Raw genomic sequence first — 57,671 nt, 5'->3', positions numbered from 1 at the left:
CTGTGTTAGTGGACTTACGAAGTGGTTATACCACACGTATAGCTCATCAAACACACCATCAGCAAACATCTCAACCGTTGTTCTTGCAAGATTTTTAATATCATTGAAGTCTGGTTGATCATCAAGCCCAGTGATTTCTTGGATGATTGGAAGATTCCGTTTTTTAAATAAGTCACGTCCGATTCGACCCATGACAACAATTCCGTACTCATCAGGTGATTTGTGACGCTCATTAATCGTTTTGAGAAGGGAACGAACTAAACTAGCATTGTAACCACCAGCTAACCCACGGTCAGATGTGATGACAACATAACCAGTTTTCTTCACCGGACGCTCCTGGAGCATCGGGTGAGTCACTTCTGTTGATGACGATGCAATGCTAGCGACAACATCACGAATTTTTTCCGTATATGGTAGGAACGATTGTGCTTTTGTCTGCGCACGGTTCAGTTTCGCAGCTGATACCATTTGCATTGCTTTTGTAATTTGCTTCGTCTTCTTTGTTGAAGTAATTCGTCCTTTTATATCTCGCATTGAAGCCATTTATTTTCACCACCTTTTCGCAAAACTAAAACGAGTTAATCTGGATTAGTTACTCGGGATAAATCCTTTTTTAAACTCACTGATCGCAGCTTTGAACTCATCTTCATTAGGAAGAGCACCCGTCGTGCGAATGTGATCAAGAATCTCTTTCTTGTTATGGTCAAAGTATGTGAATAACTCTGATTCAAAACGAAGAACATCTTCAACAGGAATATCATCTAAGAAGCCTTTTGTTAATGCGTAGATAATCGTTACTTGATACTCAACCGGCTGTGGTTGGTGAAGGTCTTGTTTCAGAACTTCAACTGTACGTTGTCCACGGTTTAACTTAGCTTGTGTTGCACGGTCAAGGTCTGAACCAAACTGTGCGAAAGCTTCTAATTCACGATAAGCTGCTAAGTCTAGACGCAATGTACCCGCAACTTTTTTCATCGCTTTAATTTGCGCTGAACCACCAACACGTGATACAGAAAGACCTGCGTTAACGGCTGGGCGAACACCAGAATAGAATAAATCAGATTGTAAGAAGATTTGTCCATCTGTGATCGAGATTACGTTTGTTGGGATATACGCAGATACGTCACCTGCTTGTGTTTCAATGAAAGGAAGAGCTGTAATCGAACCGCCACCCTTTGCATCGCTTAACTTTGCTGCACGTTCAAGTAAACGAGAGTGTAGGTAGAATACATCCCCTGGGAATGCCTCACGACCTGGAGGACGACGTAGCAATAAGGAAAGCTCACGGTAGGCAGAAGCTTGCTTTGTTAAGTCATCATAGATAACTAGGACATGCTTGCCGTTATACATGAACTCCTCACCCATTGTTACCCCTGCATATGGAGCTAAGAATAGCATCGGTGCTGGGTCAGATGCACTTGCTGATACTACGATCGTGTAGTCAAGAGCACCACGAGAGCGTAGTGTTTCTACTACTCCAGCGACTGTTGTATCTTTTTGTCCAATTGCAACGTAAATACAAATCATATCTTGATCTTTTTGGTTCAAGATTGTATCGATTGCAATCGCTGTTTTCCCTGTTTGACGGTCCCCGATGATTAACTCACGTTGTCCACGTCCGATTGGAACCATTGTGTCAATTGACTTAATTCCCGTTTGAAGTGGTTCGTGAACCGATTTACGATCCATTACACCTGGTGCTTTGTTTTCAATTGGACGTGTTTTTGAAGTTGCAATTGGACCTAACCCATCAATAGGTTGTCCAAGAGAATTCACGACACGGCCAAGTAATTCTTCACCAACAGGAACTTCCATAATACGTCCAGTACGTTTTACCTCGTCGCCTTCACGAATTCCCGTGTAAGGTCCTAAGATAATAATACCGATGTTATTCTCCTCAAGGTTCTGAGCCATCCCCATAACCCCGTTAGAGAATTCTAGTAGCTCACCAGCCATTACATTTTCAAGGCCATGAGCAAGCGCGATACCGTCACCAACACGGATAACTGTACCTATATCTTGTACTTGAACATCAGACTGAAAATTTTCAATCTGCTGTTTAATTAGAGAGCTAATTTCATCTGCTTTGATGCTCATTACTTTCACCCCTATCTTCTACTAGCGTGTTCCGGCAACTAATTTGCGCTTCATGCTATCAAGCTGCGTTTTTAGCGTACCGTCATATATACGATCTCCGATGCGGATTTTAATTCCACCGATGAGCTCTGAGTCGACAATATTCTTCACTTCAAGCTTTGATTTCTTTGCTTTTTTCGCAAATACTTTCGCGATTTCTGCTTGTTCAGCTTCAGACAATGGCTTCACTGAATACACAGTCGCTTCTGCCATATCTTGAGCCGCATAGGCTAACTCTTTAAATTTATTAACCATTGGAACAAGAATGTCCGTGCGTTTTCTCTCAATTAATAAGAGAAGTGTATGTAAGCTAAGCTCACTTACACTGCCTGAAAACTGTTTTTGAACAAATTCTTGCTTTTGTTTCGTTGTTACTTTTGGATGATCAAGATATGACACGAGTTCAGGTGTTGTCTCGAAGACATCCTTAATCGTTGCCAATTCATTGTTCACTTTATCTAGTTGCTTCTTTTCTTTTGCAAGCTGAAAAAGGGCAAATGCATATCGATTCGCTACCGCTTGATTGCTCATAGCTTATCGCCTACCTCTTTGAGATACTCTTGCACAAGTTTTTCTTGTTCTTTCTCATCTAATTCTTTTTCAATTACCTTTTGGGCAATTAAAACAGATAGACTAGCTACTTGTTCACGAAGAGCCGCTACAGCTTGCTCTTTTTCACGAGTTATTTCAGCTAAAGCAGAGTCTTTTAGACGCTCAGCATTTTCTTTTGCTTGTACTAAGATGTCTTGACCTTGTTGCTCACTTAGCTTCTTCGCTTGTTGAAGGATTTCTTGTGCTTCAACTCTAGCTTTTTCAAGCTCTTTACGTTGTTGTACGATAAACTCCTCAGCCTCTTTACGGCTCTTTTCCGCTGAGTCGATATTTCCATTAACGATTTCCTCACGTTTTTCCATTACACCAAGTAAAGGCTTAAGTGCAAACTTATTAAGGAAAAAGAGTAGTGTAAGAAATGCAGCTAATTGAAAACCAATTGATCCCCATGGAATTTCAAAACCCATTCCGATTCACTCCTTTCTTGGATGTGAAAATACTTAAATACTTAGTAACTATATGTGCTTAAAATGACTGTAGTAACAGTTATGAAATGTCTAATAAGTTGATAATACATAAGGAATGGCGAAAGGTCCTTTGCCGAACACTGTCGCCATTTTTATGTTAGATTGCCCGATTAACAAAGCCGGAACCACTATTAACCAAATAGTAATAGGAAAGAGATAACGATCGCGATGATCGGAACTGCCTCTGCAAGAGGTACACCAATGAACATAAGTGTTTGAAGAGTACCTTTTAGTTCTGGTTGACGTGTTACACCTTCAAGTGTTGCTCTTACGATGATTGCTACTGCAATCGCACCACCGATTGCTGCTAATCCTGCTACAATTGCTACTGCTAATGCTTCCATGAGAATAAGTCCTCCTTAAGGATAATAAGTTTTTTTTTTGATATTTTTAAACGCTCTAATTAGAGCATGGTTTAATGATGTTCAACTTTATGTGCCATGTAGACCATCGCAAGCATCGCAAAGATATATGCTTGTAATGTTCCGATAAACATACCAAACGCTTGCCAGATGATCGTTGGAAGAAATGCTCCAAACAAACCAACTAGTCCAGATGAGCCAAGCCCAACTAATAGTACCATGAGAATTTCTTTCGCATACACGTTACCGAATAGACGCATTCCAAGCGTTAACGTATTGGCGAATTCTTCAATAATTTTAAAAGGCAGTAGGAACGGTACCGGTCGGACATAGTCCTTAATGTACTCTCCAAACCCTCTAATTTTTATGCCATAGTAGTGGGTCATAATGATGACGAGCGCTGCCATTGTTAAGGTTAGGGCAGGATCTGATGTTGGTGATTTCCACCAAACTTCATGGGTATCCTTATTATAAATTTCAAAAGGAATCCCTAGCATATTTGCCACAAAGACATAGAACAAAAGTGTAAATGCGAGTGCGATGAACTGACCGCCTACCTTCCAGCCCATGTTTGCTTTGATGATTCCACGAACGAAATCAATCATCCACTCTAGGAAGTTCTGTAAACCACTTGGGCGCATGGCTAGCTTACGTGTTCCGAAATAACAGACGAAGAATACAATTAGACATGTCACAGTCGTCATTAAAACCGTCGACATATTAAACCATAAGCCACCAAACTCCCTCATGGGAGATATATGATCCATTTATTTTCACCTCTTTCTACCAGATTCAATAAGTATATCTGCCATAATTATGACATAAATCAGGGCGAACCCTGTAATGACTGAGATTAGATGCAAACGATCTGGATAAACAAGCGCTAGCCATACACATAATATCGCCAAACCAATACGAATTAACACGCCAAAACTGGCAATTGTGTAGGAAAACATTGAATACGTCTTTAATCCAGAGGCAACGTCTCCAATAACTTTTGCTTTTCGAAAGGTTGTCCAAAGACTAAGCAAGCTAAAAGAGAGGCCAACAGTAAGGCCGAGGAATTGGGGTTTGAATTCAGTTAGAACATAACCTGTCATAAAGAGCACGATTAAGATACTTGTAACAACTACATAGCGTTTCATCTTATTTTCAAATGATATCATTACTCTTTACCGTCTCCTAGAAATGGTTCAACAGCTTTGTATACACCGTAAAACCCAGTTGAAAGTCCCAACAATAAACATGTGATGAGAAAGAATGGCTTTGCTCCAAATTGATTCCCTAACCATAAACCAAGAAATACTCCACCAACAGATCCACCTACTACATACGATGAAATGATAGAAACGAGAGCCATAGCACGCCACGGACTACGTTTGCCATCAGTCATGAACAGGCCTCCTCTATGTTGTCAAGATTTTCGATTCGGGAACTCTTTCATAGTCTTACATATGTAAACCTTCTCATTATACCCTTAGTAATCGTACAATAGTGAAAACCCTGTGTCAATGCGATTTCTCATTAATTCTTATCTTCATTTCACGTGTTCACATATCTGTCAAAAAAGCTCACATAACGTGGTCAGACCACCCGATTTTTATAGAGATGTCAGACCTATTTAAGGCTACTGCAACAGATTGTATTTACCTTGTGCAATAGCCTTACTTTTATTCTTCACTTTTTTTATCTTCTGCCACTCGTGCTCCAATCACAATCGTTGATTCTAACGTGTCCTCTTTCCCGTCTTTTTTCGCATAAATTAACGCCTTATACGTTCCATCAGCTAAATCAAGCTCTTTCCACTCTTGTTGAACCATTCCTCTGCCAATGTCATGCTTGGCATCTAGGAACCGAACAAACTGAAACGTGTCTGGATCATAAAGCGCAATCGCCATTTCTTCCGCTCCACCTGGCAAATACAGTTCATATCGATACTCACCAGGACGATCACCATGACCAAAATTAAAAGCCATCGCTCTCGGGTAGTCAGGTTCCTCTATAAAAAAGACATATGGAATCACAATCGGCTCCTTGCCACCATCGATAACTATTTCCCCGTGATGGATTCCTTCTGCGAGTACCGCTGGAAATAAATCCAAATGGACATCAACTTCCATTTTTTCACTAGGCTTGATCGTCGTCGAAAAAGGCACTTCCCATTGCAATCCATCTGGCAATTCAAAAGGAGGATTCACATGATACGTCCGCGTTGTATCATCATGATTTTCAATCGTAAACGTCACCGTTCGCTTCTCCCGCGGGTCGTCCTTAGTATATTTTCCAAATGTAAGAGCTCCAGGATAAGCAAGCGTTGTTGCTTCAATCGCTTTGTCTACTTGCAGTCTCCCCGCCCCTTGCTCATATGGATAATAAGGCTCTCCATCATCTTTAACTAACTTTTTTGCCGTGTTCATCAGTGCTGCTTTAATCTGTTCTGGATTCCAATCTGGATGCATTTGTTTCAATAGAGCAGCAGCTCCGGCAACATGAGGAGCTGACATACTCGTTCCATTTAGCCCTAAGTATCCTTTAGGAACGGTGCTATCAATCGAAACACCCGGTGCGACTAAATCAGGCTTCACTTCCCACGTGTGGGTCACAGGTCCTCTTGAACTAAATGGAGCGATAAAGTCTTCTTCATTTCTGTAAACTGTTCTAGCGTATGTCGCATTTTTTTCTTGTTTCATTTGCTCTAGTATCCAATCGCCATCTTCTTTTGAAATCGAGACAACCGGAAGCTTCACACCTTGTTCAACTGCTCCAACAAACGCCCCTGGTAAGTTGTTATAAATTAACACAGCTTTTGCACCATGCTTCAAAGCTAGTTTTGCTTTTTCTGAAAAAGGAATCATCCCGCGCTTAACGAGAACAATTTTGTTTGCAACATCGGCTTTCTCCCATTCATCTTCTAAGCCATAACCAACTTCTACAAGTTCAAAATCGCGCTTAAGCGTCCACGGCAATGCTCCACCAATTGGATACAAGGTTACTTCTTGATCAAGGCCTGCAATGGTGACATACGGTGTTTTAATCGGGGGAGCCGAGGCGCCAACTGAAATTGCCTTTGTTGATGTACCTGGTGAGCCGACCGTCCACATATTCGGGCCACTATTTCCATTTGATGTGACCGCGACAATTCCTTCCTCCACCGCTTTATCAAGTGCAATGCTCGTTGGCCAATCAGGACCGTTGACGGTGTTTCCTAATGATAAGTTCAAAACATCCACTTCATCTTCAATTGCCTTTTCAATTGCCTCGATTACTTGCTCCGTCGTCCCTTGCCCCCCTGGACCAAGCGCACGATACGCATACAAATCCGCTTCAGGCGCCACTCCCTTTACTTGACCATTCGCTGCAATAATTCCTGCTACATGGGTCCCATGTAATGTCGGAGGGCCTTGCGAAGCGACCGTTTCCATCGGATCGTGATCATAATCAACGACGTCATAACCACCTTTATAATTGTTTTTCAAATCTGGGTGGCTATAATCAATACCTGTATCGATAACGGCAACTTTGACCCCTTTTCCAGTTACCCTCTCACCATTTGGATCAAGTACACCTCTCATGTTATCTCCACCGATAAACGGAACACTGCCGTCTAAATTCGTTCTATATTCAACTACTTTATCGACTCGTTCAACTTCCTTGAAATCGGCTAGCATCTGAACTTCACTTTCAAGCAACTCGATCGAAAATCCATTGAGTGTACGCTTGAACGTTTTGCGGACTTTGCTTGAAGGAAAAGCGGCAGATACTTCTTGTACAGCTTGGTCAATTTCACCACTTGCTGTCACAATCACGACAACTTTCTCATCTTCTTTATCCACCTCTGCTACGGTTGGGATCTCAGGGTACGTAATGGCACAAACCGTACCAAGACTGACACTACATGCTATCGCCATTGCTAATAAACAAGCAAATCCTCTTTTCATATCCATCTCTCCCACCCTAATCGCATATGTTGATAGTATGAACAAGAATTGAAAAATCATGTATGTTTTTGAGCAAGTGCATCGTCACTGTAAGGTTTGTGGGCGGGGACGCTTTTTCGGCGATTTCGGCTCTTTTTCCGACTACTCCCGTTCGCTTTCCGGCAACTCTTATCTCAGTAAAAGTAATAAAAATAAGGACGAAACCACATCGGTTTCGTCCTTAAGCAAATCACACTCTACTTCGTTCCAAACAAACGATCGCCTGCGTCGCCTAGTCCTGGAACAATATACCCTTTTTCATTTAACTTCTCATCAAGTGCTGCTAAATAAATATCAACATCCGGATGAGCTTCTTGCATTAATTTCACGCCTTCTGGAGCAGCAACAAGACACATTAACTTAATGGTTTTTGCCCCGCGCTTCTTTAAGCTGTTAATGGCTTCAATTGCCGACCCACCTGTTGCTAACATTGGATCAATAACAATAAATTCACGCTCTTCAACATCAGTTGGAAGCTTCACATAGTATTCAACCGGCTGCAATGTTTCTGGGTCACGGTACAAACCAACATGCCCTACTTTGGCAGCTGGAATCATTCGTAAAATGCCATCCGTCATACCTAGGCCCGCACGCAAGATGGGAACAAGTCCTAACTTTTTACCTGCGATTGTTTTGGAATGCGCTGTTCCAACGGGTGTTTCGACTGTTACATCTTGCAAAGGAAGATCACGAGTAATTTCAAACGCCATTAGGCCTGCTACTTCATCAACGAGCTCGCGAAATTCTTTTGTTCCTGTTTCCTTATCACGGATATACGTTAGTTTATGCTGAATTAACGGATGATCAAACACGAAAACTTTGCTCATAAGGTTTTTAGCTCCTTTATTCTTTCTTCATCTTTAAGATGACACTTTGCTTCTACAAGATTCTACATAAAAAGCTAGTCCCCTTCAAGGTTTACGTTCAGATTTTATGAAATAGATAGAAAATGCAAGATTACGAATTTTTGTTCTACGTTTAACATTTAGCAACTCTTTGCGACCGTGCACACATCGTCTCCACCCTTAACACAAAAAAAGCTGGACCTCGTCCAGCTTTCTTTGTACTACCTCTTATAGATGTGTATACATCGGGAACTTCGCTGTTAAAGCAGCAACACGTTCACGTACTTCTTCTAATTTGTCTTCATTCTCTACGTTCTTAAGCGTTAGAGCAATTAATGAACCAATTTCATCCATCGCTTCCGCGTCAAGTCCACGTGATGTAACAGCTGCTGTTCCGATACGGATACCACTTGTTACAAATGGGCTTTCTGGGTCGAACGGGATCGTATTTTTATTCGTTGTAATGCCGACTTCATCAAGTGCCTTTTCTGCAACTTTTCCAGTTAGGCTAAGCGAACGAAGGTCTAGTAGCAGTAGATGATTATCTGTACCATCAGAAACAAGGTCAATACCCTCGCTCTTTAGTTTTTCTCCTAAACGTTTCGCATTGTCGATAATCGCTTGTCCATATTGTTTGAATTCATCTGTTAGCACTTCACCAAATGCAACAGCTTTTGCTGAGATGACGTGCATTAATGGACCACCTTGGATTCCAGGGAAAATCGATTTATCAATTTTCTTGCCGAACTGCTCTTCACATAAAATCATTCCGCCACGAGGACCACGAAGTGTCTTATGCGTTGTTGTCGTTACAAAGTGTGCATGCGGAACAGGATTTGGATGCAAACCAGCAGCTACAAGACCAGCAATGTGAGCCATATCAACCATTAAATATGCGCCAACCTCATCAGCAATCTCACGGAATTTCGCAAAATCAATTTCACGTGGGTATGCACTAGCACCTGCTACGATTAACTTTGGTTGATGCTCTTTTGCTAGTTCTCTTACAACATCGTAATCAATGAATTGCGTTTCTTTATCAACACCATATTCTACAAAGTTATATTGAACGCCACTAAAGTTAACAGGGCTACCGTGTGTTAAGTGACCACCGTGTGAGAGATTCATACCAAGTACGGTATCACCAGGATTTAAGATCGTAAAATAAACAGCCATATTTGCTTGCGCACCAGAGTGAGGTTGAACATTAACATATTCCGCACCGAAGATTTCTTTCGCACGATCGCGCGCAATGTCCTCAACGATATCAACGTATTCACAACCACCATAATAACGACGGCCAGGATAACCTTCTGCGTATTTATTTGTTAAAACAGAACCTTGCGCCTCCATAACAGCTGCACTAACAAAGTTTTCAGACGCAATTAATTCAATTTTATCGCGCTGACGTCCTAACTCCAACTGCACTGCTTCAAACACTTTCGGATCTTGATTTTGTAACGTATCTTGTCTCATCTCTATACCCCTTCCAAAATCTATCTTTCGTCTTTCTAACAATCAAACAACTTATTCGCTTATATCTTACCACAAATAATCTTTCATTTCCGTACGAAATTACTTATTTTTTATATTTTATTCATGTTCACATGTTTTTTCATATACAGCTCGAACCCCGCCAATTAGTTTCGGGCGTGTTTTCGCCATAGTTAGGTGGGCTTCACCAATCGATGTAACCGTGCTTCTGATTGGGACAGCGACTTTTTTTAAATGCATGCCAATGAGCGTATCGCCAATGTCAATTCCAGCCTCTGCCTCAATTTCTTCAACTAATACAGGATGCTTCATTTTTGAAAATGCATATGTCGCCATCGCCCCACCCGCTTTTCGAACAGGAATAGCTGAGACAATTTCATAACCACGCTCTTTTGCTGTTTCTTCTTCGATGACTAGGGCGCGATTTAAATGTTCGCAGCATTGAAACGCGAGCTTAACCCCTGTTTTTTGCTGGAGATCATAAAGTGCTTTGTAAAGAATCTCTGCCACTTCATAGGAGCCGTTTGATCCAATATGTGAGCCGACCACTTCACTCGTACTTGTTCCAATGACAAGAAGAACTTGATTTGTTAAAGGAAATACTTGATGTAAATCTTCTAGCGCTCCTCTTGCTTGTTGACCGACCGTTTCAATTGCAAAACTCATGCCGCATCCTCCTTGCTTTTTTACTGTTCGTAGCTCGTGATTTTTCCGACTCGAGTGGCGTGACGGCCACCTTCAAATTCTGTTTCAAGCCAAACGCGTGCGATTTCCCTAGCAAGACCAGGACCAATAACGCGCTCACCCATCGCCAGCACATTCGTGTCATTATGTTCACGCGTGACTTTTGCCGTAAATAAATCATGAACAAGTGCACAGCGAATTCCTTTTACTTTATTAGCTGCTATCGACATGCCAATGCCTGTCCCACAAACAAGAATGCCGCGGTCAAACTCGCCGCCAGCTACTTTCTCTGCCACTGGGAGAGCATAATCAGGATAATCAACAGATGTCTCGCAGTCACAGCCAAAATCCTCATAGGAAATTTGCATGTCATTCATAAGTTGCTTTAATTCTTCTCTTATATGTATTCCACCATGATCCGATGCAATTGCTACTTTCATTTTACCGGTCTCCTTTTTGTTGTTATTTTCTACAGTTGAAACAGTGTATTTGTATAATATCTATTTTAAAGAAGGGTCAGACCCGTGGATTTTTGCTCCGCCCGCCCTTTGAGGTAACGGAAAAAGAGAAGTGCGCTCTTCGGGCCAAGGTGGTGGGCGTCTTCTATCTTTGCTTGTTCTAATTGTCTCTGTACTATTCTCACTTAATCGCTAATTTACTTAACTACATTTTTTACTTTTTATTGAGTATTATGAATCAATTTTGTAATTGCCCTGGCCTGCTTTTGCGCTCTCATCCGCCAAATTTCGCATTTCAACCACAACAACGGCTAGTCCACTAATTCCACTAGCTTTTAACGAATGCTCACTAATAGATTGATCGTTGCTATCCTCGTCTCCACCTTAAGTTAAGATTCTGTTAATTTTTGAGTCAAGTCATCTAAACAACGTTCGATTTGTTCAGCTGTCTGTCTATACGCTTCAATAGGTCCTCCGAATGGATCATCAATATCAAGATTATGCGCCAACGGATCAACAAACTCCTTAAGCGTAAACAGATACTCGCTTACATGCGGGTGAAAAAGCTTAATCATCTCCTTATGAGAAGTTGTCATCGTTAAAATGACATCTGCCCAATCAAGCAAGTCTTCGGTTAGAGGACTAGATAAATGATTTGCGTCAATTCCCTTTTCTGCAAGCACCGATATCGTATTCTCTGATGCCGGTGAATTGGGAAAAGCTTGAACACCTGCAGATTTCACTTGGATGCTCTCTCCTGCACGATTACGCAATAACGCCTCAGCTAATGGACTTCTACACGTATTTCCCGTGCAAACAAACAATACGTTCTTCACGTAATGACCCACGCCCTTTCTATTCTCACGTACGATTTTGGCTTCTCGATTCTTTACGTAGCCATTCCCCTAATATAGTGTTCAAAACTAGTTCAATCTTATCATATTGCATACTAAAACGGTATATGAGCCTTGGCGAGTTTTTCCAATATAAAGTTACAATGGCAAAATGAGTTTGATTCCAAATCCAATTAAGATGAAGCCACCGAGCAACTCCCCATATGACCCGATGTATTGCTTAAATCGCGAACCCATTAGAAGACCAAGCCACGATAAAATCATACTTAGTAAGCCAATCATCAAAACGGTCAAAGCGGTTTTGGCTCCTAGCATCCCAAAGCTAAGTCCCGCTGAAAAACTATCCAAACTAACACTGATTGCAAACAAAATTAAGCCAAATCCAACTGGACGCATCATCTGTTCATCATCTGACTTAAACGATGATAACGCCATCTGCAGACCAATGATAAGCAAAAGCCCTCCACCAATAAACGTAGCAATCATGCCAAAATAATTTGATAGTAGTTTGCCCGTCGCCATACCAAATAACGGCATAATAATATGAAATAAACCAATTATGACTCCAATATTAAAAATCTGCCGTAACCGCAATCCAAGCATTCCCATACCAAGAGCAACTGAAAAAGCATCCATCCCAAGTGCACTTGCCATGATAAACAGCGTCAACATCTCACTCATCCCACGACCACTCCTTGAACATGCTACTTCAATGTATGCAAGTCCAAAAAGAAATAGACAACCTTCTTTAAAAGAGGCTGTCTAAACGATAGGAATGATCAATCGCCGTTATTATGATTCACCATTTCACCTATGACCCAGTTCGTTCTTCTACCTCTCACGCTACTCGTAGGGCACTGACCTCCGTCTTTTGTTGAATCAGCTACAATCGTTTCCACAAGGAATTTTATACTTCAATTTGTTTAAGGACATTTTGCTGGATTTCCTCCAACGACAACGTTGTCTGGTACATCTTTCGTTACTACTGCACCTAAGGCAATCACAACATAGGTATTTCAAACTCCCTGCAATATATGTTTTTATGCTTACCAATTATTGTGTGAATGAAAGAAAAGATATAATAAATAACAGAAAAAACACACAGTTCATGCCACTGGCAAATTACTGTGTGTGTTTGTTCCTTATTTTTACAACACGAACTCGTTACTTTCTATTTGAAGTTAGGTCCCCATGCCTAACATACTTACATCGTGGCAATAGCTGCTTTTTGAAGTCGGTTCATAATCGCAATTCCAAGGTGCTCGTTTGGGAATACCTCGGAAAAAATGATCTCGGCTTCTTTTTCATCAAACATTCGCAAGCTTTCATATAATCCGCTCGCAACCGTTGCTAGATTTTCTCTTGATCCACAGGCGACAACGACATCCGCTTCGTACTTGTGCTCGTTTTCTGTAGTCGTTAAGACGCCCACACGTTTTCCTTCAAATTGCGCTTGTTTAATGAGCGGCGCAATTTTTGTTTGGTCTTCTACTAAATAGAGCGTGCCAGTTGGCGAATAGTGTGTATACTTCATTCCCGGTGATAGTGGTGCGTCGTTTTCTGAATGGAGGGATGGGTCTACTTGAATAGGTCCGATCAGAGCTTCAATCTCCTCTTTCGTTACTCCACCTGGTCGGTACAAAATCGGCGTTGGCTTTGAACAATCAAGTACTGTTGATTCCACTCCCACGCCCGTTTGGCCGCCATCTAGAATACCAGCAATTCTCCCTTTTAAATCATGATACACATGCGCTGCTGATGTCGGACTTGGTTTTCCCGATAAATTCGCGCTCGGCGCTGCTACAGGCACATTCGCTTCTTGTAATAGTGCTCTTGCTACAGGGTGATTAGGGATTCGTATCGCCACTGTGTCGAGTCCAGCCGTTACACTTGGCGCAACTGTATCTTTCTTTTTCAAAATAATCGTTAATGGGCCAGGCCAAAAATGTTTCATCAATGTATGTGCCACATCAGGAATATGAGTAACGAGGTCCGTTAGTTGAAGTTGTTCAGCTATGTGGACAATTAGTGGATTATCACTTGGACGCCCTTTCGCTTCAAAGATTTTCTTCACAGCTTGTTCGTCTAATGCATTCGCCCCTAAGCCATATACCGTTTCCGTCGGAAATGCTACAACCTCTCCTTTTGTTATCCACAACGCAGCTTCCTTTATCCACGTGAGATTTTCTCCCTTACAGGAAAAGTTATCCACACTCCAATATTTTGTTTGTTTATAACTCACAGTTCATCTCTCCTATCTACTCCATTTTGCAAGGGTTGTCTATTGATGTCAATAAAACGAACCATTTTCGACAGAAACCCTTGGCATTCAAAGGAAAGAGGAGATCAATTGAAACAAATCATCCCCCTTATTCGACATCATTCGCATTTACTGCCCAAAAAAAGTTACCCACAGTTGTGGGTAACTTGTGGGTAACCATCTATATTTATCCAGTTATCAACAGATTAATCCAGTAATTCACATGCCCACACCTTTGTTTCAGCCTTTGCGTTCCGCTTAAAATGTGGAGAACTTTGTACATCGCTAGGCACGTCTTCTTTTGCAACTACCCGAAATCCCAATTGATGAAACAAGGCATTCGTTCCCTTTGCACAAAGATACACCGTTTCGATCTGTTGCTCCTGTGCATATTTCAACGTCAGTTGCAAAAATTCAAAACTAAGACTTGCATTCCAAATTGGAGAATCTAACACAAGCGAGCGCAGCAATCCATTTTCCTCGTATTGCTCAATTCCAACTGTTCCAATTAACTGCTGTTCTTGATCCTCAACAACAAGAAAACTTTTTATATATTGATCAATTCCTTCATCCCGCAAACCAGCTTTTGCAACGAGTCTTTGAATCGGCAGCATATCCTTTTCTTTTGCTTTACGTACCACAATTGTCATTCGCTCCACCCTCTCTAAATCTAGTATTAGATAAGTATGTGGAGCTTGTACCCAATATGCTAGAAAAACTTTGTTTAAGTCAGATCGTCTAAAAAGGAATACTCATAATCTACACTGAGATGTCTATTCTACCTAATTCGCTGCTCTTTCTCAAGCAAATACGAACGAACCACAAATAGCAGATAGAGTTTTTCTATCAGCTATTTTAATGGCAACATCATAAATAATCCTTATTAAACTTTCTCAGATGAAAAAATACGATCTACTAACTTTGAAAACATTTCTACTACGAAAAACGACACTTCAATCTCATCTTCTTGCACGACAACTTCTGAGTCTTCTGCTTCTTCTGTCTCCACTTCCGCTTCTACAGCATCACCATTTGACATATCAAGAAAGCATAATGGCGGAAATAAGACACACCACCAGTTTTCACCTTTACCTTCACCTAACGTAATGACGACCGCATCGTACAAGCCAGCCGGATACACGATATTGCCATAAAGCTTTGTTGGAAATTGAACTTCTGAAAAACTTACCTCAAACGATTGCTCAAGTCCCATGTTATGTAACTCTTTCTCTACGATTCCCTCAATTTTTACTAGATTGCCTTCAATCATCGCTTTTGCTTCTTCTAAATCATGAACACCCATGACCATTTCAGTGATCACTGCATTCACTTCATCACGTATATCACGTTTTAACGCCTGATCCCTCACAGAATCACTATTAGCAAGAATCCGCAATCGCACAGCCTCATCCTGACTCACTTCATTATGTAAAGACGCTACCGCCACGGCATTTTGAGATTCCCAGTTCATAATAAGGACAAATAAAGAGAATAATAGATAAATAATAACATTTGGTTTCATTCGTAAGCACCGCCCCTTCATACAAACATTGTGGACAGGACGAAGAAAGTTTAAACAGATAAATTTAAAAAAAGGTCGGGTTTCACCTTTTTTTAAATTTATCGAAGCAAGAGCGGAGCCGCTGCCTTCTTTTAAGCCATTAGGAGTGCCCTTCTCCTCATGGCGCGCAGCGTGCGGAGCCTTGCCACCTCTTTCTATGCCAGAGGCTCGAACCTTTTTTACATTGATCAAAGCTAGAGCGAAAACCGCTGCCTTCTTTTAAGCCATTAGGAGTGCCCTTCTCCTCATGGCGCGCAGCGTGCGGAGCCTTGCCACTTCTTTCTACTCACGAAGCTCACCCTTTATAACAAGAGTATTAGCCGATGCAGACAAACATCAGATCCTCTTTTTAATATCTTCTCTTATTGATTCAATCATATCGTCTGATAAATTCGCTGGTATAGATGTTTCAGCCTCAAAAAGCCATGTATTAAGTAGTTCAAGATCTGCTTTATTAAAAGTAATGCTATAGTCGTTATGGTTGTGCGTAAATTCAGCTGTCACTGATTCTTGTCCATCAAAGCCGTCATCAATAATCATCTGTTTGATTTCATATGGTTTCATGATGCAATCCCCTTTCTTCTTCCCTCCTTTATTATGTATCTAGAGTTCTCCTCCTATGCCTGATTGAACATTACCAATCTAAAATAATTACCTCCTTGAAATCAGATAGAAGTTAAATACAAACCACAAAAAAATGAGATGAACTCTTTTTAAGTTCATCTCATATTCCCATAAGCAAACACCATACGCTCCTTGCCATTGATATCGACTTTTATTTCCGTTGTTGCCTGAGGAAATGCTGATGCTAGCATCTCTCTTACGACTTCAGCTTGGCCAACTCCAACTTCAAATGCAACGAAGCCCTTCTCTTTCATCACGCCTGGCAGCTTCTCCATAAATCGGCGGTACAAATCAAGCCCGTCTTCCCCGCCAAATAACGCCAAATGAGGTTCATGCTCTCTCACATGAACAGCCAAATTCTGCGCATCACTAAGCGGAATATACGGTGGATTCGATACGACCGCTTCTACCTTCACGCCTGCCTCTAGCAAAGGCGTAAGTAAATCGCCATGAATAAATGTCACATTCGCCGTAAGTTCGTTCGCATTTCGCTTGGCTACCTCAAGTGCCTCAGTTGAAATATCAACAGCTTGTACATCAATCGAGTCGTCTTCAAGTGCGAGCGTGATCGATATCGCGCCACTTCCTGTTCCAATATCAACAAGCTTAATTTTTTCTTTTTGAAAAAGTTTCTGCTTTAACTCCGTGACAGCTACGACGAGTTCCTCTGTCTCCGGCCGCGGGATCAGCACGTGTTCATTCACGATAAAGCGTCTTCCGTAAAATTCCTCATACCCGATAATGTGTTGAACCGGTTCGCCTTGAGCATGACGATCGAGCTCTTGCTTGAAGCGAGTAACAAGATCAGCTTCCATTGGATCATCCAAAATCATCAATAGCTTCGCTCGGTTCGCTTGATAATAATGACGAAGCAACCACTCAGCAACAGGCTGTTCAAGGTTACGCTCCTTTAAAAAAGAAGAAGCCCATGTCAGGGCCTCACGAATTGTTATTTGTTTCATTTTACCGCTCAGCATTCTGCATCGCTTCGGCTTGCTCTTCGACGATCAATGCATCAATGATTTCATCTAGCTTCCCTTGCAAAATTTGCTCAAGCTTTTGAATCGTAAGACCGATACGGTGATCAGTTACACGGCTTTGCGGGAAGTTATACGTGCGGATTCGTTCAGAACGGTCACCCGTACCAACGGCAAGCTTACGATTTTGATCATATTCAGCTTGAACTGCACTATTAATTTTATCGTACACACGCGCACGAAGAACTTTCATCGCTTTTTCTTTGTTCTTAATTTGAGATTTTTCGTCCTGACATGATACAACCGTATTTGTTGGCAAATGCGTTAGGCGAACAGCAGACATCGTCGTATTAACACTCTGCCCCCCCGGTCCACTTGATGCAAATGTATCAACACGAATATCTTTATCATGAATATCAACTTCAACCTCTTCTGCTTCTGGTAACACGGCAACCGTTGCTGTTGATGTATGAATACGACCACCAGACTCAGTTGAAGGAACACGTTGAACACGATGTGCGCCATTCTCATACTTAAGCTTCGAGTACGCACCCGCACCATTGACACTGAAAATAATTTCCTTAAAACCACCAAGTTCAGTTGTCGTTGATTCAATGACATCTGTCTTCCAGCCTTGAGCTTCTGCAAAACGGCTGTACATTTTATAAAGGTCGCCAGCAAACAACTGAGCCTCATCTCCACCCGCAGCCCCACGAATCTCCATGATAACGTTCTTATCATCATTCGGGTCTTTCGGAAGAAGTAGAACTTTCAGACGGGCCTCAAGCTCCTCTTTTCGGTCAACAAGGTCACTGATTTCTTCCTTTACCATTGCATACATTTCATCATCTAAACTTTCTTCTAACATCGCTTTAGCATCTTTATGCTGCGCGTTTACTTCTTTATACTCACGGTACGCTTGGACAGTTTCCTCTAAGTCCGACTGTTCCTTTGAATATTCACGTAATTTTTTTGAATCATTTATGACATCGGGATCACTAAGTAATTCGTTGAGTCGATCATAACGATCCTCAACTGATTGTAAACGATCTAACACGGCTTTTCACCTCATTAAGATTTTCCAGTGTATAACAGTATAATTATAGTATACAGAAGAGAACGGGTCAACGAGAGGACATGTAAAAAGGGCGGTTTTTCCCTTTTTACATGTCCTCGAAGCAATGAGTGGAGCCGGCGTTGGGGTTTTAGCCTTTTGAGCGCTCTTCTCAAAAGGCGTACGCCGCGCGGAGCCATTGCCGCTTCTACCCCCGTAAAAAGGGCGGTTTTTCCCTTTTTACATGTCCTCTTCTATCCTCGTAAGTTACAAAGGCTCCACACGTAGCTTAAAGGGCACTGACAAAGGTAAAAAGCAACCTTTGTCAGTGCCCTCTAGTAGTCTCCCCATTTTTTTGCTTAATTACAAGTGAAACGGGGAAAAGTAATGTGAAAAGGAGTGATGTCGATGAAATACGTAATTATCGGTGGAGATGCTGCTGGCATGAGTGCCGCTATGCAAATTGTTCGAGGTGATGAGTCAGCCGAGGTTAAGACTCTTGAAAGGGGTGAGGTCTATTCTTATGCTCAGTGCGGACTTCCTTATGTCGCTGGCGGTGTGATTGACTCTTTTGATTCATTAATTGCTCGTTCAGTTGATACGTTCCGCGATAAATATGGCATTGATGCTCGTATCAATCATGAAGTGAAAGCTGTTGATGTCGAGAAGAAACTTGTATCCGGTGATGATTTTGAAGTTCATTATGATAAGCTGCTTATTGCAACAGGAGCCAGCCCCGTTGTTCCACCGTGGGACGGCGCCGACTTACAAGGAATTCACTCTGTTAAGACGATTCCCGATACGAAAGCATTGGTCGAGGATTTAGACGGAGTTTCACAAATTGCTGTTATTGGCGGAGGCTATATCGGACTTGAAATGGCCGAGAACTTCGTGGAACTCGGCAAGGAGGTAACGATCATCGAACGCGGCGATCATTTGGCTGGAATTTTTGATAAAGATATTAGTGAGAAGATCGGTGAAGAAGCACGTAAGCATGGAGTGACTCTACGATTGAATGAGTCGGTGGAGTCATTTGAAGCGGGGAAAAGTGGCCGTGTCCAGCAAATTGTAACCGATAAAGGGCGCCTTGATGCCGATCTCGTAGTGGTCGCCATTGGCGTGAAACCGAATACAGGGTTTCTAGACGGAACAGGCATTCATTTACATGAAAACGGCGCGATTAAAGTGAGTCGGTTTATGGAAACAAATATTCGTGATGTATATGCTGCAGGTGATTGCGCGACTCAGTATCATCGGATGAAAGAACGAGATGATTACATCCCACTCGGTACGCATGCGAATAAACAAGGAAGACTTGCCGGCCGCGCGATGATCGGCTCCCCTCGTCCGTTCCAAGGCATCGTCGGCACGTCGATCATTAAGTTCTTTGATCTGACCCTTGCGCGGACCGGCTTGTCTGAAGCAGAGATCGAGTCACAAGGCTATCCTTTTAAGACAATCACTGCATCGATCCCGCATATTGCAGGATATTATCCAGAACCGAAAAAGATGGATATCCGACTAAGTTATCACGCAGAGTCCGAAGTGCTGCTAGGTGGACAGATTATCGGTGAAGCTGGTGTAGACAAACGGATCGATGTACTGGCAACCGCGCTTTATCATAAGATGAGGATCTCTGAGCTAGAAGACTTGGATTTAGCGTATGCTCCGCCTTACAACGGGGTGTGGGATCCGATTCAGCAAGTGGCTAGGAGGAAAGAATAGCAATAGCAGTGTGGGGCTCGCCTGCCCCACGTCACTTCGCTGTTACCAAGTAAATAAGCGCTGATAAATGCTAGGATTTCAATAAATAAAATCAATCGCTGTTATTTTAGAGAAATCGCTCGATAATTTTCTAATTTCGTTGTTATTCGGAGAGAAATTGCAATCGTCTTCTTCGTTCCACAAGCTTTACATACAAAGGAACGAAAAGTGACCGTGTTTATTTTCTCATTGAAGACTAACCATTTATTTCCCGGGACAGAATTCGACAAAACTTACCGAAAAAAAGAACGCCCAAACTTAGGCGTTCTTCTCACTTACATGCAGCTGGTAACTAGGAACTTCAAGCAAAAGAGCTCGCTTCAACTTTTCCATTGTTTCTTTCTTATTTTCTTCATCCATTCCTGCTGGAGGAGTCACATTGACAAAAGCATGACTGCCAGCAATTACGACCACACCTGCATTCATCCCATATTCATCTTCAATAATATGGCGAATCAGCTCTTGGTCATTTCCTAGATGTCTACGTTCTCTATTGAGCGTTTTAAAGCTTGTCCCAGTATTTATTTCACCCATATGATCAAAGGTTGGTTTCTGGCGGTACAGGCTCCCATAGTTAATGGGACCTGGTCCGAGCAAGCCATATGCAACTGAACCCTTCTCATGTGATTGGACTGTCTTTCCTTGCGCCTTTGGTGGCTCTGGATCACTGCAACCTGCGACAAGGAAAAGGCCGACCGCAACACAACTTAACCATTTTTTGTTCATGACAGAACACCTCCATGCTACCGAAATGGCTGCATGATTAGTATGTCCGAACAGTGGCGGCATTTTGCTGTTAGATTTGACCAGACTTCACTGCAAGCTCAGGTAACGCTTGTGGTTTATTCGGCACTTCATGACAATGACGACAACGCGGTTCGTATGATTCTGATGCACCAACAAGAATAACTGGATCATGATAAGAAGCTGGATTGCCATCAATTAAACGTTGCGTTCTGCTCGCAGGTGATCCACAACATGGACAAACAGCTTGTAGCTTAGTTACTTCTTCAGCTAATGCCATTAGTCGCTGAATTGGACCGAATGGCTCGCCACGAAAATCTTGATCAAGTCCAGCACATATGACTCGAACTCCATTGCATGCGAGCTGATCAACGACTGCAAGTATGTCTTCATCAAAAAATTGCACCTCATCAATTGCAACAACTTGCGTATCTTCTTTTATGTTTTCTAAAATGTCTAAAGATGTTGCTACTGGCATTGCGAGTACTTTCGTCCCGTTATGTGAGACCACTTCTTCTTCACTATACCGATTATCCAATTCTGGCTTAAACACTTGGACACGTAGCTTTCCAAAACTGACCCGACGAACTCGACGAATGAGTTCCTCTGATTTCCCTGAAAACATACTCCCGCAAATTACTTCAATCCAGCCTTCTTGTTTCATAATGTGCATCTATAAACCCCACCTTACAACTTAAATGTATACCTTTATTTTTATGGCCTAATGCCCGTAACTGTTCATATTTCTATAAAAAAACAAGTAACTATCCGTAGTATGTGCAAAAAAAACAGGCAAGAGCTGTGCGCTTGCCTGTTCGTCTATCCAATTTTACTGCATGTTGTATTTCTTCTTGAACTTGTCAACACGTCCACCAATATCAGTAAGCTTTTGCTTACCAGTGTAGAACGGGTGAGAATCCGAGCTGATTTCAACTTTTAGAAGTGGGTATGTGTTTCCATCTTCCCATTCAACTGTTTCAGCTGATCCTTTAGTAGAACCAGATAGAAACTTAAAACCAGTGCTTGTATCCAAAAATACCACTTTTTGGTAATTAGGGTGAATTCCTTGTTTCATTACTTTCATCTCCTTTTGCCCTGAATCTCTTCGAAACAGAGTTATCTAAATCACACATGTCGAAATTATAACAAGTTGACCATTAAAAATCAACTCAATTTTATATAGAAAAACTTGGCTTCTGCCAGTCCACTTCCAAAAAAGGACTTATACTAGTGTCAAACGACGCTTATGAACGCTTCCCTCTACGCTTCATTTCTTCTTCCATCGCTTCAAAGAAATCAACATTTGTCTTTGTTTCCTTGACACGCTTAATAAATTGATCAACAAATTCCGGTGAGTCTGTCATCGTTTTACGAATCGCCCATAATTTATCAAGCTGACTTTTTGGCAACAGAAGTTCTTCTTTTCGTGTTCCTGAACGACGAATATCGATTGATGGGAAAATACGACGTTCTGCCAATTTGCGATCAAGATGCAGTTCCATGTTTCCTGTTCCTTTAAATTCCTCGTAGATGACGTCATCCATTCGTGATCCTGTTTCCACAAGCGCAGTCGCTAAGATCGTTAAGCTTCCGCCTTCTTCAATGTTACGTGCTGCTCCAAAGAAACGTTTCGGACGATGAAAAGCTGCTGGGTCAATACCACCAGATAAAGTACGTCCACTTGGCGGGATGACAAGGTTATATGCTCTTGCTAAACGAGTAATACTATCCATAAGTATGACGACATCTTTTTTATGTTCCACAAGTCTCATGGCACGCTCAAGAACGAGCTCTGCTACTTTAATATGATTTTCTGGAACTTCATCAAACGTTGAGCTTACAACTTCAGCTTTGACAGAACGTTCAATATCGGTTACTTCTTCAGGACGCTCATCAATTAAAAGAACAATTAATTCCACATCTGGGTGATTTTCTGCAATGCTATTTGCAACTTCCTTCATTAGCGATGTTTTTCCGGCTTTTGGAGGAGCGACGATCAATCCACGTTGACCAAAACCAACTGGGGAAATCATATCAATGATACGAGAAGAAACGCGGCCTGGTGCCGTTTCGAGTTCAATTTTTTGCTCTGGATAAAGCGGTGTTAAGGCTGGAAAATAAGGACGATCTCGTGATGTTTCTGGCGCATCACCATTTACAGCTTCTACATGCAATAACCCGTGGTAACGCTCGTTTTCCTTTGGCGGTCTTACTTTACCAGAAACTTTGTCTCCATTTCGCAAATCAAATCGACGAATTTGCGAAGCAGAAATGTAAATATCTTCAGAACTGGGCATGTAATTAATCGGTCTTAAAAATCCGAAGCCCTCTGTCTGAATAATTTCAAGTACGCCTTCCATAAACATTAGGCCGTCTTGCTCTGCTTGTCCTTTTAGGATAGCAAAAATCAATTCTTTTTTTGTTAATTTACTGTAATAGGATACTTTGTACTCCTTAGCAAGTCCATAAAGCTCTTTAAGCTTCATACTCTCTAACTCTGAAATATTTACTCCCATTTATAACACCACACTTCTATAGTTAATAGATCGTTTCACACGTACTTCTCGTGTGAAATCGGATTAATTTTTGTCATAAGTCAATAGGAAACATACAATGTTATGCATCCTCACTATTCTAGTAATCTTAAACTTTAAACTTTAAGGAATATTATTCATAAAGTGTAAAGGAAGAGTCGAGGGTTCTTGGAGATTTAAGCGGTGATAAGTCCAATATCAAAAACGAACATATATACTATTTTAACCATAATGTAGGCAAATATTCAACTAAAACATTTTATAAGGGCTTTCAAAGTTTTTGCACCCAAAGAAAGCTGGAATTACTTTCATCCAGCTTTCTCTGGGTGAGGTTAACGAATAACTAAATCTGGTTTCTTTTTCATGCTATGCTTTCCGTCGACAAAGCGAACAGTTCCTGACTTCGCGCGCATAACAAGTGATTGTGTTGTCGCTTGGGAACCATGATAACGGACACCTTTAAGGAGCTCGCCATCCGTTACACCTGTTGCTGCAAAGATACAATCATCACCTGACACAAGATCATCCATAGTAAGCATCTTGTTCACATCTTGGATACCCATTTTTAAACAACGCTTTAATTCCTCATCGTTAGCCGGTAAAAGTTTCCCTTGTAGCTCCCCGCCTAAACATTTCAACCCAACAGCAGCGATCACTCCTTCTGGTGCACCACCAGAACCTAGCATAATATCAACACCCGTATCTCCGAAAGCGGTGTTGATCGCAGCGGCAACGTCTCCGTCTGAAAGCAATTTAATTCTAGCACCGGTTTTACGGATATCTTCAATCAGCTTTGCATGACGCTCACGGTATAAAATCGAGACGACAAGATCTTCAATGTCTTTATTTTTTGCTTTTGCAACTGCCTTTAAGTTATCAAGTACTGGAGCATCGATGTCAACTTTGCCGACAGCTTCTGGTCCAACCGCTATTTTATCCATATACATATCTGGAGCGTGCAGAAGGTTTCCATGGTCAGCTATTGCGAGGACCGCTAGCGCATTCCATTGTCCAGAGGCAACGATGTTTGTTCCTTCGAGTGGGTCAACCGCGACATCCACTCTTGAGCCATAACCGTTTCCTAGCTTTTCTCCAATGTAGAGCATCGGAGCTTCGTCCATTTCCCCTTCGCCAATGACAACGGTTCCTTTCATCGGAATCGTATCAAATACATCACGCATTGCCTCAGTTGCCGCACGGTCTGCTTCGTCTTTATTGCCTCGTCCCATCCAACGTCCTGTGGCAAGTGCAGCTGCTTCTGTTACACGAACCAATTCCATCGATAAGCTTCTTTCCATTCTGCTCCCCCCAGTACTGTATTTAATTTTTGAGTTAATGCAAAAAGGGCAAGTGTGTTGCAATTGCTTCTTAGTTAGAACAAAAAGGGCAAGTTCGGCCCTTTTGCTCAGCGGAAAGCGGCAATGGCTCCGCACGTTGCGCGCGTTTAGGAGAAACCCACTCCTAAACGCTTAAAACATAGCAGCGGCTTCGCTCATTGCTTCGAGTTAGAACAAAAAGGGCAAGTTCGGCCCTTTTTGTTCTAACTCTCTAGCTCTTCACTTGGTCCAACTCTTCTTCTGTCATTTTTTCACGCCATATCTTCGCGCCGAGGCCTATTAGTTTTTCTTCTAGGTTGGCGTATCCGCGGTCGATGTGTTCGAGGCCTGAGACTTCTGTAATCCCTTCGGCTAACAGACCGGCCACAATGAGGGCAGCTCCTGCTCGTAAGTCACTTGCTCGGACTTTTGCACCTTGTAGCTTTGTTTTGCCGTTAATGATCGCAGAACGGCCTTCTACTTTGACGTTTGCTCCCATGCGTCTTAGCTCATCGATATGCTTAAACCTAGCATTGTAAATCGTATCTGTAACAATACTCGTACCTTCTGCTTGAGTTAAGAGACTCGTAAATGGTTGTTGTAAATCTGTTGGAAAACCAGGGTACACAAGTGTTTTAATGTCTACGCCTTTTTTCTCCTGATTGTTATGTATTAACAATTTGTCATCAGATTCTTCAATATGAACGCCCATTTCACGAAGTTTCGCGATTAGTGATTCGACATGGTATGGGATAATGTTGTCAATGACAACTTTTTGACCCATCGCAGCAGCAATGATCATATACGTACCGGCTTCAATCCGGTCAGGAATAATCGAGTGTCTGCATCCTGAGAGGGAGTCGACACCATCGATCCGAATGACATTCGTTCCTGCCCCTTTGATTTTGGCACCCATACTTGTTAACAATGTAGCGACATCAATAATTTCCGGTTCTTTAGCCGCGTTTTCTATAATCGTTTGTCCTTTTGCTCTTACAGCAGCAAGCATAATATTGATCGTTGCGCCCACACTAACAACATCAAGATAAATTCTAGCACCACGTAATTCATCCGCACGCAAGTAAATCGCACCTTGTTCATTGGTGACTCTTGCACCTAACGCTTCAAAACCTTTTATATGTTGATCAATTGGTCTAGGTCCTAAATTACAACCACCCGGAAGACCTATGACTGCTTTTTTAAACTTCCCAAGCATGGCTCCCATTAAATAATAAGATGCACGTAGCTTCTTTACTCGACCGTTTGGAAGCGGCATTGCAATCATTGCTTCTGGGTTTACTGTTATTTCATGTTTCCCAAGTTCAACTTCTCCACCAATTTCTTGCAGTAGTTCGGCAAGTAAATGAACATCTGAAATCTCTGGTAGATTATCAATCGTGACATGCGAATCAGCTAAAATAGCAGCTGGAATTAAAGCAACTGCACTATTTTTAGCTCCACTAATTTGTACTGTACCTTCTAGCGGATAACCGCCTTTAATCATTAATTTATCCATAACCGCATCCCTTCCATTGGTGCATTTCAGTAAGGCACACAAATAACTCTCTAATTCCCATTATAACCATATCAACGAAAATGTAACGAGTTTTTCTTTGTCTGATTGTAACGGATTTAAGAAGAAAATGCCATACAAAGGAAAGTACTTGAGCGCAGTATGTTTAATGGGAATATGCAGTTGCTTTAATACATTACGTGCCGTCTAGAATACCCATTCTAACTGGCTTAAAGCCATGATGGCGCTTTTGTCGTTTGCTTCTATGTAGATCAAAAAAGGGCTAAATTCGCCCTTTTTGATCTAGTTCTTTTATCGGTTATTCCAGTCAGCTAAAAACTTCTCAATGCCTTGATCTGTTAGTGGGTGCTTTGTTAATTGTTGAATTACATTAAAAGGAATCGTCGCGATATGAGCTCCTCTACGCGCAGCTTCTGTTACGTGTACTGGGTGACGAACAGATGCTGCAATAATTTCTGTTGGAATTTCATGAATGGCAAAGATCTCAGCGATTTCATTAATTAATTCCAAGCCATTTTGACCAATATCATCCAATCTACCTAGGAATGGAGACACATATGTTGCGCCTGCTCTTGCTGCTAGCAATGCTTGAACACCTGAGAAGACAAGTGTTACATTTGTTGTAATTCCAAGTTCTGAAAGCGCATGAACCGCTTTTAATCCTTCAGTTGTCATCGGAACTTTTACTGTAATATTTGGAGCGATTGCAGCTAATTCTTTTCCTTCTTTAATCATTCCTTCAGCGTCAAGAGCAATCACTTCTGCACTAACAGATTTATCTGTTACAACGTTTGTAATTTCACGCAGGCGATCATGAAAATCAACGCCTTCTTTTGCAACAAGTGATGGGTTTGTTGTTACACCGGCTAAAACGCCTAATGCTTTTGCTTCTTTAATTTGTTCTATGTTTGCTGTATCGATAAAGAATTTCATTTCTCTCATCTCCCTAATTTCTCGCCCGTCGAAGCGTTTACAATTTAGTATATTCAGAATTGGATGTTCAAAAAAAAATAAGACTGTGGATTTACTGTTTGTTTCAAAAAAGGACAATGGCTTTGCACGCTGCGTGACAGCCAGAAGAAATCCACTTCCAACTGCCTTACAGCGGCTTTAGCTCATTGCAGTCTAAGATTATTCAAAAAGGATATAACCAACCCTTTTTGAATAACCTTTCAATTATGCTTTATTTGAAGAACCAAATTCACGCATCTTGCCGATAACTGTTTCTTTAATTGCTTCACGAGCAGGTCCTAAATATTTACGAGGATCATATTCGTTTGGCTTTGCAGCAAGTGTTTCGCGAACTGCTTTAGCAGAAGAGATTTGGCTTTCTGTATTTACATTGATTTTAGCATGTCCAAATGCAATTGCTTTTTGAACATCGCCAGTTGGGATACCAGTACCACCATGTAATACAAGTGGAATTCCAACTAGTTCGTCAATTTCCTTCATACGGTCAAAACCAAGATTTGGTTCACCTTTATAAGGACCATGTACAGAACCAAGTGCTGGAGCAAAGCAGTCTACACCCGTTGCTTCAACTAGTTCTTTACACTCAGATGGAATTGCATAAGCTGCATCAGCATCATCAACAATTAGATCATCTTCTTGTCCACCGATACGACCAAGCTCAGCTTCAACTGATACGCCAAGAGCGTGTGCAACAGCAACAACTTGTTTTGTGATTGCGATGTTTTCTTCTAATGGATGGTGAGAGCCATCAATCATAACCGAAGTAAAGCCGGCATAAATCGCTTCTACACACTTTTCAAAACTTGAACCATGGTCAAGGTGAATCGCAACAGGAACTGTTACATTGTACTCTTCCATAAGGTTCTCTACAATCGCTACAATTGTTTTGAAACCACCCATGTAACGAGCAGCTCCTTCAGAAACACCTAAAATAACAGGTGACTTTTCCTCTTGTGCTGCTTGTAAAATAGCTTGCGTGAACTCAAGGTTATTTAAGTTGAATTGACCAACTGCATAACCTTCTGCCTTTGCTTTGTTAAGCATGTCTTTCATTGATACTAAAGGCATTATACATCCTCCTTCATAGTAAGAGCGAATCTACAGATATCGTACGAAAATCGCGCGTATCTATTTAACAAGTTTCCCTAAGAAATGAGCAAATATCCAATTTGCCTATGTATACAGACCCTTGCCAAATAAAGCTATATCTATAAAAAGCTCTATTATTGAACGAGTTCATTATAGCATATATCCCCTAAATTACACGTGTTTCTGACACGATTCTCAAAGTTTTTAACAAGTAAGCGTTTTAATTTTGCAATTGTCAATTTTTTATGACACTGCTAGACTATTTTTGATCACTTCTCTAATGTCATCGATATCAAATGGCTTCGCAAAATGCGTAATTGCTCCTAAGCTCATTGCTTCATTAATTAAATTCAATTCGCCATAAGCCGTCATCATAATTACTTCAACTTGCGGATTATCTTCTTTAATTCGTTTTAATATTTCAAGTCCATCCATTCCTGGAATTTTCATATCAAGCAATACAAGATCTGGATTTTCCTGATCTACTATTTTTAAAGCTTGAACTCCATTTGCAGCTTCATGCATTTTGTACCCGTCTTTCTGAAGAATCTCACAAAGTAATACACGAATTCCATATTGATCATCAACAACTAAAATTTTCTTCATAGTAAGGTCAACCCTCTCATTTTTGGTGTTTATGAATCATTCCCATAGAATAAACGACACACACTTTTCGCACAACAAGAGTAATTCGGCATTTCCTAAGAAAATCCTTCACTATTTTTACATAATCGTTGGAAAGTGTCCGACAATGCTGTCTAAGACTGTCGATTGAATTGGCCGTTATGCTTTTTCTTCCGCTCGTTTCTACGTTATAATGCTCTTACTTAGTATGTCTTAGAGAGGAATGTTTCATTTGCAAAAGATCTTCACGACTCAACTTATGGGACTAATGAATAATACACTCGATGAATTTTTAATGGAAGATGCAGCACGACTTTTCAGTCAAGCGCTCGTTGGCGAGGGCTCTGTCTATGTATACGGCAAAGAAGAAATGGCTGCTGTGACCGCAGAGGCGCTTTATGGAAAAGAAAAATTGGCTAACGTAAAACCATTATTTGTGAATGGGAAAATGGCCGAACTTTATCCTGCTGATCGAGTTCTGCTGCTTTCAAGAGAATCAAGTGATGATGAGATGTTAGCCGTTGCTAAAAAGATTGCAGAGCAGTCAATCCCAATTGTCGCACTAACATCAACTCACATAGAAGGCAAACAATGGACAGATTACGTTGACATTCATCTCGCCCTTGCTGTTACGAACAGCCTAGTTCCAACAGACGAAGGTGACCGAATTGGCTATCCTGCTTCTCTGTTAGCTCTTTATACGTATTTTTGCTTATTCTTGCTTATTTCTGAGATCGTATCCGAGTATGACTGACCTTCAACTATTATTGTCTAATCTTCAAAAAGCAAAAACGCGACGTGGCGTTTTTGCTTTTTTTACAGATGACCCTTCGTCTTTTTCTTTATTGTTAGAAACAATCGCGTTATCCAAAGGACAATGATCGATACGATGTAGTTCCCTAGAAAGATATAGACATTTAACAACTCATTCCGTAATTGGAGAATATTCATTTTTTCATTGATTTGAAATAAGTTCAATTGCTTATGAATCTCGACCCAGGCAAGTCCAACCACTGCACTAACAGCTAATGACCACAAATAGAAATTTCTCCCCCGGTCTGTACAATACTGATACAACAACATATAAATAACAGGCAAAATTGCTGCATTTACTGTTAATGAAAAAGGAAATTGAGAGAGAACCATATACGGATGATCGACATAACCATACCTGACCAAAAAGGAATCATTGTAGGTGAAAATAACATGCATTGTGTATCCATAAAATAGAATTTCAAAAAAGCGTTCCCTGTTTATGTAACGATACAAAACGACTAGAGGAATAATGATCCAAGCCAAATGATACCAAAATTGCCATGTTGATAGATCCGAATACTGTACCCAATACTCGTCAGTCATCTCATTCACTTTTGTTTGCAATTTATTAATGTTTTCAATAACCTCTTGTTGCTTCATCAGATCTCCCCTTTATATCAACACCTTCCATATCCATATTTTAGGTCTTTTAAATAATAATTATTCAGATCGTTTGAAACTTTTGTCCACACAAGCTAAAGCACACCAAATCAATATGATTTGGTGTGCTAATTTGAGACGAAGCAAACAGCGCTTCTTCTTTTTTATTTTTTTAATGACGCTCCGATAAACTCTTTAAATAGAGGTTGTGGACGCGTTGGTCTTGAGCTGAATTCTGGGTGGAACTGAGATGCGATGAAGTATGGGTGATCTTTCAGTTCGATAATCTCAACCAATCTTCCGTCCGGGCTTGTCCCAGAGAAAATGAATCCTGCTTTTTCCATTTGATCACGGTACTCATTATTGAACTCATAACGATGACGGTGACGCTCATAGACGATTTGCTCACTATACGTACCAGCAGCAAGTGTTCCGTCAATTAGCTTACAAGGGAATAAGCCAAGACGAAGTGTCCCTCCCATGTCTTCCACGTCTTTTTGTTCAGGTAATAAGTCAATGATCGGATATGGTGTTTCTGGATTTAACTCAGCTGAGTGCGCCCCGTCCAATCCAAGGATGTTACGTGCGTACTCAATGGAAGCAAGCTGCATACCTAAGCAAATACCTAAGAATGGTACTTTGTTCTCACGCGCATAGCGAATCGCTGAAATTTTTCCTTCGACCCCGCGGTCACCGAATCCACCTGGTACTAAAATCCCATCGGCTTTGCTAAGCAATTCAGCAACATTTTCATCATTCACTTGTTCTGCATCAATCCACTGAATATCAATGTCAGCATCGAATGCATAACCGGCATGGCGAAGCGCTTCTGCAACAGATAAATATGCATCTTGCAGGGAGACGTATTTCCCAACAAGCGCAATCGATACTTTTTCCGATAAGTTTTGAACTTTATTAACAAGAGCCGTCCACTCGGTCATTTCTGCTTCTTTGCATTCAAGCTTTAAATGTTTGCAGACAATTTTATCGAAATGTTGAGCTTGTAAGTCTAGAGGTACTTGATACAATGTATCCGCATCGCGTGCTTCAATAACCGCATTTTTGTCGATGTCACAGAATAGAGCAATCTTTTCCTTCATCTCTTGAGGAACAGGCTTTTCTGTACGAACGACAATCACATTTGGTTGAATCCCAAGACTACGTAGCTCTTTTACGCTATGTTGCGTTGGTTTTGATTTCATTTCACCAGCAGCAGCTAGGTATGGAATTAATGTACAGTGAACATACATCACATTATCAAAGCCAACATCACTTTTGATTTGACGAATCGCTTCTAAAAACGGCAAACTTTCAATATCCCCGACCGTTCCACCAATTTCAGTAATCACAACATCTGCACTTGTCTCACGTCCAGCTCTAAAGACACGCTCTTTGATTTCATTTGTCACATGTGGAATCACTTGAACCGTCCCACCTAAATAGTCACCGCGACGTTCTTTCTTTAACACAGTTGAGTACACTCTTCCTGTTGTCACGTTGCTATTTTGACTAAGGTTAATATCGATGAAACGCTCATAATGCCCTAAGTCTAAGTCCGTTTCCGCACCATCTTCAGTAACGAACACTTCTCCGTGCTGGTAAGGACTCATCGTTCCAGGGTCAACGTTGATATACGGGTCAAACTTTTGAATCGTTACTTTTAATCCACGATTTTTTAATAAACGTCCAAGAGATGCTGCTGTAATTCCTTTTCCAAGTGATGACACAACGCCACCTGTTACAAAAATATACTTAGTTGTCGCCATTTTTTCGTCTCCCTTGCTTGTGTGTAATATAAATAAAAATTAAAAAAGGGTGGTACAATGCCTCGCGCCAGCTAGCACACGTCTATCTAGAACCTACTCAAAATACGCTCTAAAATAACAACTGCGGCTTTGCTTATTGTTTTAAAAAAAGATTCTTTTCCTTAGGGTATGCCATATAAAAATAAAAAAACAAAAGTGACAGCTCTCCCTAAAAAGGGGGCGCACTTTTGTTTTTGTTTTAGATAATCACGAATTGATTTTCAAAGCCCTAAATGATTCTACCCATATTAAAGAAAGAAGTCAAGAGGATAACATCCAAAGAATCGACATTATTCATCATTTGAAAATTCCTACTTTAAATCTTCGTCTTCCTCATCAAGATCTTCGTCTTCATCGTCCTCATCGTCAATACCAGCAATTTCTTCTTTGTCATCAAAGTCATCATCATCTTCATCTTCATCTTCATCACTTGCAATTTCATCTAGCTCGTCTTCAAGATCTTCGTACTCATCTTCATAATCTTCAAAGCCGTCATCAAGTGCCACGACATCATCTACGTCAGCAGATTTTGCTTTTTTGCGTGCTTTTACAGGCGTTGTAATTTCTTCTTCTGCTTGCTCTAATGGATACCAGCTCTTTAAACCCCAACGGTTGTCTCCTAGTGAATGGAAGCGACCGTCGATGTTCATATCTGTATAGAGATTGGCAATTCTTTCGTTCACTTCTGCTTTAGCCATTCCTTTTATTTCTGCCACTCGCTTAACGAGGTCATAGTAGTCATATGGATTGCGTTCCTCTTTCATAACTTCAAACGCGATTTCAACCATTGACAGTTCTTGTAATTCTGCTTTATCCATCTCTTGTAATTTCATTAAAAGCACGTCCTTTCAGTCAATCTTCTATCTATTTGTCCAATCGTTGTTGGTCATTCAAATCTGTTCAAAAAGGTGCTCTCGTTCTGAACGTTATCATCCTTTTCAAGCATACTTTTCATTATAAACATATTTCAGGTGTTTATGCTAGTTCATGGAAGAAGAAAATTAAGCAACAGATTGTGGGTTCTGCCTTTCTTTTAACTCTTTCTCATTTTATAGTGGTGAATTGAGGTTCTGGTCCCGTTGAAAGATCTGCTGATAGGCTACAGAAAAAGGCTAAACCAGAAGATACTGAACAGGTTCATTCTAGAAGCGGCAATGGCTTCGCACGTTGCGCGCCTTCTATGAGAAACCCACTCATAGAAGGCTTAAAAGAAGGCAACGGCTGCGCTCATTGCTTCGAGGGCACTGAAAAAGGTAAAAATCGACCTTTTTCAGTGCCCTCTTTTACATATTGCGTCGATACTGTCCGCCTACTTCATAAAGAGCTGCTGTTATTTGACCGAGGCTTGCCACATGGACTGTTTCCATCAGTTCACTAAAGACATTTCCTCCTGTAATTGCCACTTCCTGTAATCGTGCTAGCGCAAGTCTGGCTTCTTGTTCATGACATTGCTGGAATGTGCGTAAGTTTGCGATTTGTTGTTCTTTTTCTTCTTTTGTTGCTCGCGCCAACTCCATTTCAAACTTTGAATCTTCCTCTTGATTCGGATTCATATACGTATTTACGCCAATAATTGGAAGTGCGCCTGTATGTTTTTTCATTTCATAATACATCGATTCCTCTTGGATTTTGCTGCGTTGATACTGCGTTTCCATGGCTCCAAGTACACCACCACGATCATTGATTTGCTCGAGTTCCTTTAATACCGCTTCTTCGACAAGATTTGTTAACTCTTCGATAATAAATGAGCCTTGCAACGAATTTTCATTTTTAGCGAGTCCGAGTTCCTTCGAAATAATCATTTGAATCGCCATCGCTCTGCGAACTGACTGCTCTGTCGGTGTCGTAATCGCTTCATCATAGGCATTTGTATGAAGCGAATTGCAGTTATCATAGATCGCCATCAGTGCTTGAAGTGTCGTTCGTATGTCATTGAAATCAATTTCCTGTGCATGAAGCGAACGGCCAGATGTTTGAATATGATATTTTAATTTTTGGCTTCGTTCATTCGCTTTGTATTTTTCTTTCATCACCGTTGACCAAATTCGTCTCGCCACTCGCCCAATTACTGTATATTCTGGGTCAAGTCCGTTGCTGAAGAAAAAGGACAAATTCGGAGCAAATTGATCGATCTTCATCCCGCGACTTAAATAATACTCGACATACGTAAATCCATTTGCGAGTGTAAACGCTAACTGCGAAATTGGATTGGCACCAGCCTCGGCAATGTGATAGCCAGAAATCGAGACCGAATAATAATTTTGGACGTTGTGATCAATAAAATATTGCTGAATGTCGCCCATCATTCGTAGTGCAAACTCCGTTGAAAAAATGCATGTATTTTGCCCTTGGTCTTCTTTTAAAATATCAGCCTGAACGGTACCTCTCACTGCCTGCAGTGTCTTCTGCTTTATCATCTCTCGCTCACTATGAGAAGGCTTGTGCCCGTGTTCCTGTTCAAAACGATATAGTTGCTGATCGATTGCTGTATTCATAAACATTGCTAACAGAATCGGAGCGGGACCATTGATTGTCATCGACACCGAAGTTAGCGGCGCACATAAATCAAAGCCAGCATAAAGCTTTTTCATATCATCAAGCGTACAAATGCTGACCCCGCTCTCGCCGACTTTTCCGTAAATATCCGGACGATAATCTGGATCTTCTCCATATAACGTGACGGAATCAAACGCCGTACTTAAACGTTTTGCCTCATCGTCCTTTGATAAATAATGAAAACGTCGATTCGTCCGCTCCGGTGTTCCCTCGCCCGCAAATTGCCGTTTCGGATCCTCGCCTTTTCGTTTGAACGGAAACACCCCTGCTGTAAATGGAAAGCTACCTGGGACATTCTCTTCCATCGACCATGTAACGATATCGCCCCAATCATTAAATTTCGGGAGCGCGACTTTCGGAATTTTTAATCCGGATAAACTTTCGCTCGAAAGTTCAGTCACGATTTCTTTGTCGCGAATTTTTGTAACGAGTGTATCTTGTTTGTATGCTGCTTTTAACTCATTCCAGCTATCTAAGATTTTTTTTGAACTTGGGTGTAGCTGCTTTTCATAATGCTGTTTCAATTCGTTTAACTGATTAGCTGTCTCTTCATTGCCCGGGACATGCTCATTCACTGCTTCCATCGCACCAGTTAGTTGGAATAGTTTGCGAGCGACTTGCGCTTGCTCCTCGGTCGTTTGTTTATAGGTACGAATCGTTTGGACGATGTCTCGTAAGTATTGCGTTTGTTCAGGCGGGATGATGATGTTTTGTTTAATAACTTCCTTGCTCGTTTCAATCATTGTTTCCCATTTTTTTTGACATTTTTCTGCGATTAACTCAATGATTGCTGCAAACAACGTGTTCGTCCCAAGGTCATTAAATTGACTCGCAATCGTTCCATAAACCGGCATCGCCTCAAGTGGTTCGTCAAACCGGTTGTGACTACGCTGGTATTGCTTGCGGACATGTCGAAGTGCGTCTTCTGAACCTTTTCGGTCAAACTTATTAATCGCAATTAGATCAGCGAAGTCGATCATATCAATTTTTTCAAGCTGAGACGGCGCTCCGTACTCACTCGTCATTACGTACAAGGACAGATCCGCAACGTGTGCAATTTCCGCATCGCCTTGCCCGATTCCACTCGTTTCGATAATAATCAAATCATAGCCTGCCGCTTTTACAACTGCTAACGCCTCATAAATGCTAGCGGACATTTCCGTTTTTGACCCCCGTGTTGCGAGACTTCGCATAAAGACCCGCGGATGAAAAATCGCATTCATCCGGATTCGATCACCAAGAAGTGCTCCACCTGTTTTTTGCTTCGTCGGATCAATCGAAAGAATCGCAACGGTCTTCTCATCAAATTCATACAGGAACCTCCGCACGAGCTCATCGGTTAACGAGCTTTTCCCCGCACCGCCCGTTCCGGTTATTCCAAGTACCGGTGAGTTCGTTGACAGCTTTTTGATTTCTGTTAATGTGTTCTCTAACATGGGCACTGCTTCGTTTTTGGCCTCTGCAAGATGCTCTGCCACAGTAATGCAGCGAGCCACCGCTCGACTGTTTTTTTCTTTTATCTGTTTAATGTCATCTTTTAATTGATCAACCGTTGCAAAATCACAGTCTCTCATCATTTGATCAATCATTCCTTGAAGTCCGTGCTCGCGACCATCTTCAGGCGAAAAAATTCGTGCAATGCCGTACTGATGAAGTTCGTTAATTTCAGGGGGCGTAATCACACCTCCCCCTCCCCCGTAAATGCGGATATGACCGGCCCCTTTTTCTTGCAAAAGGTCATAGCAATATTTAAAAAATTCAACATGTCCACCTTGATAAGAGGAAATTGCAATGCCTTGGACATCCTCTTGAATGGAAGCGTTTACAATTTCTTCAACAGAGCGATTGTGCCCAAGGTGAATCACCTCAGCACCACTCGCCTGCAAAATCCGTCTCATAATGTTAATCGATGCATCGTGACCATCAAACAAACTCGAAGCGGTCACAAAGCGAACATGATGAGTCGGACGGTAGATTGCCTTTTCTGTCATGCTTCTTTCCTCCTTTTACAATTCGACATCCTCCTTGCTACGGATGACGAACTCCTTGAAGCAGCTGCTCGATTTGTAAATTCGTATACTCTTCTAAACTATAATGCTTCTGAATCGCCCATCTTCTAAACGTCCACATATGGCCTTGAACTAAAATATTATGAGCAACTAAATGAATTTGACTTTCCTCGATATGAATGACATTTTCTTTTAAACAATCCCGAATGACGTTCTCAATCATTTCTGTCATTTCTACTTCTTTTTGAAGCACGTATGAAAGAGCCTCTTTCGGAAGAGATTTCGCCTCTTGATACATAACAAGCACTTCATCTTGCATATCATGAATGACTTGAAAATAAGCAGAAATCGCCTTTTTCAGTCTCGCAATTCCTTCAGTATTCGTATCTAATTGATAAGCAAGCCGATCTCTTACTTCCTCATAAATCGCATCACAAACAAGGTACAGCACATCTTCCTTCGACCGAATATATTCATAGAGCGTTCCGATGCTAAATCCCGACTCCTTGGCAATTTCTCTCGTCGTTGTACGGTGGAAACCCTTTTCAATAAATAAGCGGACAGCTCCCTTTACCATTTGCTCGCGACGCTTTTTAATTAACTCCGGGTCCTTGACCAATGATGGAACGGATTTCTTCAATTCTGCCAACCTACTTCCTCTAACTTTTGCTTATAGCATACTAGACTTTGAGAAAATGTACCACATGAAAATAAGAATAATCAGTCAGCTTTATCATGACGTCGCCATAATCAGGTGAGGGACCGAGGTGACACCGGTGGTCTTGCTCGGTTTTCCGACGACTCCTCCCCCTTTTCCAGGTCTCACTCTGCCAACAGCATCTTCGAAATGACCAGTCTCTGAATCTCATTCGTGCCCTCATAAATTTGGGTAATCTTCGCATCGCGCATATAGCGCTCGACTGGGTATTCCTTTGTATAGCCATAGCCGCCGAATACTTGAACCGCTTCGACTGTGACCTCCATTGCCGTGTCGCCAGCAAAGAGCTTTGACATTGCTGATTCCTTCCCGTAGGAAAGTCCTTCGCTTTCCTTCCAGGCTGCTTGATAGGTGAGCAAGCGGCTTGCTTCGATTTTCGTTGCCATATCTGCTAATTTAAAGGCGATTCCTTGCTTTGTACCGATCGCTTTCCCAAACTGTTTGCGTGCTTTCGCATAACCCGTCGCAGCATCCAACGCTCCTTGAGCAATTCCAACCGCTTGTGCGGCAATGCCATTGCGTCCTCCATCAAGTGTCATCATTGCAATTTTGAACCCTTCTCCTTCTACGCCTAGTCGATTTTCTTTCGGTACACGGCAATCCTCAAAGATAATCTCTGTTGTAGGAGATGAGCGAATTCCTAGTTTTTGCTCCTTTTTGCCGAGAGAAAATCCTGGAGTATCACTATCTACGATAAACGCGGTAACCCCTTTATGACGCAGACTTGGGTCTGTGACTGCAAACACGACGTAAATATCGGCGATTCCGCCATTTGTAATAAAAATTTTCGCACCATTTAAGACGTAATGGTCCCCGTCTAACACAGCGGACGTTTTCATTGCTGCAGCATCCGATCCTGATCCTGGTTCGGTTAACCCATACGCACCGATTTTCGTTCCTTCTGCCAAGGCACGCAGATATGTTTGCTTTTGTGCTTCGCTCCCAAATTTATAAATCGGCCAACCGGCAAGAGAGGTGTGCGCCGATAGTGTAACTCCGGTAGAGGCACATACGCGTGACAATTCTTCTACAGCTATGACATAGCTCATATAATCAGCACCAATCCCACCGTACTCTTCTGGCCACGGAATGCCCGTTAAGCCAAGTCCGGCCATCTTGTCAAAAATGACGCGGTCAAAGCGTTCCTCTTCATCACGTTCGGCTGCTGTTGGTGCGACTTCGTTCATCGCAAAATCTCGCACCATTTTTCGAATCATCTCTTGCTCTTCCGTTAATAAAAAGTTCATCGTGTCTCCCCCCTATGCCAGCTCTAACCTAATAACTGTTTGCTAATGACCATTCGTTGAATTTCACTTGTTCCCTCATAAATCTCACACACTTTCGCATCACGGAAATAACGCTCAACCGGATAGTCAGTCGTATAGCCATACCCTCCAAATACTTGAATCGCTTCTATTGCAACCTCCACAGCGATTTTCGATGCATACAGCTTTGCCATCGACGCTTCGTGACCACAACGCATCCCGTTGTCTTTTAAGTTAGCAGCTCGGTACGTTAAAAGTTTCGCCGCCTCGACTTTTGTTGCCATGTCTGCAAGTTTAAACGCAACCCCTTGATGGGTACCGATCGCTTTGCCAAACTGTTTCCTTCCTTTTGCATATGCGACAGCAGCTTCAAAGGCTGCCTCAGCAATGCCTAACGCCTGTGCAGCAATGCCAATTCTGCCAAAATCCAAGTTCGCCATCGCAATTTTAAAACCGTCACCTTCTTTGCCGAGGAGATTTTCCTTTGGCACGAGTGCGTCTTCAAAAATAAGCTCGGTTGTATTTGAGCCATGTAAGCCCATTTTCTTTTCTTTTTTTCCAATTTGAAAGCCGGGTGTATCCTTCTCAACGATAAATGCAGAAATCCCTTTCGCACCTGTTCCAGGAGCTGTCGACGCAAAGACAATATACGTATCTGCCTCTCCTCCGTTTGTTATAAACACTTTCGATCCTGTTAGTTTATAATGATCACCGACTTTACTTGCAGTTGTTTTTAAAGCAGCGGCATCTGATCCGGCACCAGGTTCCGTTAAACCAAATGCTCCTAAAAACGTGCCAGTCGCTAATTTGTTCACATACTTCTCTTTTTGTTTATCTGTTCCAAAATAAAGAATCGGATTTGTGCCAACAGATGTGTGGACGGATAAAATTACCCCGACGGTTGCACTGACCTTTGATAGCTCATGAATTGCAATAATGTAGGAGGTGAAATCCATCTCTGCACCGCCATACACCTCTGGAATCGGAATGCCCATCAAGCCAAGCTCACTCATTTTTTTAATAATCTCACGCGGAAACGTCTCATGTTGCTCCATTTGCGGAATAAAAGGAGTAATCTGCTCTTTCGCAAACTCCCTCACCATTTTTTGCATCATGATTTGCTCATTGGTAAATCGCAAGTTCATCACTTGCACCTCCCTGTAGTGGGGGCTGATCCCCCTGCAATTCCTACCGAACCAAAGCAGAACCTGACCCCACTTAATACTGATAAAAGCCGCGGCCTGTTTTTTTGCCGAGCCAGCCTGCTTTGACATATTTGCGAAGGAGTGGGCATGGGCGGTATTTATCATCGCCAAATCCTTTATGCAACGTTTCCATAATGTAGAGGCATGTATCGAGGCCAATGAAATCAGCTAAAGTAAGTGGACCCATTGGGTGGTTCATTCCTAGTTTCATCACTTCATCAACGGCTTCAGGTGTGGCCACTCCTTCGTACACGGTAAAAATCGCCTCGTTAATCATTGGCATTAAAATGCGGTTTGTGACAAAGCCTGGAAAATCATTAACTTCCACTGGAGTTTTGCTAAGCTTACGTGCCAATGCTTCAACCGTTTCATATACCTCATCGCTTGTGGCTAGACCACGAATAATCTCCACAAGTTTCATTACAGGTACAGGATTCATAAAATGCATGCCAATAACTTGCTCTGGCCTCGTTGTTGCTGCGGCAATTTCTGTAATTGGAAGTGACGATGTATTTGTCGCTAAAACGGCAGAGGCAGGGGCAATGGTGTCGAGCTTGGCAAACAGAGACGATTTTACCTCGATGTTTTCAACCGCAGCTTCAATAACCATGTCGACATCTTTTGCCTTTTGCAAATCAACTGAACGTTCAATTCGATTGACAATGATCGCTTTATCGACTGTCGTTATCCGTTCTTTTTCAACCTGACGCGAAAGATTTCTTAATATCGTTTTGAACCCTCGCTCGACCGCTTCTTCGCTTACATCATGAAGAACGACATCTATTCCAGCCATTGCGTGTACTTGCGCAATGCCTGATCCCATTTGCCCTGCCCCAATCACCATGACTTTTTTTATTTTCATAAAAAATCCCTCCCCCATTGCGTTTTCTATCGTCCCTACACCTCAATCAAGACCGCATCGCCCTGGCCACCACCACTACAAATAGCTGCAATCCCTAGACCTCCGCCTACCCGCTTTAATTCATGCGCAAGCGTTAAAATAATGCGAGTGCCACTTGCCCCAATCGGATGACCAAGAGCAACCGCACCACCGTTAACATTGATTTTATTTGGATCAAGGCCAGCAATTTGCTTGCTGGCAAGGGCAACGGCTGCAAATGCTTCATTAATTTCAAACAGGTCAATGTCACATGCGCGTTTTTTTGTTTGTGCAAGAAGCTGATTAATGACAAGGCCCGGTGTCTTCGGAAAATCTTCTGGCTTTGTTGCCATTGAAGCATGAGCGACAATCGTTGCAAGTGGCGTGAGTCCTGCTTTTCCTGCTTTTTCTTCAGACATGAGAACGAGTGCAGCGGCTCCGTCATTGATGCCTGGTGCATTCCCTGCTGTAATCGTGCCATCTTGAGAGAACACTGGCTTTAACTTTGATAGTTGTTCAACCGTTGTACTTTTTCGCGGGGCTTCATCGGTGTCAACAACAAGATCATCGCCTTTTCGTTGCGCGACCTTGACCGCAACGATTTCTTCCGCTAGTTTGCTAGATTTGATCGCATCAAGTGCTTTTTTATGGCTTTCATAGGCCCAGCGGTCTTGTTCTTCTCTTGAAATTCCTAGTTCACGGGCAACATCACTTCCATACGTGCCCATGTGAACACCGCGGAACGAGCACGTTAAGCCATCATGAACCATGCCATCAATCAGCTCGCCATTGCCCATTCGTTGCCCCCATCTTGTACTTGAAAGATAATATGGAGCGTTGCTCATTGATTCCATCCCACCAGCGACAATCACACCTGATTCCTGCAAGCGGATCATTCGATCAGCCATCATAACACTTCTCATTCCAGAAGCACATACTTTATTAATCGTCTCGGTTTTGACAGTCCAGGGCAACCCGGCAAGATAGGCGGCCTGACGAGACGGGAGTTGCCCTTGACCTGCTTGCAACACATTTCCCATAATCACATCATCAACTTGCTCATTTGGAATATTCGCCCGCTTTAATGCATCTTTTATTGCATAGCCTCCAAGCTCACTAGCGTGTAAAGAACGTAATGCTCCCCCATATTTGGCAAACGGTGTTCTCGCACCACTTACAATGACAGTTCTCATCGACTTCTCCCTCCGCTTTCTCACTGAGCGAACGCTCGCTCATTTTATAGTTTTCATAAAACAACTAGCTGATTTGTAGAAAAGAGGCAGTGTATGCGAAGCTACCGAAAAGGGAAAAAGCAGAGGCACTGAAAAAGGTTGCTTTTTCCTTTTTCAGTAGCCTCGCGTACATCCCTTTGTTTGCGATCCGACCATTGCTCTACTATATCAATATGAAAGCCCTTTCTTTTTTATTCTAGTGTACTACTTCGTTTTCCTGCCCGACGAGTGATTTTTCTAGAATTTCAACTAAATCGAGTGTTTGCACTTCTTCTTCGACTTCTTTTGCTTTCGTTCCGTCACTTAACATCGTTAGGCAATATGGACAGCCGCTTCCGATCACAGACGGCTTCACTTCGAGAGCTTGCTCCGTTCGGGCAACATTGACGCGCTGACCTGCATCTTCTTCCATCCACATCATCCCTCCGCCTGCCCCGCAGCACATGCCATCCTGGCGATTCCGTTTCATTTCAACGATTTCAATTCCTGGGATCGCTCGTAAAATTTCGCGAGGGGGCTCATACACTTCATTGTAGCGGCCAAGGTAACAGGAATCATGGTAAACAATTTTTTCGTTCACTTCATAGGTTGGTTTGATTCGTCCGTCTTTGATCAACTGAGCTAACAATTCAGTATGATGGTATACTTCCACATCTTTAAGACCAAATTCAGGATACTCATTTTTAAACGTGTTATACGCATGAGGATCAATCGTCACGATCTTTTTAATGTTGTGCTTTTGAAACAGCTCAATGTTCGCTGCTGCAAGTTCTTGGAATAAAAATTCGTTGCCAAGACGGCGCGGCGTATCTCCTGAGTTCTTTTCCTTGTTTCCGATGATCGCAAACGTAACTCCTATCTCGTTCATCACTTTGGCAAATGACTGTGCGATTTTTTGGCTGCGCTTATCATACGAGCCCATGGAACCAGCAAAAAAGAGAAATTCAAATTCTACCCCCGCTTTCTCCATTTCCTTAACAGTCGGAACATAAATATCGTCTCGCCCCTCGCGCCAGTTCTCACGTTCTTTCCGGCTAATCCCCCACGGGTTGCCTTGGCGTTCAATATTGGTCATCGCACGCTTTGCGTCTGCATCCATTTTCCCTTCCGTTAAAACAAGATAGCGACGCAAATCAATAATTTTATCGACGTGCTCGTTCATAACAGGACATTGATCTTCACAGTTTCGGCACGTCGTACAAGCCCAGATTTCCTCTTCGGTAATGACATCGCCAATTAAACTCACATCATAGCCAGCAGCTACTTCCTGTTTGCTTGCTCCATGTATCGCCAGTTGATTTGCTTTCGTATTTGAAAAAGCAAACTCCGGAAGCCACGCCGATCTTGACGTGACAGCTGCGCCCTTTTCTGTTAAATGGTCACGCATTTTCACAATTAAATCCATCGGCGAAAGCATTTTTCCCGTTCCCGTTGCCGGACACATATTTGTGCAGCGTCCACATTCGACACAGGCATACAAATCAAGCAATTGCTTTTGATTAAAATCCTCGATTTTGTTGACACCAAATACTTCTTGCTCTTCATCTTCAAAATTAATCGATGCTAATTGACCGACCTTATGTGTACGTCCTAAAAAGACATTTGCAGGTCCAGCGAGTAAATGTGCATGCTTGGATTGCGGAACATAAACGAGAAACGATAACAAAAACAATAAATGCATCCACCAAAAAACAAAGAACAATCCTCCTGCAAAGGCTTGCGGCACGAAGTTAAATACTGCGGCAATTCCAGATGCAACAGGCTCAAATCCACTAAGCGATTTATCAAGCCAAATGATTTCCATTCCTTTTGCTAAAAGCTTAGACGTCATCAATCCTCCGATAAAAATTAAAACTAACCCAGCCTTAAAGCCACGTTTTAAACGAACGAGCTTTTCAATATAACGACGGTGAAACGCCCAGACGACAGCGACTAAAATCATGAGTACAACAATTTCCTGGAAAAAAGTGAAGAATGGGTACACAGGTCCAAGCGGCAAATGGGCCCCCGTCGCTAACCCTTTCCAAATTAAATCGATAGCCCCAAGTTGAACAAGCAAAAAACCATAAAAGAACATGAGATGAATCGTTCCACTTTTCTTATCTTTCATCAGTTTCTTTTGGGCAAAGACATTGGTCCACACTTCGTTTAAGCGCTCTTTCATCGTATGATTAAATTCTGCTTTCTTGCCTAATTTAATATAGGCATACCTCGTTCTAATGAGTGTTACAAACAAGTAAACCGCATAGCCTGTAACAAGTAAGAACAGCAGCCAATTAACCCATGTTAACGCTTCCATAAATGCAATCTCCTTTCATCTGAACACTTTTCTTTTTCATTCTATACACTCAGTCAGTTAATAAAATGATTATAGCATAACTTGAATGAATGATCATTCATTCTTTTTATTTTTATTTGATTCATGATTTGTACATTAAAAGCAAATGCTAAAAACATGACACTTGTAGAAAGAAGGTTATGCTATGAATGGCTGGGTTATGACCATTATCATCGTAATTGCGATTTTTGCATGGTTGCGAATTGATTTTGTCTTAGGGAGGCGACAGCAACGAAATGAAGCCACTCGTCACGTGCAAGAAACGAGGTACAGCGATGTAACCTTTCTCCCTACAGGCGATGAGTTTTTTAAACGTTTGTTTGCTGATATTGAACAAGCGACCGACCATGTACACTTACTCTTTTACATCATAAAAGATGATCACATTAGTGGGAAAATGTTAAAAATATTAGAAGGAAAAGCAAAAGAAGGAGTTACAGTTCGTCTTTTAGTTGATAAATTAGGAAGTCATATTCCGAAAAAGAAGTTGAAGCAATTAAAAAAAGCTGGCGTGAACTTTGCTTATTCTCATCCAGTCTCATTCCCGTACCTCTTTTTTACACTCAACCGACGAAACCATCGCAAATTAGCAATTATGGACGGACGAGTTGGATACATTGGCGGGTACAATGTTGGGGATGAATATTTAGGAAGAGACCCTAAATTTGGTCCTTGGCGTGATTTCCACCTACGACTTGATGGGGACGGTGTTCAAGATCTACAGGGACAATTTTTACAAGATTGGCAAACAGCAAAGCAAAAGTATATGACGAAAGAAGCCCATTATCCACCTTTAAAAAAAGGGGAGACTCCGTTACGAATTCTCCCAACCGATGGGAGTTATTTGGAAGAGACATTTATCGCTTTAATTAGACAAGCAAAAGAAACGATTATCATTGGAACGCCTTACTATATTCCCGGGAAAGCTATTCAAAAAGAATTAATTGCAGCATCGCAACGAGGCGTTGATGTAAAACTGATTATCCCGAAAAAAGGGGATCATCCACTTGTAAAAGAAGCGGCGTTTCCTTATTTTGAGTCACTTTTAAAAGTTGATATTAATGTGTATCAGTATTACAGAGGGTTCTTTCATGCAAAAGCAATGGTGATTGACAAGCAAGTATGTGATATCGGCACAGCCAACTGTGATCAACGAAGCTTCCACATTAATCATGAAATCAACTGTCTCATTTACGACACAGACTTTATCAAGCGCGTTCTAAACGAATTGGAGCACGATATTTCTATTTCAGAACGTCTAACAATAGAAGCTTATCAAAACAGACCTCTATCTCAAAAAGGAAAAGAAAAAGTAGCTAAGTTAGTATCCGGCCTGCTGTAGAGTCAATCCAAAAAGGAGCGACCTTCTCCTTTTTGGATTGACTCGAAGCAATGTGCGGAGCCGGCGTTGGCCCTTTAGCCTGTTGAGTGCCCTTCTCAACTGGCGTACGCCGCGTGGAGCCATTGCAGGTTCAACGCAGAGCCCGTTTTCCTGTTGTTAAAGTAATACTCTCCGTTAGTTAAGTGAAGTACGTCACATATTGTAGTTTATTTATTCTTTAAATGATAACCCTTCTTCTTCTAATAAAGTTCTCATAATAGGTAGGGAAGCTGGTCCAATACCATGAATTTTTAAAATTTCTTTTTCAGTGAACTTTGATAGTTCTTTCAAAGTGTCAATCCCTTCGTGAACTAATGCATTTCTTGCAGGTGAACTGAGTTTCGAAAGGAAGCCACTTTTAGGCTTATTCTCTTTATCACAGGTAGGACAACTAGGACACTCACTACTTTTGTAATACTCATGTCCCTTTTCACAAACCCTTAAGCTTTTTTCTACTGTCAAAATAATCCCTCCAAACAAATTTTGCTGTATGATTCTAATCATACATCCATTGTTACTTCTCTTTTTTTTCCTCCCAAAGCTGTATACGTTCTTCATGACTTACCTCTTTATATACTTGATGCAGCATCCATATATAACCAAATGGGTCCATGAAAATGGCGTTCGATACTCCGTAGTCATGAATCTCAGTCACCGGTTGCACCTCTGTACAACTTAAATCCATCGCCCTTGCATAGGTCTCCTTAATGTCTGGGACAGTAACATTCACCCAGCTAGTTTTAGGGTTGTCAGGAGTTGGTGCGATCAAATGGAATTCTGGGTTTTCATCTAATAAATGAAAGTGAACGTTGTATAGGGTAAAAACTACCTCATTCTCACCACGAGGAAAGTTTGAAACCTCCACTCGTTCGATATCAAATATAGTTTCGTATACTTCTAATGCTTTTAAGCTTTCTTTCACAACCATATCAAATTCTACTCCAACCATAATGAACACACTCCCTTTACTAGTTAATAACTATTCTTTCCCTCACCATTCTCTCCAGTTTATCAATAAAAGTACCAAATTCAATTGTAACAACCCTTTCCAAAAATTATAGTGATGACACGATTCAGCTCTTTAGCACAAGAGACGATGGCTGCCTTGCTTGGTACTCGAGAAATAATACGACTTTAACGAGCTATCTTTTTCATACGAGTTTCCTGAATAAAAGTTTCACCTTAGTGCTATCCTGCTTTGTTCATACACTACCTCTTATATTTGATTGAATCTAAAATTTCGTACGCTGGCGGAACAGCTAAAAAAAGTCTGACCACCTAGTACAGTTAGTCAGACTTTTTTCACTTTTCGCTTTATCCAACTGTCAATGATCGCGTTGCATTGATCCGGTTTTTTTGTCGGCACTTGGTGCGCTACTCCTTCAACAAACACAACGTCTAAATCTTTTATTTCCGGATAAAACATTAATGTATAGCAAGGGGAAACGGTGTCCTGTTTGCCGTAGATTAATAAAACAGGGACTTGTATATCTTTGAGTCGGTCGGTTGAAACATACTGCTTCCCTTGTTCATAAATTTTTTGCAGTGTAGCTGCGTCTCCTTGTTTAATAAAGAACTCCATTTTCTTCCTGTCTTTTTTCGAGCGAAAATGAGCACCTGGCAAGACGAATGAAAACAGGTTGATAAGTTCTTTTTTTGCAGCCCATATGCCGAGATTAAATTCTTTATCGAGTAAATAGGACGATACTTCTGGAAAACCACTAAGAAGAATTACGCCTTTTGTTATTTCTGAATACAGTAGGGCAAATTCTTGAGCTGCCGAACTTCCATTGGAATAACCGCATACGATAACCGAAGTTATGTTTAATTTCTTAATAAGAGCATGAGCCAACTTAGCAAAATCATTGACCGATGTTTGCTGTGCTCGTTTCGCACTTCGACCGCTATCAGTTAAGTCAAGAAAAATAAGTTGATATTCCTTTGCTAGCTTCCGTTGGTACTGAAATGTTTCCATTCCCATAACGGGTGGGTGAAAAAAAAGAATTGGTGTTCCGGTCCCGTGGACTTCGTAATAGAACCGAGCGTCATTTGATTTTAAGTAGGGCAAGTCCTCTGCCTCCTTTCTTGCTTACGAGTGAATGGAAAGGCTTCTTCTATGCTTGAATAAATGGAAGAAGCCACTGATAAACTTTATAGCCTGTATACACTCCAAAGATCCCCATCACCCCAGCAAGTGCAGGTGGCGCTGGAATCGGTAGCTTAATAAGGGCAAAGAAAAAACCAACCACAAGCCCTGCAATAAAGGCGAGAAGAATTTCTTGCATAATCATCCCTTCTTTCTACCTTTACTATGTGTGAAATGCCTTACTTTATTCGATTTAGACGGCTACCAAATAATCTCTGTACGCATTTTTAAAGCGGTGAAGAGCGGCAATGGCTTCGAGGTTGTCTCAAAAGGTCAAAAAGCGACCTTTTGAGACAACCTCTATAAAAAACCAAACAATCAGGACAAGTTGAATGATCCCTTTCGCAAAAGTACTGCTTAAGAAAGCGACCAAAGAGGCTATCGCTACTTTAAATGCGAGCCTCGTATTTTTTCGGCTCACTAATTCCGTTGCAAAGACAAGCAAAAATGGGACGAGAATCAGCCCAAATGGCGGGTAGACAAACGAGCCGACAATGACCCCGACTGCTGCCATTCGTTCGCCCCATTTGGAGCCTCCGTATTTTTTCACAAAGTATTGACTAGCAATCAAATCAGCACATAAAATGAACACGGTTAAAAGCGCTGCTCCAATCCAAAACCAAATGGACAGCACACCACTCTTGATTAAAAACACATAAAGAAGAAATCCTCCCCATAACACGAGAACAGAAGGAATAATTGGGAATATCAATCCGACAAAACTTAACACAAATAAAGCGAGAATTACAATCCAAATGACAATCGTCATAGCAGCCTCTCCTTCAACCTACGTTTATTCGCGATTCCTTCCCTTCAATACATCAGCGAAACCGAAAATATAACAGCGAACGGGTTTTATTTGCAAAAAATCCAGGTTATCAGCGATTTCGCGCCGCATATCAGGAAGCGAAAACGCTTGGATCTCTGCAAATCCAAGCGTTTCGCTATAAAGTTCCCTACATTTTCTCAGGTGCTTCAACGCCAACCAATGCTAGCGCGTTTTTAATCGTTACTTGCGTAGCCTTCATTAAAGCAAGACGTGCACTTGAGGCTGCTTTTTGTTCTGGATCAATGACGCGTTCTGCATTGTAGAAACTGTGCAGCGTTGAAGCTAGGTCATGAACATAATTTGTAATGCGGTGTGGGATTTGCTTCTCTGCCGCTTCGGCGACGGCCGCTGGAAAATCACCAATTGCTTTTAACAGTTCATATGCTTTTTCTGATGCTAAGACAGACAGATCCGTTGACTCATCAAATGTAAGTCCTTGCTCTGTTCCTTGGCGAAGCATGCTGCAGACGCGGGCATGGGCATATTGGACGTAATACACCGGGTTTTCATTTGATTTAGAAACGGCTAAATCCATATCGAAATCAAGTTGTGTATCGGCGCTGCGCATTGCAAAGAAATAACGAGTCGCGTCAATTCCGACTTCTTCCATTAAGTCACGTAACGTGACCGCTTTTCCTGTCCGCTTGCTCATCTTCACTTTTTCGCCGCCTTGGAACAAGCTAACCATTTGAATAATTTCGACATCAAGCTGCTCTGGTGCATAACCAAGCGCTTGGATTGCAGCTTTCATACGCGGGATGTAGCCGTGGTGATCGGCTCCCCAAATGTTAATCAGTTTCTCAAAGCCACGGTTCATCTTATCTTGATGATACGCAATATCAGGAGTTAAATACGTGTAGCTTCCGTCATTTTTGATTAAGACACGATCCTTGTCATCTCCGTAAGTAGTTGAGCGGAACCATGTTGCTCCGTCTTCCTCGTACGTCTCACCTTTTTCGTTTAACAAATTCAGTGTTTCTGTAACTTTTTCCGTTTCATATAGAGAAGTCTCTGAAAACCAGTTATCGAATTCAACGCGGTATTCTTTTAAGTCAAATTTGATTTTCTCTAGTTCTTTTTCTAGGCCATATTGACGTAAGAAATCATGACGCTCTTTTTCTGTTACATGAACATATTTGTCACCGTGTTCATCAGCTAATGCTTGTCCAAAGCCAATAATGTCCTGACCATGATAGCCGTCTTCAGGCATTGGTTTATCAAGACCAAGCGCTTGGAAATAGCGTGCTTCCAATGAAAAAACTAAGTTATTAATCTGATTTCCAGCATCATTAATATAATATTCGCGTTCAACATCATAGCCTGCTTTAACGAGCACGTTACACAACGCGTCACCAACTGCAGCTCCACGGGCATGTCCAAGGTGAAGCGTGCCAGTTGGGTTGGCTGAAACAAACTCGACTTGGATTCGTTTGCCACCACCGACATTTGTTTGTCCATATGTATCTCCTGCTTGCAAAACAGCTGGAACAACGTCACGTAAATAGCTATTATCCATGAAAAAATTTATAAATCCTGGTCCTGCAATTTCTACTTTTTCAATCGACGCACGCTCATGATTTAATTTACTTACTAATTCATCAGCAATGAATCGAGGTGCTTTTTTGGCTACTCGTGCTAGCTGCATCGCCATATTCGTTGCATAGTCGCCATGTGCTTTTTCTTTCGGTGTTTCAAGAATTACTTCTGGAATCTCTTCTGCACTTGCGAGTCCTGCTTCTATTACAGCTGCAACAATTTCATCTTTTAATTGCTGTTTCATTTGTTCTACACTGTTCATTTGGATGTATCCTCCTCTAATGTTAACCGTACTTGGTGTGTTCCAGTATCCTGACCTTGCAGGGAAAATTGATACGTTATTTGAATACGACCGCGACTTTTCCCTAATGGCCATTGGACAAGCAATTTGTCTGTCGTAGCCGTCGTTTCCCAAGACGCTTCTGGCGTGACATAACGACCAATCGTTTTCTTTCCTACTTCAAATCCTTGTCGCATCAAAATCGTTCCTTGGCGAATAAGCATTAATTCACGCCCATCCCACTTCATCGTTGTCTGTACACTTTCGGTCTCAGATAACGACTCTTCAAACCGCAAATAATCTTGAGTTCCTTTATGAAATAATTGTCCTCGAGTTGTAAACTCATACGATTCGCTATGATCGCCATGGTCAATTTTCGTTTGAAAACGCATTTTCACTAATCGTTTTGTCGTCTTATTCATGCCGCTCGCACACCTTTCTATTGTTCAAGTTTAGCGAGTTTACTTGCCAGTTGCAAGATTGAAATGGGGGTAGTCCCCCCTTTACTACAGCAAAATATACTATCAGGGTTTGCCTCCCAAAAAAGAGCAACCCATTTAGGTTGCTCTTTTTCATGGTGTCCATGGTCTTATTTTACTAAATCAGCAACGAACTTTGGCAAGGCAAATGCTGCTTTGTGAAGTTCTTTCGTGTAATACTTCGTTTCAATGTCATGAAAACGACTTTCTTCTACTTCAAGAGGATCATGCTTTTTCGACGCAATTGTAAACGTCCATAGGCCACTTGGATAAGTTGGAATATTGGCTGTGTACAGGCGTGTAATTGGGAAAATTTCTTTTACATCACTGAACACTTTTGTAATTAACTCACTATGGAACCAAGGGTTGTCCGTTTGCGCAACGAAAATCCCGTCCTCTTTTAATGCTTTTTTGATTCCTTCATAGAATCCTTTTTCAAACAATTTCACAGCAGGTCCAACGGGTTCGGTTGAGTCAACCATTATGACGTCATATTCATTTTCTGATTTGGCGATGTGCATAAAGCCATCATCTACTTGAACATCCACACGCGGATCATCAAGTGCTCCAGCAATCGTCGGAAGATACTTTTTCGAATACTCGATGACCTTGCCGTCGATTTCAACAAGAGTCGCTTTTTCAACAGATGGATGCTTTAAAATTTCACGAATAACCCCACCATCGCCTCCTCCAACAACTAAAACGTTCTTCGGATTTGGATGGGTAAATAACGGCACATGAGCAACCATCTCATGATACACAAATTCATCCTTTTCTGTTGTCATAACCATGCCGTCTAATACAAGCATGTTGCCGAATTCTTCTGTTTCGATCATATCAAGCTTTTGAAAATCAGTTTGTTCTGTATGGTGAGTTTGCTTAATTTTTGCTGTAATTCCAAAACGTTCGGTTTGTTTTTCTGTATACCATAATTCCATCTTGTTCACCTCATAATAATTCTACATTTCTACCGTATAGGGTCTTCTACTTTTCCTCGTTCTACTCGTAACAAATGAAAGTATAAAGCAACGGAAAAAAAAAGCAAGAAAAACTTATCCAAACATCTCCAATTTCCATGTTTAAAAAAAGCATTTTCTACCGAAACTTGATAGAAGTAGATCAATGCTGTCATGTTCTAAAATATCAATCTAAGAACGGGGTGACATTATGGAAGTCGTCATTAACCGACGAGTTCGCCGGAGACGGCGCTTAGTCCGTTTGTTTTTTCGATTATTATTACTTTCTCTTGTATTAGCCGCCGGGTCTGCTGTCGCTCTGTTATCCTATACAAAAATGCAGGGACCACCGCCTTTAAATGTGGCACAAACAACTATTTTCTACGGGGTCGATAACTCACCGATTGGGCAGCACCATCAAGGAGAAAACCGCCATTGGGTTAGTTTGTCAGCCATTGATTCCGATGTCATTGATGCAACGATCTCGATTGAAGACAGACGGTTTTACAGGCATCTAGGCTTTGATGTCAATCGAATTGGAGGGGCCGTTGTTGCAAACCTTCGCGCAGGTTCGATGGCTCAAGGGGCGAGTACGCTCACACAGCAATATGCACGAAACCTTTATCTTAGTCATGACAAAACGTGGAAACGAAAATGGAATGAACTCCTTTATGCACTCCGTTTAGAAATGAACTACGACAAAGACCAAATTTTAGAAGGATATTTAAACACGGTCTACTACGGTCATGGTGCATATGGAATTGAAGCAGCTGCGAGGCATTATTTCGGAAAATCTGCAAATAACTTAACACTCGCAGAAGCAAGTATGCTCTCTGGTATTCCTAAAGGACCTAGCTATTATTCTCCTTTATTCGATTTAGAACGGGCAAAACAACGCCAAGCCGTTGTCCTGCAATCAATGGTGACAAATGGTGTTCTTAACCAAGTGGAAGCTGATGAAGCGCACGCAGAGCCGTTAGACTTTGTCTACGATGAACTCGAGAGTCCATCAACGGTTGGCCCTTACTTTCAAGATGCCGTTGAACGCATCCTCGCTGAGGACGTTGGAATTGATCCAGCCTTATTTGAAGCAGGCGGGTTAAAAGTATATACAACGCTTGACCCAAAGATGCAAAAAGAAGCAGAATATTGGGTTGAAAGAGAAATGCCTGATACGAATCTACAAACAGCACTTGTCGCCATGGACCCGCGTACCGGGGATGTAAAAGCACTCGTTGGCGGCAAAGATTATGTCGAGAGCCCTTTTAATCGCGCCATTCAATCGAGAAGACAACCAGGTTCCTCCTTTAAGCCATTCCTTTACTATGCCGCACTTGAAAATGGCTATACACCGGCGTCAACCTTGTTAAGTGAGCCAACAACCTTTCAAGTTGATGATGGACGGGATCGCTGGACGCCTAGTAACTTTAATGACAATTATGCTAATGATTTTATTACTCTTTTGCAAGCAATGGCTTTCTCGGATAACATATACGCTGTAAAAACGCATTTATACCTCGGAACAGACAAAGCCGGGGAATTAGCGCAGCGAGTTGGCGTTGAAAGTCCGTTAGGGACAAGACCTTCGCTTGCTCTAGGAACTTCTAATGTTGGAATTGCTGAACTAGCTAGAGCGTATAGTGCGTTTGCCAATGGAGGAAAGAAAGTCGAACCTCGCTTTATTCGAAAAGTTGTTGATGCGGATGGAGACGTTCTTTACGAATCAGAGCCAGAACTCCTGCAAGTACTCGATCCTAAATTAGCCTATATTACGACTGATTTAATGAAAGGAATGTTTGATCCATACTTAAATGCACATACATCAGTAACTGGACGTTCTGTTGCCCACCTTATTAACCGCCCTGTGGCCGGCAAATCGGGCTCCACTGACTGGGACAGTTGGATGGTTGGCTATACGCCACAGCTTGTTACAAGTGTCTGGGTTGGCTATGATAGCGAGTTGAAACTAAATCATGCAACCGAAGGGCAGCACGCGAAAAATATTTGGGCAAACTTTACGGAGCATGCATTAAAGGATCAGCCTGCTCTTGATTTTCCAAAACCTGAGGGGATCGTTGAAGTAAAAATGAACCCGGCAAATGGCTTGCTTGCAACCGAAGACTGCCCTACACACCGAGTCACCTATTTCGTTGAAGGGACAGAGCCAACACAGGAATGCCCGAAACCTGCTGCAAATGGGGAGGAAGTCGAAGCCATTGATGAAGATTCACATGAGAAAGAACGATTTATAGATCGCTTTTTCAAGTGGTTTGGTCACTAAATCTCTTCTCACTGTCAACTGAAGGTACTCACATAACATAGAGGAAGCCGAAACGACTTACCGTTTCGGCTTTTCCTGTTCTTCATGTTCACACACAACTTGTAATTGCCTTACTTGAACTAAGTCACTTTTTTGTTAACATGATTGTTTTCCCTTTGCCATCTTCTACCTTAACAATGCGAATGAGAAACCATTTGTACATAAGAAAAAGCGCAAGGGGCATTTTCCCCTCACGCTTTTTCGTGTCCTAGTATAAATGTGCTTTTATACTTCTCTTTAGTTTACTCGCTCTTGTCGAAAAGCTCAAGAGTCGCACTCAGTGTTCAAAAATCGTTCATAGTTATTTAATTTTAGGGGTTTACAAATACAAAATCAACAGATCGGACGAACAATGGCACTCAGTTTTAAATCGTTCAAAAAAAGTACAGTTCAAGGCCACTGAAAAAGGTAAAAAGCGACCTCTTTCAGTGGCCTTTATTTTATCTACTTCTCTAATGCCTCGTGTAATGCTTTTTCTGAGTTTTCCCACATTTGTTCATTATGTGTTTTTAAGAACTCCGCTAAAATTTTCTTTGATTTATCATCCATATCATCAACAAGAATATGACCTTTTAGAGATTTATCCATTTTGTTTACATGCTCTGGTAAGCTTTTGTAGCCGCGGCGGATCTCGATATCGACGGTCATCTCACAACCCGCTACTCCTGCATAATAAGGCTTTCCATCCTTATAATTAATCGTTACCCAAACAAGCCAATACAGCTTTCCATTAGGTACCTCTTCTTTATTTTTCAAAAACTTAATTCGCTTCTCAACGGCAGACCGCGCATGCAGGGCCCCCATATCAACAAAGGCTTCCCCTTCTGCTGGGTCTACAAATACAGGTGAGACATTATCTAAATTCATTACTCCGGCACCGTAGCCACCATGGCCATCGGTTGAGTCGTTGCTTAAAATGTTAAAACCCGTCTTTTTCTTTTTGAGGTTATCATTATTTAGTAAATCCATTTGAAACACCCTTTCTATTCTATCCTTTGTTCAAATTCTACACAAAACTACCCCTAAAATGCTAGCCCAAAGAAAGTTCTTCAACAAATTGGACTCGGCTGTTGTGAAAACTGCACGTGCATCTGCTATTTTGAAATTTTCATCTGGTGCTTCTCTAATTTGTCATTTCCTTTTTCATTATAGCTGCTATGTCGTAACGATATCGACTTTTCGACAATATCCCTCTTATTTCTGCCCTAACAAAATAAGCTCACTCTTCAATCGTACGAGTAAGCTTATCCATTACTAGTTTAGCGTTCGAAGTGATTCAAGAAACGTATAAGCTTGCTCGATGTCATCTTCGGTATAATTGGACTTCTTTTTTAACGTAAAAACCTTCTCTTTGACTTCCTCACGAGTAAGTTCTTCAAAATACAAGAGCGTAGAGACCAATTCAAGAAAACGAGAGCTTTGTCCATTTAACCGCTCGACCAGCTCGCTAATCTCTGGCAAATCAAACTGATACAAATCTAGAAATTTTTGACCTTCTTTTGAAAGAGCATAACGATATTGATAATAGTTGCCCTTATCCTCTTTGTGCTCATCGACAAATCCAAGGTTGCATAATTCTTCCATTCGCAAGCTTAACTCTTCTGAATATGGCCCAAACATATGAAATTTAAAACGCTCTGAAAACGGCACGTCCATTTTTTTCGCAATGTAAATAATCTTTTGCAGCTTCTTCCGACCGACAACCTCACCCGCTTGCAAAAAAAGTGCCATCACATTCGCATGATCCTTCAGCAATGCTTGTTCCCCCTTTATCCTACACGTTTAGCAATTCTCGAATCTTCTTTTTCACGTCTTTATGTTCACGCTCGTCTTCTAAGTAATCAAGCGGAAAGTAGAGTTTGTGATCAGTTCGTTTCTTTCCAGATATCGCTTCAACGACATCGGATTCCCGCGACAATTCGCGTATTTTCCCATTTGGCATAACCAAATGAATTGGCAAGCGTTCCTCTTCTTCTCCAGGTCGGTAAAAGTCATACGGAAGATCAGATGATGAATCAACTACTAAATAATAGTCTGGATTCAAATCGGCTTGGCGGAACAAATCTTGCAGGACTGGCCAATCATTCATGCGTAAATTCGGATTAAACTCGACATACTTAAATAATTTTCTATTAACGAATCTTACACAAAGATCTCGCAAAATGCGATCCTCTTCTTCTTGCCAAATTTGAAAATAATAAAGAGTTATCGCCTCATCTAGTCGTAAATAATCGTTCAAGCTCCCTTTTCCATCAAAAAAGGAATAAAAGTGATTTGGCTTATGTTTAAACACATATCCTTGTTCATAAAGTTCTTTGGCACGCATGAAAATTTTACTTAAAATGACTTCCGCACTACGTGTCACCGGGTGAAAATACACTTGCCAATACATTTGATAACGACTCATAATATAATCTTCTACCGCATGCATCCCGCTTTGCTTAATGACGACTTGATCTTCCATCGGGCGCATCACACGCAAAATCCGCTCCATATCAAAATGCCCATAACTAACGCCCGTATAGTACGCATCGCGCTGCAAATAATCCATGCGATCAGCATCAATTTGACTCGAAATAATACTCGTCACCAATTTATTGGAATATGTCTTTTCAATGACATCCGCTACCGCTTGCGGAAAGTCAGGTCCGACGTTTGAAAGGACTTCGTTTACTTGTGTCTCACCTAAAATAATTTGTCTTGTCCACTCTTCGTGATCAGTGTCAAATACCTTTTCGAACGAATGAGAAAAAGGCCCATGACCAACATCATGCAAAAGCGCAGCCGAAAGCGCTAAAAGTCTGTCCCCTTCATTCCAATGCGGACGACCTTCAAACACATCGAGAATTCGTTTTGTAATTTCATACACACCTAACGAATGATTAAAACGTGTGTGTTCCGCACCATGAAACGTCACATACGTTGTTCCTAGCTGGCGTACGCGGCGTAATCTTTGGAACTCTTTCGTACCAATTAACGCCCAAATCAACTCATCACGCACATGAATGTAACGATGTACAGGATCTTTAAACACTTTCTCTTCTTCTAATTGACCGTAATATGGTTTTGTCATATCCGTTCCTCTCGTTTCCCTATTAGTACCTTTATTATAAAGGATCGAAAAACCGTTGTCGCCTCTAGGGAGAAATCTAATGAGATTGAGTTATTTCCAAAAGGTGAAGGGCGACCTTCGGCTTCAATAGGACGATCATTTATTGCAACGGCTTCACTCGCCGCGCGCCTGTTAGGAGAAGAGCACTCCTAAAAGGCTTAAAACAAAGCGGCGGCTCCGCTCGTTGCTTTGAGTTATTTCCAAAAGGTGAAGGGCGACCTTCGGCTTCAATAGGACGATCATTTATTGCAACGGCTTCACTCGCC

At 41.7% G+C, this 57,671-nt stretch carries 55 protein-coding genes and 1 pseudogene (1 of these 56 running past the window's edge); 4 read left to right on the top strand and 52 right to left on the bottom strand.

Annotated elements, in window-relative coordinates:
* From atpG to prfA, 22 genes and pseudogenes are all read right to left on the bottom strand, one after another.
* Positions 1-543, bottom strand: the 5' portion of a protein-coding gene (gene atpG, locus SLH51_RS04955) for an ATP synthase F1 subunit gamma (RefSeq protein ID WP_335959579.1). The gene continues 315 nt to the left of window position 1, outside the view; 543 of the gene's 858 nt are visible here — the first part of the coding sequence; its start codon is at positions 541-543; its stop codon lies off the left edge, out of view.
* Between the two features lie 45 nt (positions 544-588).
* The gene (gene atpA, locus SLH51_RS04950; protein ID WP_335959577.1) at positions 589-2,097 is read right to left on the bottom strand and encodes a F0F1 ATP synthase subunit alpha; all 1,509 of its coding nucleotides are present in this window, start codon (positions 2,095-2,097) and stop codon (positions 589-591) included.
* A 21-nt stretch (positions 2,098-2,118) separates the two neighbouring features.
* Positions 2,119-2,667: a F0F1 ATP synthase subunit delta gene (locus SLH51_RS04945; RefSeq protein ID WP_335959575.1), complete on the bottom strand. Its 549-nt coding sequence runs from the start codon at positions 2,665-2,667 to the stop codon at positions 2,119-2,121.
* Positions 2,664-3,155 (bottom strand): F0F1 ATP synthase subunit B, encoded by a 492-nt coding sequence (gene atpF / locus SLH51_RS04940; protein WP_335959573.1) that lies wholly within the window; start codon positions 3,153-3,155, stop codon positions 2,664-2,666. The genes SLH51_RS04945 and atpF overlap by 4 nt, the downstream gene beginning before the upstream one ends.
* 191 nt (positions 3,156-3,346) lie before the next feature.
* Complete coding sequence (gene atpE, locus SLH51_RS04935) at positions 3,347-3,559, bottom strand: F0F1 ATP synthase subunit C (protein ID WP_335959572.1); 213 nt, start codon at positions 3,557-3,559, stop codon at positions 3,347-3,349.
* A 71-nt stretch (positions 3,560-3,630) separates the two neighbouring features.
* Entirely contained in the window at positions 3,631-4,344 is a 714-nt protein-coding gene (gene atpB / locus SLH51_RS04930) for a F0F1 ATP synthase subunit A (RefSeq protein WP_335959571.1), read from the bottom strand.
* Positions 4,345-4,350: 6 nt separating this feature from the next.
* A complete protein-coding gene (locus SLH51_RS04925; RefSeq protein ID WP_335959569.1) occupies positions 4,351-4,743 on the bottom strand; it encodes an ATP synthase subunit I in 393 nt (130 codons plus the stop codon).
* Positions 4,743-4,970 (bottom strand): AtpZ/AtpI family protein, encoded by a 228-nt coding sequence (locus SLH51_RS04920; RefSeq protein ID WP_335959568.1) that lies wholly within the window; start codon positions 4,968-4,970, stop codon positions 4,743-4,745. The genes SLH51_RS04925 and SLH51_RS04920 overlap by 1 nt, the downstream gene beginning before the upstream one ends.
* Before the next feature lie 277 nt (positions 4,971-5,247).
* Positions 5,248-7,515 carry a S8 family serine peptidase gene (locus SLH51_RS04915; RefSeq protein ID WP_335959566.1) on the bottom strand — a complete coding sequence of 756 codons (2,268 nt, stop codon included), beginning with the start codon at positions 7,513-7,515 and terminating at the stop codon, positions 5,248-5,250.
* A 236-nt stretch (positions 7,516-7,751) separates the two neighbouring features.
* A complete protein-coding gene (gene upp, locus SLH51_RS04910) occupies positions 7,752-8,381 on the bottom strand; it encodes a uracil phosphoribosyltransferase (RefSeq protein WP_335959564.1) in 630 nt (209 codons plus the stop codon).
* Between the two features lie 246 nt (positions 8,382-8,627).
* Entirely contained in the window at positions 8,628-9,875 is a 1,248-nt protein-coding gene (gene glyA, locus SLH51_RS04905; RefSeq protein WP_335959562.1) for a serine hydroxymethyltransferase, read from the bottom strand.
* Positions 9,876-9,992: 117 nt separating this feature from the next.
* Positions 9,993-10,547: a TIGR01440 family protein gene (locus SLH51_RS04900; RefSeq protein WP_390183911.1), complete on the bottom strand. Its 555-nt coding sequence runs from the start codon at positions 10,545-10,547 to the stop codon at positions 9,993-9,995.
* 32 nt (positions 10,548-10,579) lie between these two features.
* Positions 10,580-11,017 carry a ribose 5-phosphate isomerase B gene (gene rpiB / locus SLH51_RS04895; RefSeq protein ID WP_335959558.1) on the bottom strand — a complete coding sequence of 146 codons (438 nt, stop codon included), beginning with the start codon at positions 11,015-11,017 and terminating at the stop codon, positions 10,580-10,582.
* Positions 11,018-11,424: 407 nt separating this feature from the next.
* Positions 11,425-11,871: a low molecular weight protein arginine phosphatase gene (locus SLH51_RS04890; RefSeq protein WP_335959556.1), complete on the bottom strand. Its 447-nt coding sequence runs from the start codon at positions 11,869-11,871 to the stop codon at positions 11,425-11,427.
* Between the two features lie 156 nt (positions 11,872-12,027).
* Positions 12,028-12,570: a manganese efflux pump MntP gene (locus SLH51_RS04885; protein WP_335959555.1), complete on the bottom strand. Its 543-nt coding sequence runs from the start codon at positions 12,568-12,570 to the stop codon at positions 12,028-12,030.
* Between the two features lie 226 nt (positions 12,571-12,796).
* A pseudogene (locus SLH51_RS04880) lies at positions 12,797-12,893 on the bottom strand (acetyltransferase); the annotation flags it as partial.
* A gap of 200 nt (positions 12,894-13,093) precedes the next feature.
* Positions 13,094-14,131 carry an L-threonylcarbamoyladenylate synthase gene (locus SLH51_RS04875; protein ID WP_335959553.1) on the bottom strand — a complete coding sequence of 346 codons (1,038 nt, stop codon included), beginning with the start codon at positions 14,129-14,131 and terminating at the stop codon, positions 13,094-13,096.
* Between the two features lie 224 nt (positions 14,132-14,355).
* A complete protein-coding gene (locus SLH51_RS04870) occupies positions 14,356-14,799 on the bottom strand; it encodes a GNAT family N-acetyltransferase (protein ID WP_335959551.1) in 444 nt (147 codons plus the stop codon).
* A 233-nt stretch (positions 14,800-15,032) separates the two neighbouring features.
* Complete coding sequence (spoIIR, locus tag SLH51_RS04865; protein WP_335959549.1) at positions 15,033-15,671, bottom strand: stage II sporulation protein R; 639 nt, start codon at positions 15,669-15,671, stop codon at positions 15,033-15,035.
* 375 nt (positions 15,672-16,046) lie between these two features.
* The gene (locus tag SLH51_RS04860) at positions 16,047-16,274 is read right to left on the bottom strand and encodes a hypothetical protein (protein WP_335959548.1); all 228 of its coding nucleotides are present in this window, start codon (positions 16,272-16,274) and stop codon (positions 16,047-16,049) included.
* 155 nt (positions 16,275-16,429) lie between these two features.
* A complete protein-coding gene (prmC, locus tag SLH51_RS04855; protein ID WP_335959716.1) occupies positions 16,430-17,287 on the bottom strand; it encodes a peptide chain release factor N(5)-glutamine methyltransferase in 858 nt (285 codons plus the stop codon).
* 10 nt (positions 17,288-17,297) lie between these two features.
* Positions 17,298-18,368 carry a peptide chain release factor 1 gene (gene prfA / locus SLH51_RS04850; protein WP_335959546.1) on the bottom strand — a complete coding sequence of 357 codons (1,071 nt, stop codon included), beginning with the start codon at positions 18,366-18,368 and terminating at the stop codon, positions 17,298-17,300.
* Positions 18,369-18,773: 405 nt separating this feature from the next.
* Between prfA and SLH51_RS04845 the strand changes: the two genes are divergently transcribed.
* Positions 18,774-20,090, top strand: a complete 1,317-nt coding sequence (locus SLH51_RS04845; protein WP_335959544.1) for an FAD-dependent oxidoreductase — start codon at positions 18,774-18,776, stop codon at positions 20,088-20,090.
* Positions 20,091-20,387: 297 nt separating this feature from the next.
* Here the strand turns inward: SLH51_RS04845 and SLH51_RS04840 are convergent, their stop codons facing one another.
* The 9 genes from SLH51_RS04840 to SLH51_RS04800 all read right to left on the bottom strand — a co-directional run bounded on the left by SLH51_RS04840 (position 20,388) and on the right by SLH51_RS04800 (position 28,924).
* Positions 20,388-20,855 carry a hypothetical protein gene (locus SLH51_RS04840; RefSeq protein ID WP_335959543.1) on the bottom strand — a complete coding sequence of 156 codons (468 nt, stop codon included), beginning with the start codon at positions 20,853-20,855 and terminating at the stop codon, positions 20,388-20,390.
* A gap of 70 nt (positions 20,856-20,925) precedes the next feature.
* Positions 20,926-21,546, bottom strand: a complete 621-nt coding sequence (locus tag SLH51_RS04835) for a thymidine kinase (RefSeq protein ID WP_335959542.1) — start codon at positions 21,544-21,546, stop codon at positions 20,926-20,928.
* 156 nt (positions 21,547-21,702) lie between these two features.
* On the bottom strand, positions 21,703-21,948 hold the full coding sequence (locus SLH51_RS04830; protein WP_335959541.1) for a type B 50S ribosomal protein L31: 246 nt from the start codon (positions 21,946-21,948) through the stop codon (positions 21,703-21,705).
* A 169-nt stretch (positions 21,949-22,117) separates the two neighbouring features.
* Positions 22,118-23,389 (bottom strand): transcription termination factor Rho, encoded by a 1,272-nt coding sequence (rho, locus tag SLH51_RS04825; RefSeq protein WP_335959540.1) that lies wholly within the window; start codon positions 23,387-23,389, stop codon positions 22,118-22,120.
* A 350-nt stretch (positions 23,390-23,739) separates the two neighbouring features.
* Positions 23,740-24,705 (bottom strand): class II fructose-bisphosphatase, encoded by a 966-nt coding sequence (glpX, locus tag SLH51_RS04820; protein ID WP_335959538.1) that lies wholly within the window; start codon positions 24,703-24,705, stop codon positions 23,740-23,742.
* Positions 24,706-24,955: 250 nt separating this feature from the next.
* A complete protein-coding gene (locus SLH51_RS04815; protein WP_335959537.1) occupies positions 24,956-26,239 on the bottom strand; it encodes a UDP-N-acetylglucosamine 1-carboxyvinyltransferase in 1,284 nt (427 codons plus the stop codon).
* Positions 26,240-26,548: 309 nt separating this feature from the next.
* Positions 26,549-27,190 (bottom strand): fructose-6-phosphate aldolase, encoded by a 642-nt coding sequence (fsa, locus tag SLH51_RS04810; RefSeq protein WP_335959535.1) that lies wholly within the window; start codon positions 27,188-27,190, stop codon positions 26,549-26,551.
* A gap of 243 nt (positions 27,191-27,433) precedes the next feature.
* The gene (fba, locus tag SLH51_RS04805) at positions 27,434-28,297 is read right to left on the bottom strand and encodes a class II fructose-1,6-bisphosphate aldolase (protein ID WP_335959534.1); all 864 of its coding nucleotides are present in this window, start codon (positions 28,295-28,297) and stop codon (positions 27,434-27,436) included.
* A gap of 264 nt (positions 28,298-28,561) precedes the next feature.
* Positions 28,562-28,924, bottom strand: a complete 363-nt coding sequence (locus SLH51_RS04800; RefSeq protein ID WP_335959533.1) for a response regulator — start codon at positions 28,922-28,924, stop codon at positions 28,562-28,564.
* A 250-nt stretch (positions 28,925-29,174) separates the two neighbouring features.
* On the opposite strand from SLH51_RS04800, the gene SLH51_RS04795 reads away from it, so the two are divergent.
* Entirely contained in the window at positions 29,175-29,696 is a 522-nt protein-coding gene (locus SLH51_RS04795) for a DUF2529 family protein (protein ID WP_335959532.1), read from the top strand.
* Positions 29,697-29,758: 62 nt separating this feature from the next.
* Here the strand turns inward: SLH51_RS04795 and SLH51_RS04790 are convergent, their stop codons facing one another.
* From SLH51_RS04790 to SLH51_RS04745, 10 genes are all read right to left on the bottom strand, one after another.
* Entirely contained in the window at positions 29,759-30,358 is a 600-nt protein-coding gene (locus tag SLH51_RS04790; RefSeq protein WP_335959530.1) for a hypothetical protein, read from the bottom strand.
* 164 nt (positions 30,359-30,522) lie between these two features.
* The gene (locus tag SLH51_RS04785; RefSeq protein WP_335959528.1) at positions 30,523-32,124 is read right to left on the bottom strand and encodes a CTP synthase; all 1,602 of its coding nucleotides are present in this window, start codon (positions 32,122-32,124) and stop codon (positions 30,523-30,525) included.
* 350 nt (positions 32,125-32,474) lie between these two features.
* The gene (gene rpoE, locus SLH51_RS04780) at positions 32,475-32,996 is read right to left on the bottom strand and encodes a DNA-directed RNA polymerase subunit delta (protein ID WP_335959526.1); all 522 of its coding nucleotides are present in this window, start codon (positions 32,994-32,996) and stop codon (positions 32,475-32,477) included.
* A gap of 450 nt (positions 32,997-33,446) precedes the next feature.
* On the bottom strand, positions 33,447-36,710 hold the full coding sequence (gene icmF / locus SLH51_RS04775; RefSeq protein ID WP_335959524.1) for a fused isobutyryl-CoA mutase/GTPase IcmF: 3,264 nt from the start codon (positions 36,708-36,710) through the stop codon (positions 33,447-33,449).
* Positions 36,711-36,747: 37 nt separating this feature from the next.
* Positions 36,748-37,305 (bottom strand): TetR/AcrR family transcriptional regulator, encoded by a 558-nt coding sequence (locus SLH51_RS04770; protein ID WP_335959715.1) that lies wholly within the window; start codon positions 37,303-37,305, stop codon positions 36,748-36,750.
* Positions 37,306-37,550: 245 nt separating this feature from the next.
* Positions 37,551-38,693 carry an acyl-CoA dehydrogenase gene (locus SLH51_RS04765; protein ID WP_335959522.1) on the bottom strand — a complete coding sequence of 381 codons (1,143 nt, stop codon included), beginning with the start codon at positions 38,691-38,693 and terminating at the stop codon, positions 37,551-37,553.
* A 23-nt stretch (positions 38,694-38,716) separates the two neighbouring features.
* Positions 38,717-39,856 carry an acyl-CoA dehydrogenase gene (locus SLH51_RS04760; RefSeq protein WP_335959520.1) on the bottom strand — a complete coding sequence of 380 codons (1,140 nt, stop codon included), beginning with the start codon at positions 39,854-39,856 and terminating at the stop codon, positions 38,717-38,719.
* 73 nt (positions 39,857-39,929) lie between these two features.
* Positions 39,930-40,778 (bottom strand): 3-hydroxybutyryl-CoA dehydrogenase, encoded by an 849-nt coding sequence (locus SLH51_RS04755; RefSeq protein ID WP_335959519.1) that lies wholly within the window; start codon positions 40,776-40,778, stop codon positions 39,930-39,932.
* A gap of 35 nt (positions 40,779-40,813) precedes the next feature.
* Positions 40,814-41,989 (bottom strand): acetyl-CoA C-acetyltransferase, encoded by a 1,176-nt coding sequence (locus tag SLH51_RS04750; protein WP_335959517.1) that lies wholly within the window; start codon positions 41,987-41,989, stop codon positions 40,814-40,816.
* 235 nt (positions 41,990-42,224) lie between these two features.
* Positions 42,225-44,327: a (Fe-S)-binding protein gene (locus SLH51_RS04745; protein WP_335959515.1), complete on the bottom strand. Its 2,103-nt coding sequence runs from the start codon at positions 44,325-44,327 to the stop codon at positions 42,225-42,227.
* A 184-nt stretch (positions 44,328-44,511) separates the two neighbouring features.
* Between SLH51_RS04745 and cls the strand changes: the two genes are divergently transcribed.
* Positions 44,512-45,708, top strand: a complete 1,197-nt coding sequence (gene cls / locus SLH51_RS04740) for a cardiolipin synthase (protein WP_335959513.1) — start codon at positions 44,512-44,514, stop codon at positions 45,706-45,708.
* Between the two features lie 210 nt (positions 45,709-45,918).
* Here the strand turns inward: cls and SLH51_RS04735 are convergent, their stop codons facing one another.
* The 8 genes from SLH51_RS04735 to speE all read right to left on the bottom strand — a co-directional run bounded on the left by SLH51_RS04735 (position 45,919) and on the right by speE (position 51,955).
* On the bottom strand, positions 45,919-46,209 hold the full coding sequence (locus SLH51_RS04735; protein ID WP_335959512.1) for an RNA polymerase alpha subunit C-terminal domain-containing protein: 291 nt from the start codon (positions 46,207-46,209) through the stop codon (positions 45,919-45,921).
* Between the two features lie 52 nt (positions 46,210-46,261).
* Complete coding sequence (locus SLH51_RS04730) at positions 46,262-46,696, bottom strand: VOC family protein (protein ID WP_335959511.1); 435 nt, start codon at positions 46,694-46,696, stop codon at positions 46,262-46,264.
* Positions 46,697-47,038: 342 nt separating this feature from the next.
* The gene (locus SLH51_RS04725) at positions 47,039-47,815 is read right to left on the bottom strand and encodes an alpha/beta fold hydrolase (RefSeq protein WP_335959510.1); all 777 of its coding nucleotides are present in this window, start codon (positions 47,813-47,815) and stop codon (positions 47,039-47,041) included.
* Positions 47,816-47,861: 46 nt separating this feature from the next.
* The gene (locus SLH51_RS04720) at positions 47,862-48,032 is read right to left on the bottom strand and encodes a XapX domain-containing protein (RefSeq protein ID WP_335959508.1); all 171 of its coding nucleotides are present in this window, start codon (positions 48,030-48,032) and stop codon (positions 47,862-47,864) included.
* Between the two features lie 126 nt (positions 48,033-48,158).
* Positions 48,159-48,662, bottom strand: coding sequence for a DUF456 domain-containing protein (locus SLH51_RS04715; RefSeq protein WP_335959506.1), 504 nt, complete (start codon positions 48,660-48,662; stop codon positions 48,159-48,161).
* Between the two features lie 187 nt (positions 48,663-48,849).
* Positions 48,850-50,520: an arginine--tRNA ligase gene (argS, locus tag SLH51_RS04710; RefSeq protein ID WP_335959505.1), complete on the bottom strand. Its 1,671-nt coding sequence runs from the start codon at positions 50,518-50,520 to the stop codon at positions 48,850-48,852.
* On the bottom strand, positions 50,517-50,960 hold the full coding sequence (locus SLH51_RS04705; RefSeq protein WP_335959503.1) for a YwiB family protein: 444 nt from the start codon (positions 50,958-50,960) through the stop codon (positions 50,517-50,519). The genes argS and SLH51_RS04705 overlap by 4 nt, the downstream gene beginning before the upstream one ends.
* Positions 50,961-51,127: 167 nt before the next feature.
* Positions 51,128-51,955 carry a spermidine synthase gene (gene speE, locus SLH51_RS04700; RefSeq protein WP_335959502.1) on the bottom strand — a complete coding sequence of 276 codons (828 nt, stop codon included), beginning with the start codon at positions 51,953-51,955 and terminating at the stop codon, positions 51,128-51,130.
* A gap of 229 nt (positions 51,956-52,184) precedes the next feature.
* Between speE and SLH51_RS04695 the strand changes: the two genes are divergently transcribed.
* Positions 52,185-54,254 carry a transglycosylase domain-containing protein gene (locus SLH51_RS04695; protein WP_335959500.1) on the top strand — a complete coding sequence of 690 codons (2,070 nt, stop codon included), beginning with the start codon at positions 52,185-52,187 and terminating at the stop codon, positions 54,252-54,254.
* Positions 54,255-54,737: 483 nt separating this feature from the next.
* Here the strand turns inward: SLH51_RS04695 and SLH51_RS04690 are convergent, their stop codons facing one another.
* The 3 genes from SLH51_RS04690 to SLH51_RS04680 all read right to left on the bottom strand — a co-directional run bounded on the left by SLH51_RS04690 (position 54,738) and on the right by SLH51_RS04680 (position 57,366).
* The gene (locus SLH51_RS04690) at positions 54,738-55,262 is read right to left on the bottom strand and encodes a YwhD family protein (RefSeq protein WP_335959498.1); all 525 of its coding nucleotides are present in this window, start codon (positions 55,260-55,262) and stop codon (positions 54,738-54,740) included.
* Between the two features lie 285 nt (positions 55,263-55,547).
* Positions 55,548-56,048 carry a YwgA family protein gene (locus SLH51_RS04685; protein WP_335959497.1) on the bottom strand — a complete coding sequence of 167 codons (501 nt, stop codon included), beginning with the start codon at positions 56,046-56,048 and terminating at the stop codon, positions 55,548-55,550.
* A 19-nt stretch (positions 56,049-56,067) separates the two neighbouring features.
* Entirely contained in the window at positions 56,068-57,366 is a 1,299-nt protein-coding gene (locus SLH51_RS04680; RefSeq protein WP_335959496.1) for an HD domain-containing protein, read from the bottom strand.
* Positions 57,367-57,671 lie beyond the last annotated feature (305 nt).

This window comes from Halalkalibacter kiskunsagensis (genome assembly GCF_037027555.1).
GTDB lineage: Bacteria > Bacillota > Bacilli > Bacillales > Bacillaceae_D > Halalkalibacter > Halalkalibacter kiskunsagensis.
This window is presented reverse-complemented; position numbering and strand designations above follow the sequence as displayed.

Bases quoted from the DNA above. Each gene is read 5' to 3' on its own strand.
- SLH51_RS04845 (WP_335959544.1), top strand. From the start codon at position 18,774: ATGAAATACGTAATTATCGGTGGAGATGCTGCTGGCATGAGTGCCGCT.
- icmF (WP_335959524.1), bottom strand. From the start codon at position 36,710: ATGACAGAAAAGGCAATCTACCGTCCGACTCATCATGTTCGCTTTGTG.
- atpA (WP_335959577.1), bottom strand. From the start codon at position 2,097: ATGAGCATCAAAGCAGATGAAATTAGCTCTCTAATTAAACAGCAGATT.
- SLH51_RS04760 (WP_335959520.1), bottom strand. From the start codon at position 39,856: ATGAACTTGCGATTTACCAATGAGCAAATCATGATGCAAAAAATGGTG.
- spoIIR (WP_335959549.1), bottom strand. From the start codon at position 15,671: ATGAAACCAAATGTTATTATTTATCTATTATTCTCTTTATTTGTCCTT.
- SLH51_RS04840 (WP_335959543.1), bottom strand. From the start codon at position 20,855: ATGAACAAAAAATGGTTAAGTTGTGTTGCGGTCGGCCTTTTCCTTGTC.
- SLH51_RS04830 (WP_335959541.1), bottom strand. From the start codon at position 21,948: ATGAAACAAGGAATTCACCCTAATTACCAAAAAGTGGTATTTTTGGAT.
- SLH51_RS04885 (WP_335959555.1), bottom strand. From the start codon at position 12,570: ATGAGTGAGATGTTGACGCTGTTTATCATGGCAAGTGCACTTGGGATG.
- SLH51_RS04730 (WP_335959511.1), bottom strand. From the start codon at position 46,696: ATGGTTGGAGTAGAATTTGATATGGTTGTGAAAGAAAGCTTAAAAGCA.
- SLH51_RS04870 (WP_335959551.1), bottom strand. From the start codon at position 14,799: ATGACAATTGTGGTACGTAAAGCAAAAGAAAAGGATATGCTGCCGATT.
- SLH51_RS04720 (WP_335959508.1), bottom strand. From the start codon at position 48,032: ATGCAAGAAATTCTTCTCGCCTTTATTGCAGGGCTTGTGGTTGGTTTT.
- upp (WP_335959564.1), bottom strand. From the start codon at position 8,381: ATGAGCAAAGTTTTCGTGTTTGATCATCCGTTAATTCAGCATAAACTA.
- SLH51_RS04925 (WP_335959569.1), bottom strand. From the start codon at position 4,743: ATGATATCATTTGAAAATAAGATGAAACGCTATGTAGTTGTTACAAGT.
- SLH51_RS04945 (WP_335959575.1), bottom strand. From the start codon at position 2,667: ATGAGCAATCAAGCGGTAGCGAATCGATATGCATTTGCCCTTTTTCAG.
- SLH51_RS04815 (WP_335959537.1), bottom strand. From the start codon at position 26,239: ATGGATAAATTAATGATTAAAGGCGGTTATCCGCTAGAAGGTACAGTA.
- SLH51_RS04750 (WP_335959517.1), bottom strand. From the start codon at position 41,989: ATGAGAACTGTCATTGTAAGTGGTGCGAGAACACCGTTTGCCAAATAT.
- rpiB (WP_335959558.1), bottom strand. From the start codon at position 11,017: ATGAAAGTAGCAATTGCATCGGATCATGGTGGAATACATATAAGAGAA.
- atpF (WP_335959573.1), bottom strand. From the start codon at position 3,155: ATGGGTTTTGAAATTCCATGGGGATCAATTGGTTTTCAATTAGCTGCA.
- SLH51_RS04705 (WP_335959503.1), bottom strand. From the start codon at position 50,960: ATGAATAAGACGACAAAACGATTAGTGAAAATGCGTTTTCAAACGAAA.
- SLH51_RS04770 (WP_335959715.1), bottom strand. From the start codon at position 37,305: ATGGTAAAGGGAGCTGTCCGCTTATTTATTGAAAAGGGTTTCCACCGT.
- cls (WP_335959513.1), top strand. From the start codon at position 44,512: ATGAATGGCTGGGTTATGACCATTATCATCGTAATTGCGATTTTTGCA.
- speE (WP_335959502.1), bottom strand. From the start codon at position 51,955: ATGGAATTATGGTATACAGAAAAACAAACCGAACGTTTTGGAATTACA.
- atpE (WP_335959572.1), bottom strand. From the start codon at position 3,559: ATGGAAGCATTAGCAGTAGCAATTGTAGCAGGATTAGCAGCAATCGGT.
- SLH51_RS04695 (WP_335959500.1), top strand. From the start codon at position 52,185: ATGGAAGTCGTCATTAACCGACGAGTTCGCCGGAGACGGCGCTTAGTC.
- SLH51_RS04680 (WP_335959496.1), bottom strand. From the start codon at position 57,366: ATGACAAAACCATATTACGGTCAATTAGAAGAAGAGAAAGTGTTTAAA.
- SLH51_RS04915 (WP_335959566.1), bottom strand. From the start codon at position 7,515: ATGAAAAGAGGATTTGCTTGTTTATTAGCAATGGCGATAGCATGTAGT.
- SLH51_RS04690 (WP_335959498.1), bottom strand. From the start codon at position 55,262: ATGGATTTACTAAATAATGATAACCTCAAAAAGAAAAAGACGGGTTTT.
- SLH51_RS04790 (WP_335959530.1), bottom strand. From the start codon at position 30,358: ATGAAGCAACAAGAGGTTATTGAAAACATTAATAAATTGCAAACAAAA.
- fsa (WP_335959535.1), bottom strand. From the start codon at position 27,190: ATGAAATTCTTTATCGATACAGCAAACATAGAACAAATTAAAGAAGCA.
- atpB (WP_335959571.1), bottom strand. From the start codon at position 4,344: ATGGATCATATATCTCCCATGAGGGAGTTTGGTGGCTTATGGTTTAAT.
- glyA (WP_335959562.1), bottom strand. From the start codon at position 9,875: ATGAGACAAGATACGTTACAAAATCAAGATCCGAAAGTGTTTGAAGCA.
- SLH51_RS04755 (WP_335959519.1), bottom strand. From the start codon at position 40,778: ATGAAAATAAAAAAAGTCATGGTGATTGGGGCAGGGCAAATGGGATCA.
- fba (WP_335959534.1), bottom strand. From the start codon at position 28,297: ATGCCTTTAGTATCAATGAAAGACATGCTTAACAAAGCAAAGGCAGAA.
- SLH51_RS04860 (WP_335959548.1), bottom strand. From the start codon at position 16,274: ATGAAACCATATGAAATCAAACAGATGATTATTGATGACGGCTTTGAT.
- rho (WP_335959540.1), bottom strand. From the start codon at position 23,389: ATGGGAGTAAATATTTCAGAGTTAGAGAGTATGAAGCTTAAAGAGCTT.
- SLH51_RS04715 (WP_335959506.1), bottom strand. From the start codon at position 48,662: ATGACGATTGTCATTTGGATTGTAATTCTCGCTTTATTTGTGTTAAGT.
- SLH51_RS04785 (WP_335959528.1), bottom strand. From the start codon at position 32,124: ATGGCGACAACTAAGTATATTTTTGTAACAGGTGGCGTTGTGTCATCA.
- rpoE (WP_335959526.1), bottom strand. From the start codon at position 32,996: ATGAAATTACAAGAGATGGATAAAGCAGAATTACAAGAACTGTCAATG.
- SLH51_RS04745 (WP_335959515.1), bottom strand. From the start codon at position 44,327: ATGGAAGCGTTAACATGGGTTAATTGGCTGCTGTTCTTACTTGTTACA.
- SLH51_RS04800 (WP_335959533.1), bottom strand. From the start codon at position 28,924: ATGAAGAAAATTTTAGTTGTTGATGATCAATATGGAATTCGTGTATTA.
- SLH51_RS04765 (WP_335959522.1), bottom strand. From the start codon at position 38,693: ATGAACTTTTTATTAACGGAAGAGCAAGAGATGATTCGAAAAATGGTG.
- argS (WP_335959505.1), bottom strand. From the start codon at position 50,520: ATGAACAGTGTAGAACAAATGAAACAGCAATTAAAAGATGAAATTGTT.
- SLH51_RS04920 (WP_335959568.1), bottom strand. From the start codon at position 4,970: ATGACTGATGGCAAACGTAGTCCGTGGCGTGCTATGGCTCTCGTTTCT.
- SLH51_RS04835 (WP_335959542.1), bottom strand. From the start codon at position 21,546: ATGCACATTATGAAACAAGAAGGCTGGATTGAAGTAATTTGCGGGAGT.
- glpX (WP_335959538.1), bottom strand. From the start codon at position 24,705: ATGGAAAGAAGCTTATCGATGGAATTGGTTCGTGTAACAGAAGCAGCT.